Annotated in this window: 54 protein-coding genes, 1 pseudogene and 1 riboswitch (1 of these 56 cut by a window edge); of the genes and pseudogenes, 30 read left to right on the plus strand and 25 right to left on the minus strand. The window is 56.2% G+C overall.

What is annotated here, in order from left to right; translation table 11 throughout:
• The 3 genes and pseudogenes from QLG09_RS19660 to dmsD all read left to right on the plus strand — a co-directional run.
• Nucleotides 1–65: pseudogene (locus QLG09_RS19660) on the plus strand (dimethyl sulfoxide reductase subunit B); the annotation flags it as partial.
• Between the two features lies 1 nt (nt 66).
• A complete protein-coding gene (locus tag QLG09_RS19665) occupies nt 67–921 on the plus strand; it encodes a dimethyl sulfoxide reductase anchor subunit family protein (RefSeq protein WP_282489354.1) in 855 nt (284 codons plus the stop codon).
• A gap of 42 nt (nt 922–963) precedes the next feature.
• The gene (dmsD, locus tag QLG09_RS19670; RefSeq protein WP_104440200.1) at nt 964–1,578 is read left to right on the plus strand and encodes a Tat proofreading chaperone DmsD; all 615 of its coding nucleotides are present in this window, start codon (nt 964–966) and stop codon (nt 1,576–1,578) included.
• A gap of 18 nt (nt 1,579–1,596) precedes the next feature.
• Here dmsD and atzF read toward each other — a convergent pair whose 3' ends face one another.
• The 8 genes from atzF to QLG09_RS19710 form a co-directional block, all read right to left on the minus strand.
• A complete protein-coding gene (gene atzF, locus QLG09_RS19675) occupies nt 1,597–3,396 on the minus strand; it encodes an allophanate hydrolase (protein WP_196087777.1) in 1,800 nt (599 codons plus the stop codon).
• A complete protein-coding gene (uca, locus tag QLG09_RS19680; protein WP_282489313.1) occupies nt 3,393–6,995 on the minus strand; it encodes an urea carboxylase in 3,603 nt (1,200 codons plus the stop codon). The genes atzF and uca overlap by 4 nt, the downstream gene beginning before the upstream one ends.
• 152 nt (nt 6,996–7,147) lie before the next feature.
• Nucleotides 7,148–7,780 carry an urea amidolyase associated protein UAAP2 gene (locus QLG09_RS19685; protein WP_025204312.1) on the minus strand — a complete coding sequence of 211 codons (633 nt, stop codon included), beginning with the start codon at nt 7,778–7,780 and terminating at the stop codon, nt 7,148–7,150.
• 11 nt (nt 7,781–7,791) lie between these two features.
• Complete coding sequence (locus QLG09_RS19690) at nt 7,792–8,499, minus strand: urea amidolyase associated protein UAAP1 (protein WP_040019021.1); 708 nt, start codon at nt 8,497–8,499, stop codon at nt 7,792–7,794.
• Between the two features lie 13 nt (nt 8,500–8,512).
• A complete protein-coding gene (locus tag QLG09_RS19695; protein WP_063156042.1) occupies nt 8,513–9,289 on the minus strand; it encodes an ABC transporter ATP-binding protein in 777 nt (258 codons plus the stop codon).
• Nucleotides 9,286–10,101 (minus strand): ABC transporter permease subunit, encoded by an 816-nt coding sequence (locus QLG09_RS19700; protein ID WP_282489314.1) that lies wholly within the window; start codon nt 10,099–10,101, stop codon nt 9,286–9,288. The genes QLG09_RS19695 and QLG09_RS19700 overlap by 4 nt, the downstream gene beginning before the upstream one ends.
• A 17-nt stretch (nt 10,102–10,118) precedes the next feature.
• The gene (locus tag QLG09_RS19705; RefSeq protein WP_032681129.1) at nt 10,119–11,177 is read right to left on the minus strand and encodes a putative urea ABC transporter substrate-binding protein; all 1,059 of its coding nucleotides are present in this window, start codon (nt 11,175–11,177) and stop codon (nt 10,119–10,121) included.
• A 57-nt stretch (nt 11,178–11,234) separates the two neighbouring features.
• Nucleotides 11,235–11,333: riboswitch (guanidine-I (ykkC/yxkD leader) on the minus strand.
• A gap of 216 nt (nt 11,334–11,549) precedes the next feature.
• A complete protein-coding gene (locus QLG09_RS19710; protein ID WP_014169866.1) occupies nt 11,550–12,002 on the minus strand; it encodes a MarR family winged helix-turn-helix transcriptional regulator in 453 nt (150 codons plus the stop codon).
• Between the two features lie 71 nt (nt 12,003–12,073).
• Here QLG09_RS19710 and QLG09_RS19715 point away from each other — a divergent pair, with 71 nt between their 5' ends.
• The 8 genes from QLG09_RS19715 to clcB all read left to right on the plus strand — a co-directional run bounded on the left by QLG09_RS19715 (nt 12,074) and on the right by clcB (nt 19,179).
• Entirely contained in the window at nt 12,074–12,364 is a 291-nt protein-coding gene (locus QLG09_RS19715; protein ID WP_282489317.1) for a DUF1330 domain-containing protein, read from the plus strand.
• Nucleotides 12,365–12,470: 106 nt separating this feature from the next.
• Nucleotides 12,471–13,094: a glutathione S-transferase family protein gene (locus tag QLG09_RS19720; RefSeq protein ID WP_163304218.1), complete on the plus strand. Its 624-nt coding sequence runs from the start codon at nt 12,471–12,473 to the stop codon at nt 13,092–13,094.
• Between the two features lie 156 nt (nt 13,095–13,250).
• Nucleotides 13,251–13,994 (plus strand): YoaK family protein, encoded by a 744-nt coding sequence (locus tag QLG09_RS19725; RefSeq protein ID WP_041162572.1) that lies wholly within the window; start codon nt 13,251–13,253, stop codon nt 13,992–13,994.
• A 273-nt stretch (nt 13,995–14,267) separates the two neighbouring features.
• Nucleotides 14,268–14,978 carry an osmoprotectant ABC transporter permease OsmY gene (osmY, locus tag QLG09_RS19730; protein ID WP_032681133.1) on the plus strand — a complete coding sequence of 237 codons (711 nt, stop codon included), beginning with the start codon at nt 14,268–14,270 and terminating at the stop codon, nt 14,976–14,978.
• A gap of 18 nt (nt 14,979–14,996) precedes the next feature.
• The gene (gene osmX, locus QLG09_RS19735) at nt 14,997–15,896 is read left to right on the plus strand and encodes an osmoprotectant ABC transporter substrate-binding protein OsmX (protein WP_014169861.1); all 900 of its coding nucleotides are present in this window, start codon (nt 14,997–14,999) and stop codon (nt 15,894–15,896) included.
• Nucleotides 15,897–15,904: 8 nt separating this feature from the next.
• On the plus strand, nt 15,905–16,552 hold the full coding sequence (osmW, locus tag QLG09_RS19740; RefSeq protein ID WP_063925027.1) for an osmoprotectant ABC transporter permease OsmW: 648 nt from the start codon (nt 15,905–15,907) through the stop codon (nt 16,550–16,552).
• Nucleotides 16,552–17,700 (plus strand): osmoprotectant ABC transporter ATP-binding protein OsmV, encoded by a 1,149-nt coding sequence (gene osmV, locus QLG09_RS19745; protein WP_014169859.1) that lies wholly within the window; start codon nt 16,552–16,554, stop codon nt 17,698–17,700. The genes osmW and osmV overlap by 1 nt, the downstream gene beginning before the upstream one ends.
• A gap of 168 nt (nt 17,701–17,868) precedes the next feature.
• On the plus strand, nt 17,869–19,179 hold the full coding sequence (gene clcB / locus QLG09_RS19750) for a voltage-gated ClC-type chloride channel ClcB (protein ID WP_049022295.1): 1,311 nt from the start codon (nt 17,869–17,871) through the stop codon (nt 19,177–19,179).
• Here the strand turns inward: clcB and bioD are convergent.
• The 3 genes from bioD to QLG09_RS19765 all read right to left on the minus strand — a co-directional run bounded on the left by bioD (nt 19,114) and on the right by QLG09_RS19765 (nt 22,187).
• Nucleotides 19,114–19,809, minus strand: coding sequence for a dethiobiotin synthase (bioD, locus tag QLG09_RS19755; RefSeq protein ID WP_014169857.1), 696 nt, complete (start codon nt 19,807–19,809; stop codon nt 19,114–19,116). The genes clcB and bioD overlap by 66 nt on opposite strands.
• Nucleotides 19,810–19,939: 130 nt before the next feature.
• On the minus strand, nt 19,940–21,160 hold the full coding sequence (gene mlc, locus QLG09_RS19760; protein WP_040017347.1) for a sugar metabolism global transcriptional regulator Mlc: 1,221 nt from the start codon (nt 21,158–21,160) through the stop codon (nt 19,940–19,942).
• Between the two features lie 94 nt (nt 21,161–21,254).
• On the minus strand, nt 21,255–22,187 hold the full coding sequence (locus QLG09_RS19765; protein WP_020884287.1) for a LysR family transcriptional regulator: 933 nt from the start codon (nt 22,185–22,187) through the stop codon (nt 21,255–21,257).
• Between the two features lie 121 nt (nt 22,188–22,308).
• On the opposite strand from QLG09_RS19765, the gene QLG09_RS19770 reads away from it, so the two are divergent.
• Nucleotides 22,309–23,562, plus strand: coding sequence for an MFS transporter (locus tag QLG09_RS19770; RefSeq protein WP_049022299.1), 1,254 nt, complete (start codon nt 22,309–22,311; stop codon nt 23,560–23,562).
• Nucleotide 23,563: 1 nt separating this feature from the next.
• Here QLG09_RS19770 and QLG09_RS19775 read toward each other — a convergent pair whose 3' ends face one another.
• Nucleotides 23,564–23,926: a cell envelope integrity protein TolA gene (locus tag QLG09_RS19775; RefSeq protein WP_044857725.1), complete on the minus strand. Its 363-nt coding sequence runs from the start codon at nt 23,924–23,926 to the stop codon at nt 23,564–23,566.
• A 155-nt stretch (nt 23,927–24,081) separates the two neighbouring features.
• On the opposite strand from QLG09_RS19775, the gene QLG09_RS19780 reads away from it, so the two are divergent.
• The 3 genes from QLG09_RS19780 to QLG09_RS19790 all read left to right on the plus strand — a co-directional run bounded on the left by QLG09_RS19780 (nt 24,082) and on the right by QLG09_RS19790 (nt 27,236).
• The gene (locus QLG09_RS19780) at nt 24,082–25,569 is read left to right on the plus strand and encodes a carboxypeptidase M32 (protein ID WP_049022305.1); all 1,488 of its coding nucleotides are present in this window, start codon (nt 24,082–24,084) and stop codon (nt 25,567–25,569) included.
• A gap of 177 nt (nt 25,570–25,746) precedes the next feature.
• The gene (gene asr, locus QLG09_RS19785; protein WP_032670412.1) at nt 25,747–26,136 is read left to right on the plus strand and encodes an acid resistance repetitive basic protein Asr; all 390 of its coding nucleotides are present in this window, start codon (nt 25,747–25,749) and stop codon (nt 26,134–26,136) included.
• Nucleotides 26,137–26,414: 278 nt separating this feature from the next.
• A complete protein-coding gene (locus tag QLG09_RS19790; protein ID WP_020884292.1) occupies nt 26,415–27,236 on the plus strand; it encodes a serine protease in 822 nt (273 codons plus the stop codon).
• A gap of 1 nt (nt 27,237) precedes the next feature.
• On the opposite strand, the gene QLG09_RS19795 is transcribed toward QLG09_RS19790, so the two are convergent.
• The 3 genes from QLG09_RS19795 to mdtJ all read right to left on the minus strand — a co-directional run bounded on the left by QLG09_RS19795 (nt 27,238) and on the right by mdtJ (nt 30,164).
• Nucleotides 27,238–29,400: a bifunctional diguanylate cyclase/phosphodiesterase gene (locus QLG09_RS19795; protein ID WP_063435089.1), complete on the minus strand. Its 2,163-nt coding sequence runs from the start codon at nt 29,398–29,400 to the stop codon at nt 27,238–27,240.
• Between the two features lie 85 nt (nt 29,401–29,485).
• The gene (mdtI, locus tag QLG09_RS19800) at nt 29,486–29,815 is read right to left on the minus strand and encodes a multidrug/spermidine efflux SMR transporter subunit MdtI (protein WP_014169849.1); all 330 of its coding nucleotides are present in this window, start codon (nt 29,813–29,815) and stop codon (nt 29,486–29,488) included.
• Entirely contained in the window at nt 29,802–30,164 is a 363-nt protein-coding gene (gene mdtJ, locus QLG09_RS19805; RefSeq protein WP_025204323.1) for a multidrug/spermidine efflux SMR transporter subunit MdtJ, read from the minus strand. Before mdtJ ends, mdtI begins: the two co-directional genes overlap by 14 nt.
• Nucleotides 30,165–30,585: 421 nt before the next feature.
• Here mdtJ and QLG09_RS19810 point away from each other — a divergent pair, with 421 nt between their 5' ends.
• Nucleotides 30,586–31,629, plus strand: coding sequence for an AI-2E family transporter (locus QLG09_RS19810; RefSeq protein ID WP_282489321.1), 1,044 nt, complete (start codon nt 30,586–30,588; stop codon nt 31,627–31,629).
• Between the two features lie 96 nt (nt 31,630–31,725).
• Here the strand turns inward: QLG09_RS19810 and QLG09_RS19815 are convergent, their stop codons facing one another.
• Entirely contained in the window at nt 31,726–32,751 is a 1,026-nt protein-coding gene (locus QLG09_RS19815) for an LLM class flavin-dependent oxidoreductase (RefSeq protein WP_049023846.1), read from the minus strand.
• A 178-nt stretch (nt 32,752–32,929) separates the two neighbouring features.
• Here QLG09_RS19815 and yajD point away from each other — a divergent pair, with 178 nt between their 5' ends.
• Both yajD and QLG09_RS19825 read left to right on the plus strand, forming a co-directional pair.
• Entirely contained in the window at nt 32,930–33,277 is a 348-nt protein-coding gene (gene yajD, locus QLG09_RS19820) for an HNH nuclease YajD (protein ID WP_014169845.1), read from the plus strand.
• A gap of 56 nt (nt 33,278–33,333) precedes the next feature.
• Nucleotides 33,334–33,603, plus strand: coding sequence for a hypothetical protein (locus QLG09_RS19825; protein WP_014169844.1), 270 nt, complete (start codon nt 33,334–33,336; stop codon nt 33,601–33,603).
• A 119-nt stretch (nt 33,604–33,722) separates the two neighbouring features.
• Here the strand turns inward: QLG09_RS19825 and QLG09_RS19830 are convergent, their stop codons facing one another.
• Nucleotides 33,723–34,490, minus strand: coding sequence for an arylamine N-acetyltransferase (locus QLG09_RS19830; protein WP_020884297.1), 768 nt, complete (start codon nt 34,488–34,490; stop codon nt 33,723–33,725).
• 36 nt (nt 34,491–34,526) lie between these two features.
• Between QLG09_RS19830 and QLG09_RS19835 the strand changes: the two genes are divergently transcribed.
• Nucleotides 34,527–36,035, plus strand: coding sequence for a PLP-dependent aminotransferase family protein (locus QLG09_RS19835; RefSeq protein ID WP_063435088.1), 1,509 nt, complete (start codon nt 34,527–34,529; stop codon nt 36,033–36,035).
• Between the two features lie 65 nt (nt 36,036–36,100).
• Here QLG09_RS19835 and QLG09_RS19840 read toward each other — a convergent pair whose 3' ends face one another.
• A complete protein-coding gene (locus tag QLG09_RS19840; RefSeq protein ID WP_044868126.1) occupies nt 36,101–37,156 on the minus strand; it encodes an SDR family oxidoreductase in 1,056 nt (351 codons plus the stop codon).
• Between the two features lie 97 nt (nt 37,157–37,253).
• On the opposite strand from QLG09_RS19840, the gene QLG09_RS19845 reads away from it, so the two are divergent.
• Nucleotides 37,254–38,135 carry a LysR family transcriptional regulator gene (locus QLG09_RS19845; RefSeq protein WP_049022527.1) on the plus strand — a complete coding sequence of 294 codons (882 nt, stop codon included), beginning with the start codon at nt 37,254–37,256 and terminating at the stop codon, nt 38,133–38,135.
• Between the two features lie 7 nt (nt 38,136–38,142).
• Here the strand turns inward: QLG09_RS19845 and umuC are convergent, their stop codons facing one another.
• From umuC to QLG09_RS19860, 3 genes are all read right to left on the minus strand, one after another.
• Nucleotides 38,143–39,405, minus strand: a complete 1,263-nt coding sequence (gene umuC / locus QLG09_RS19850; protein WP_014169839.1) for a translesion error-prone DNA polymerase V subunit UmuC — start codon at nt 39,403–39,405, stop codon at nt 38,143–38,145.
• A complete protein-coding gene (gene umuD, locus QLG09_RS19855) occupies nt 39,389–39,823 on the minus strand; it encodes a translesion error-prone DNA polymerase V autoproteolytic subunit (RefSeq protein WP_044866940.1) in 435 nt (144 codons plus the stop codon). The genes umuC and umuD overlap by 17 nt, the downstream gene beginning before the upstream one ends.
• A gap of 233 nt (nt 39,824–40,056) precedes the next feature.
• A complete protein-coding gene (locus tag QLG09_RS19860) occupies nt 40,057–40,923 on the minus strand; it encodes an aldo/keto reductase family oxidoreductase (RefSeq protein WP_049022528.1) in 867 nt (288 codons plus the stop codon).
• Between the two features lie 144 nt (nt 40,924–41,067).
• Between QLG09_RS19860 and QLG09_RS19865 the strand changes: the two genes are divergently transcribed.
• Nucleotides 41,068–42,729, plus strand: coding sequence for a methyl-accepting chemotaxis protein (locus tag QLG09_RS19865; RefSeq protein WP_044858599.1), 1,662 nt, complete (start codon nt 41,068–41,070; stop codon nt 42,727–42,729).
• 37 nt (nt 42,730–42,766) lie between these two features.
• Here QLG09_RS19865 and smrA read toward each other — a convergent pair whose 3' ends face one another.
• Together smrA and QLG09_RS19875 are read right to left on the minus strand one after the other, a co-directional pair.
• Complete coding sequence (gene smrA / locus QLG09_RS19870) at nt 42,767–43,330, minus strand: DNA endonuclease SmrA (RefSeq protein ID WP_020884302.1); 564 nt, start codon at nt 43,328–43,330, stop codon at nt 42,767–42,769.
• A gap of 355 nt (nt 43,331–43,685) precedes the next feature.
• A complete protein-coding gene (locus QLG09_RS19875) occupies nt 43,686–44,597 on the minus strand; it encodes a LysR family transcriptional regulator (protein WP_014169834.1) in 912 nt (303 codons plus the stop codon).
• A gap of 175 nt (nt 44,598–44,772) precedes the next feature.
• On the opposite strand from QLG09_RS19875, the gene QLG09_RS19880 reads away from it, so the two are divergent.
• The 7 genes from QLG09_RS19880 (at nt 44,773) to uspE (ending at nt 51,951) form a co-directional block, all read left to right on the plus strand.
• Complete coding sequence (locus tag QLG09_RS19880; RefSeq protein ID WP_063156053.1) at nt 44,773–46,083, plus strand: M20 family metallo-hydrolase; 1,311 nt, start codon at nt 44,773–44,775, stop codon at nt 46,081–46,083.
• A complete protein-coding gene (locus tag QLG09_RS19885; RefSeq protein WP_047955515.1) occupies nt 46,083–47,528 on the plus strand; it encodes a M20 family metallopeptidase in 1,446 nt (481 codons plus the stop codon). The genes QLG09_RS19880 and QLG09_RS19885 overlap by 1 nt, the downstream gene beginning before the upstream one ends.
• A 44-nt stretch (nt 47,529–47,572) precedes the next feature.
• The gene (gene abgT, locus QLG09_RS19890; protein ID WP_020884305.1) at nt 47,573–49,099 is read left to right on the plus strand and encodes a p-aminobenzoyl-glutamate transporter; all 1,527 of its coding nucleotides are present in this window, start codon (nt 47,573–47,575) and stop codon (nt 49,097–49,099) included.
• Between the two features lie 10 nt (nt 49,100–49,109).
• Complete coding sequence (gene ogt / locus QLG09_RS19895) at nt 49,110–49,625, plus strand: methylated-DNA--[protein]-cysteine S-methyltransferase (protein ID WP_020884306.1); 516 nt, start codon at nt 49,110–49,112, stop codon at nt 49,623–49,625.
• Nucleotides 49,626–49,808: 183 nt separating this feature from the next.
• On the plus strand, nt 49,809–50,561 hold the full coding sequence (gene fnr / locus QLG09_RS19900; RefSeq protein ID WP_014070017.1) for a fumarate/nitrate reduction transcriptional regulator Fnr: 753 nt from the start codon (nt 49,809–49,811) through the stop codon (nt 50,559–50,561).
• A 176-nt stretch (nt 50,562–50,737) separates the two neighbouring features.
• Nucleotides 50,738–50,890, plus strand: coding sequence for a hypothetical protein (locus tag QLG09_RS19905; RefSeq protein WP_223398027.1), 153 nt, complete (start codon nt 50,738–50,740; stop codon nt 50,888–50,890).
• Nucleotides 50,891–51,000: 110 nt separating this feature from the next.
• On the plus strand, nt 51,001–51,951 hold the full coding sequence (gene uspE / locus QLG09_RS19910; protein WP_014169827.1) for a universal stress protein UspE: 951 nt from the start codon (nt 51,001–51,003) through the stop codon (nt 51,949–51,951).
• Between the two features lie 51 nt (nt 51,952–52,002).
• On the opposite strand, the gene pntB is transcribed toward uspE, so the two are convergent.
• Together pntB and pntA are read right to left on the minus strand one after the other, a co-directional pair.
• Nucleotides 52,003–53,391, minus strand: coding sequence for a Re/Si-specific NAD(P)(+) transhydrogenase subunit beta (gene pntB / locus QLG09_RS19915; RefSeq protein ID WP_025204333.1), 1,389 nt, complete (start codon nt 53,389–53,391; stop codon nt 52,003–52,005).
• Between the two features lie 10 nt (nt 53,392–53,401).
• Nucleotides 53,402–54,931 (minus strand): Re/Si-specific NAD(P)(+) transhydrogenase subunit alpha, encoded by a 1,530-nt coding sequence (gene pntA, locus QLG09_RS19920; protein ID WP_020884308.1) that lies wholly within the window; start codon nt 54,929–54,931, stop codon nt 53,402–53,404.
• 535 nt (nt 54,932–55,466) lie between these two features.
• Between pntA and ydgH the strand changes: the two genes are divergently transcribed.
• Complete coding sequence (ydgH, locus tag QLG09_RS19925) at nt 55,467–56,411, plus strand: DUF1471 family protein YdgH (RefSeq protein ID WP_020884309.1); 945 nt, start codon at nt 55,467–55,469, stop codon at nt 56,409–56,411.
• A gap of 185 nt (nt 56,412–56,596) precedes the next feature.
• Nucleotides 56,597–57,289, plus strand: partial view of an amino acid permease gene (locus QLG09_RS19930; RefSeq protein ID WP_020884310.1) — the 5' portion only. It continues 690 nt past the right edge of the window; 693 of the gene's 1,383 nt are visible here — the first part of the coding sequence; the start codon lies at nt 56,597–56,599; its stop codon lies beyond the right edge, outside the window.

A 57,289-nucleotide genomic window follows, 5' to 3' on the forward strand; every position in this document is an offset into this window, starting at 1 on the left:
CTAACGCCAACAGCCGCCCGACAGGGGATACCACCGGCTACCTGGCAAACCCGAAAGAGGTGTGAGATGGGAAGTGGATGGCATGAATGGCCGCTGGTGATCTTCACCGTCTTCGGACAGTGCGTCGCCGGGGCATTGATCGTTATGGGGCTCGTCTGGCTTACTGAAAAAGACGACGCGGTGAAAACACGCCTTGTCCGCAGTATGTTCTTTCTGTGGCTGGTGATGGGCATCGGATTTTTGGCGTCCGTGCTGCACCTTGGCTCCCCGCTCCGGGCCTTTAACTCGCTCAACCGCGTGGGTGCTTCGGCGCTCAGTAACGAAATTGCCGCGGGATCCATTTTCTTTGCCGTTGGCGGTTTCTGGTGGCTGGTATCCGTTATCGGTAAAATGCCCCCGGCACTGGGTAAAATCTGGCTGGTCGTTAGCCAGATCCTGGGCGTTGTCTTTGTCTGGGCGATGACCCGGGTTTATCAAATTGATACCGTACCGACCTGGTACACGGGTTACACCACGCTGGCCTTTTTCCTGACGCTGGTATTGGGAGGGCCGCTGTTTGCAGCCCTGTTGCTGCGCGTGGCAAACACGACATATAAAAGCACATTCGCGGCCTCTGTCAGCGTGCTGGCACTCCTGGCCTGCGTGGCGGTCATCGTGCTGCAGAGCAATGACCTGGCGACAATCCACAGTTCCGTTCAACAGGCGAGTGCCCTGCTGCCTGACTATGGCGCACTGCAAATCTGGCGTATCGTACTGCTTGCCGCCGGACTCGGCTGCTGGTTGTGCCCGCTGATGCGTCGGCAGGAGCCTAAAGCCCTCGCTCTTTTTGCAGGCGTGATACTGGTCGTCGTGGGTGAACTGATTGGCCGTGGTCTTTTCTATGGTCTGCACATGACCGCAGGTATGGCGGTTGCGGGTTAACACAGTCGCGCGGGCTACTCCGCGCGAGCAAGGAAGGTAGTCATGAAAGAAGTGTCACAGCGTGATTCGTTCGCGTTCAGCGCCCGGGTACTGGGCGCGCTGTTTTATTTTGCTCCAGATAGCGAGCAGACTGCGCCGCTGGTGCAGGCGCTCACCGCAGGCGACTGGATTCAGGACTGGCCGCTGGCGCCGGAAACGCTGCAGCCCGTTGCAGATGCGTTCAAAACGCCAGCAGATGAAGCATTGAAAGATGCCTGGCAACGTCTGTTTATTGGCCCTTACGCCCTGCCGTCACCGCCGTGGGGTTCCGTCTGGCTGGATCGGGAATCCGTGCTCTTCGGCGACTCCACCCTCGCGCTGCGCCAGTGGATGCGTGAAAACAACATTGCCTTCGAGATGAAGCAGAACGAACCGGAAGATCACATCGGTACCCTGCTGTTACTGGCCGCGTGGCTGGCAGAAAATGGCCGCGACGCTGAACGCGACCAGCTTCTGGCGTGGCACCTGCTGCCGTGGAGTACCCGCTTCCTGTCCGTGTTTGTTGAAAACGCCGGGCATCCGTTCTACACCGCACTGGGCAAACTCGCACAGCTGACGCTCGCGGACTGGCAGGACACGTTAATTATTCCGGTCGCGGAAAAAACGCTGTACCGCTAACGCCAGCACCTGGCTTGCTCACCGCTTCCGGGCAAGCCAGGCTCTCCAGCCACCAAATTCGGTGATATCCCGTGCCCCCTCCAGGCCATACGCCTCGCAGATAAACCCGGTCAACCACCGTCCGTCCTGCAGCTCGATTTTTCCCAGCCCCAGAGGTGCGGGGATCCCGGCGAGAAACGACCCCACTTCGCTGTGCGGTAGCTCCCAGACTTCGACCGCAATCCCGGCCCCCTGGTCTGCCACCCGAACCATTCCGGGACGTTTACCGTCCGCCAGCGCATACAGACGGTAATAAGGTGCGCTGGTGGTCGCGTCGACAAGGCGTGCTCCGCGCTCTCGTAACTGAACATTGAGCGCCAGACCGTCCATATGCGCACCGCAGACCACTATCCGCAGGCGGTCATGGGTTGCGGTGCAGGTCGGCGCGTCGTCCAGCATGGCACGATTGCCCGGTAACGTTAATTTTGTGTGACGTTGTAACGCATCAGCCAGACTGAGCAGATACTGATCGGTAAACGCGCGGCCAAACAGCGTGACGCCGGATGGCAGCCCATTGTTCATTTCACCGACCGGGACCGCTACGGCGGCATAGTCGAGCAGGTTCATAAAGTTGGTATAGATGCCCAGCGCCGAGTTGCTTTTAACCGGCTCATCGGCCAGCTCAGCCAGACTCACCGGGCGGGGATACGTCGGAATTAATACGCACTCCAGGTCGGCCATCATGGCATCGCACTCGGCTTTATACCGCTGGAGTTTGTATTGCGCGTCAAACGCCGCCACCGCAGTGGCTGCAGGCGCGTTTTGCAGGACATCACGGATAACCGGCAACACCGCGTCGGGCTGGCGTTCAATCAGCGCACCCGCGAGGTGATAACGCTCGGCAACCCACGGGCCGTCATAGAGCAGTTTCGCGGCCGCCAGAAACGGTGCAAAGTCGAGAGTCACGGGCACGCCACCCAGCGCGATAAGCCCCGTCTTCGCGCGGTGATACAGCGCCTCGCTTTCTGCACAGCCGAGAAACTCCAGCGTCTCCGGCACGCCAAAGCGAAAGCCCGCAGCAGGGACACCAAAAGCCTGCGGACCGTTCCACGCCGGGTTTGACCGGCTGTATTCGTCACGCGGATCCTGTCGCGCCGTGAGTGCCAGCAGCTGGCTGGCCTCTGCTGCTGTCGCGGTGAAAAACGTGACGCAGTCCAGCGTGCGGCAGGCAGGCACAACCCCTGCCGTGGAGATGAGTCCTTTGGTTGCCTTGAGGCCGACCAGATTATTCAGCGAGGCCGGTACGCGCCCGCTGCCGGCCGTGTCCGTTCCCAGCGCGAAGCTCGCCAGACCCAGGGCTACCGCCAGCGACGACCCCGCGCTGGAGCCACCGGACGGGTAATCCGGATGAACGCTGTTACGACATGGGCCATACGGCGAACGCGTACCGTTTAAGCCGGTAGCGAACTGATCGAGGTTAGTTTTCCCCAGAGGAATCGCCCCCAGCGCAATCAGCTGCGAAACTATCGTTGCATCCTGCTCTGCCCGATACGCAAATGCCGGACAGGCGGCGGTGGTGTCGATACCTGCCAGATCGATATTGTCTTTGATGGCAAAGGGCACGCCGAACAGCGGCAGCGTGTCCGGCGCTACGCCCTCCAGCGCGGCAAGGTACGGCTCCAGCTCTTCAGGGGTGAGCAGATAAATAAAAGCGTTAAATGACGGGTTCAGCGCCAGCGCGCGCTCGCGTAATGCCGTTATCACCTCACGCGGGGCGATCTGGCCTTCACGGTATGCCTCTGCCAGCACAGAGAGACGTAAATCATAAAGAGGCTTCATGCTGTTTTCTCCAGAACGACCACGCACTGGCCCGCCCGCACCGACGACCCCGGCTGGACACGGACCTGACTGACCACACCGTCCTGAGTGGCAACTAACGGGATTTCCATTTTCATCGACTCCAGCACCACCAGCACATCGCCTTCGCGCACGGAGTTGCCGACCTCAACGTTCACCTGCCACAGGTTGCCGGCAACCGGGCTTTCAACACCGGATTCTCCCGACCGTAACGGCGCGTCGTCACCGTCATCCGTCGTTTCGTCGCTGCTGTCAAAATGCGCCTGCCCGCCCGCTATCCAGCGCTCACGCTCGGCATTAAACGCCGCCTGCTGATGCGCACGGAATGCCTCAATCTCAGGTGCTTCGTCAGCCAGAAACTGCTGATACTCCGCCAGTTTCAGCGTGGTGTGTTCAATACGCAGCGGATAACGCCCCAGCGGGAAATCCCGGCGGATGGTTTGCAACTCCCCGGCTGAGACCGGATAAAAACGAATTTGATCGAAGAAACGCAGCAGCCAGGGCTTGCCGCCGAAATCCTCTACCGTGCGATAGCGATTCCACATCTGCAGGGTTCGCCCTACAAACTGATACCCGCCCGGCCCTTCCATACCGTAGATGCAGAGGTATGCCCCACCAATGCCCACCGAGTTCTCCGCCGTCCAGGTACGCGCCGGATTGTATTTGGTGGTCACCAGACGGTGTCGCGGGTCGAGCGGCGTGGCCACCGGCGCGCCGAGGTAGACATCCCCCAGCCCCATCACCAGATAACGGGCGTCGAACACCGTTTTATACACTTCATCAATGTTAGCCAGATCGTTTATGCGACGGATAAACTCCAGGTTGCTCGGGCACCACGGCGCATCGCGGCGCACGGTGGTCATGTATTTGTCGATGGCTTTCTGACACGCCGGATCGTCCCAGGAGAGCGGCAGCCAGACGATGCGCGACGGCACGTCCAGCGAGTCCTGGTCACAAACGCCCTGCCACAGCCCGGCGATCACCTCCAGCAGGCTATCCAGGCGCAGCGTTTCCGGCTGATAATGAATTTGCAGGGAGCGGATCCCCGGCGTGAGATCGATAACGCCTTTCAGCGCCCGGCCCTCCAGCGCCTGCATCAGCGCGTGGCCGCGAAAACGCAGCACCAGATCCAGCTCAGGCTCGCCAATCTCCAGCAGCAGATGGGTATCACCCGACACTCTCGCCACCAGACGTTTATCGTCCGTCCCCTGCGTCAGCACAATCGGTGAGTCCAGACCGGCAGGTTGCCATGTGACTGATTGCGGGGTCAGGCTGGCGATTTGGCGCTCCTGCGCCTGCGCCAGCCGTCGCGCGGTGGCAATATCCACCGGCACAAAGCGAACGTAATCTCCCGCCTTCAGTTGCCCTACCGCGTGCAGATCGGCCTCGATGATGGTGACCGGACAGACAAACCCGCCCAGGCTTGGGCCATCCGGGCCGAGGATCACCGGCATATCGCCGGTAAAATCCACCGCGCCGATGGCATACGGATTGTCATGAATGTTCGACGGATGCAGACCCGCCTCGCCGCCGCTGTCGCGAACCCACTCCGGTTTCGGGCCAATCAGGCGTACCCCCGTCCGGCTGGAGTTGAAATGCACTTCCCATTCGGTGGCGAAAAACGTCGCGATGTAATCCGGCGTGAAATACTCCGGCGCACCGTGCGGGCCGTAAATCACCCGCAGTTCGCGCACCGCGTCCAGCCTCGTGTGCAGCGCCTGCGGCAGCGGCGCATCCGCAACCGGCTCGGTTAACGGAGCCAGGTGCAAAATGTCACCTGTGCGGAGCGCCCGTCCGGCGTGCCCCCCGAACTGCCCCAGCGTGAAGGTACTTTTACTGCCCAGATATTCCGGCACGTTAAACCCGCCGCGCAGGCAAAGATAGCTGCGCACGCCCGCACCGCGGATCTCGCCCATACGCAGCGTCATGCCCGCACGTACGCGAAAAACGTGATTATTGGCCAGCGGTTCACCGTCCAGCGTGAGCGCAATTTCAGCGCCCGTCACCACCAGCTGCGCATCGCAGTTGAATTTCAGCGTCGGGCCGCTGAGGGTGATCTCAAGCGCGGCGGCATCGTCTTTATTGCCCAGCAGACGGTTACCCAGACGCAGCGCCAGGCTGTCCATTGGCCCGGATGGCGGAACGCCAACCGCCCAGTAGCCTGTGCGTCCCGGGTAATCCTGTACCGTGGTCTGCGTACCGGCGCTGAGCACCTCCAGCGTGGACGCCTGGTACATCAGGTGCTCAAGACAGCGGGTCCAGGGCTCACCTGCAGCAAACGGCGCGAAGGTCAGGATCTGCTGCAGATAACTGCGGTTGGTTTCAACGCCATAAAGACGGGTCTCCCCCAGCGCGGAATGCAGCACGCGGATGGCGGCTTCGCGTGTCGGCTGCCAGGCGATCATTTTGGCTAACATGGGGTCAAAAAACGGCGGGACGTCGCATCCGGCCTCAACCCAGCTGTCGATGCGCAGCGTAACGCGGTCATCGGGCGGGAAAGCCACGTCGGTGAGCAGTCCCGGTGAAGGCTGGAACTGGCGGCCCGGGTTCTCGGCATAGATCCTGGCCTGAATGGCATGCCCCTTCGGTTTCAGGGTGTCACGCAGTGTCGCCAGTGGCGGCAACGTTCCGGCGGCAAGTTCGATCATCCAGCGCACCAGATCCACGCCCCACACCTGTTCGGTCACGCCGTGCTCCACCTGCAAACGGGTATTCACCTCAAGGAAGTAAAAGCGGGCGGCGTCGCTGTCATAAACGAATTCAACGGTGCCCGCGCTGCGGTAGTTGACCGCTTTACCCAGCGTTATCGCCGCCTCGCACAGTGCCTGCGCCATGCCCGCCGGCAGGTTTGGCGCGGGCGTCTCCTCCAGCACTTTCTGGTTACGCCGCTGCACAGAGCAGTCGCGCACGCCGAGGGCAATCACCTCGCCCTTGCCGTCGCCAAACAGCTGTACTTCCAGATGACGCGCCCGCTCAATGTACTTTTCGATAAAGACACCCGCGTCGCTGAAGTTATTTTTCCCCAGACGCACTACCGCATCGAACGCGTCACGCAGCGCTTCTGCGTCATAGCAGACGCGCATACCGATACCGCCGCCTCCCGCCGTGCTTTTCAGCATCACCGGATATCCCACCCCGGCGGCAGCGTTGACGGCCTGGTTAACATCGGCCAGCAGGTCGGTGCCCTCCAGCATCGGAACACCGTGCGTTTTCGCCAGCGCGCGAGCGGTATGTTTTAGCCCAAACAGACGCAGCTGTTCCGGCGTGGGGCCCACAAAGGCAATCCCCGCGGCGTCACACGCTTCGGCGAACGCGGCGTTTTCCGAGAGAAAGCCGTACCCCGGATGAATGGCCTGTGCCCCGCTGGCTTTCGCGGCGGCGATGATCTTCGTGCTATCCAGATAGGTATTCGCCGCCGGGCCATCGCCCAGACTCAGCGCTTCATCGGCCTCGCGAATATGCAGGCTGCTGATATCCGCCTCGGAATAGACTGCCACACCACGGATTTTCATGGTGCGCAGGGTGCGTAAAATGCGGCAGGCTATCGCCCCGCGGTTCGCAATCAGGAGTGTCGTCAACATAGGTCAGACTCAATCGTGGCGGGTCGTCCCGCCGAAAATCGGCTCACCCATGGTCGTCCATGGGGGAAAAAGCGGTTACGGCAGAATGCGTCCGGCACGGACTTCAAACAGGCGGTACAGCGCCTGGCGCAGTCGCTGCCAGCGGGTGGGCGTCAGTTCCATACCAACACCTCAGCAGGCGTTGGGTTCCAGCCGTTGCAGGGGTTATTCAGCTGTGGACAGTTGGAGATCAAGACAATGACGTTGCACTCGGCGCGCAGGTCGACGTATTTCCCCGGCGCGGAGATGCCATCTTCAAACGTCAGCCCGCCCTCTGGCGTCACCGGCACGTTCATAAAGAAATTGATGTTGGCCGTGATGTCGCGTTTTTGCAGACGGCCATCGTGCAGACAGGCGCAGAGGAAGTTATCGCGGCAGCTGTGCATATGGCGTTTATCGAGGGCGTATCGCACGGTGTTGCTCTCCTGGGCGCAGGCCCCGCCGAGTGTATCGTGACGCCCGCAGGTATCGTCGATAATGGTCAGCAGGGGGTTACCGAGGCTGGAGTACAGGACGCTGCCCCGCGTGAGATAGGCGTTGTTCTGACGGCGCAATGTGCGCTGTGCATCGTAACGTTCACGCGGGTTATCGGCATTGTAGAACAGCGTGTCGACCGCCTGGTTACCTTCCAGGTCGAGCAGGCGCAACGTCTGCCCTTGTTTCACCTCGAACAGGTACGGTTCACCTGCCGGGATCACGTGGCGAAATACCGCGTCTTGCACATGCTTTTCAGAGATCATGGTCATTTTACTGCTCCTTACAGGGCGAAAAGCCGGGTATTGGTCATGGCGCGTTCGTTTTCCGGGCGCGTCAGAAGCGCGTTAACGGCCCCCTCTTCATCCTCAGCCTGTCGCCAGCTCAGCGCGACCGGTCGTGGGGCATATTCCCGGGACGGATCCATCGGATGCTGCAGCGCGGTCATCACCACAAGCGTGTCCATGGGGGCGTACAGCTCCACGTAACTGCCCGGCTGTGAATAACCGCCGTGGAAGGTGAACTGACCGCGGTCATCGACGGTGACTTTGCTGAAGAAGTTGACCACCATCAGCAGATCTTCGAGATTGAGATCCCACTTCCCCATCTCCACCAACAGGTTGTCCGTTCCGTTTCGGTAAAACCCGTTGCGCAGTTCCTGATAGCGTCCCTGGCCATACTTTTCAGTCACCTCGGCGGCGTTCAGTACGCCGCCAAACGGGTCATGCCAGCCGCAGGTATCTGCGGTGATGCCTGCCAGCACGCGTCCCATGTCGGAGTAAAAGCAGTGTCCGGCGGTCAGACGCGCGGTGTGCTGGCCTTTCAGGGTGTCGGGCAGGTTCAGACGTTCACTTTTCTCGTGCGGATTCAGCATCAGCAGGCTGACGTTTGCTCCACCTTCAATGTCGGTCATACGCAGGATCTGTCCGCGCTTAAGCACAAACGAGAGGTGACCGCCGCCGGGCAGGATCTCTTCGCGTAACATGGTCATGGTATTCACGGTGTTAACCCCTTAATGCATAAACGTTATCGGGAGCCGTTCCACTCAGCGCGGAGAGCCGCGTCTCGTTGAGCGGAATGTCGTAGGTAATACGGGCGCCAAAGGCGTTGGGCGCCTGCGGGTCGAGGCGCACTTTGTCGAACACCAGTAAGCGGGTGCCGAGGTTAAAGCCTTCCGAAAGATCGTGGGTGACCATAAAGACGGTCATGCGGGTCTCCCCCCACAGCTGAAGCAACAAGGCGTGCATATCTTTACGGATACCCGGATCCAGGGCGCCAAACGGCTCATCCAGCAGCAACACGCGCGGCTGCATGATGAAGGCCTGCGCAATGGCTAAACGTTGCTGCATACCGCCGGAAAGCTGGGCCGGGTATTTGTGCATCGCATGCCCGAGACCGACTTTTTCCAGCATCCCGGTGGCCCGCTCACGCGCCGCGCGTTTCTTTGCCCCAAACAGTCGCCCGAACAGCGTCGCTTGCGGCAGTTCCAGACCTATGGTGACGTTATCCAGCACGCTGAGATGCGGGAAAACGGAGTAGCGCTGAAACACCACGCCCCGGCTGCTGTCCGGCTCGGCGCGCAGCGGTTTACCATCCAGCGTAATGGACCCTCGGCTGGGCGCTTCCTGACCGAGCAGCAGGCGCAAAAACGTGGATTTTCCGCAGCCAGAGGCCCCCACCATTGAGCAGAACTCGCCCTCTTTCACCTGCAGATTGAGGCGCTCCAGCACCACGTGGTCGCCGTACTCCTGCCAGATATTGTTGATGGTGATAAAGCTCATGCCTTCCCTCCTTCCGCCCAGGGAAACCAGGTTTTGTGTAACTGGCGCAGGGCCAGATCCATCAGCCAGGCCAGCAGCGTGATCCACAGGACGTACGGAATGATCACATCCATCGCCATATAGCGGCGCACGAGGAAAATGCGATAGCCCAGCCCGGCGGTTGAGGAGATGGCCTCTGCCGAAATGAGAAACAACCATGCCGATCCCAGCAGCAGACGCAGCGAGGTCAGCAGCCGCGATAGCAGCTGCGGAAGTACCAAGCGCAACACCAGCGTCCAGCTGTTGGCACCCAGCGTCTGGGCTTTGATCAGAATCTCCGGTGGGATTTCGCACGCGCGATGCTCCAGATCGCGCGCCAGCATCGGAGTGATGCCGATGACAATCAGCATCACTTTCGACAGTTCATCCAGCCCGAAAACGATAAATAGCACCGGCAGGATCGCCAGCGGCGGGATCATCGACAGTACAGTCATCAGCGGCGAGAGCGACGCGCGCCACAGCGGGAAAACACCGGCGGTGACGCCAACACAGAGGCCGATGATCGAGGCGATGACCAGCCCCGTCAGCAGACGGGCAAGGCTCACCAGCGTGTCCACCCAGAACAGATAGTCACCGCTGCGTTTATCCGGGGTAAACGCCATGCGTGATAGCGCGTCCAGCATCTGCTGCAGGCCAGGCAGCAGCTTGTCCTGCGGGTTAGCCTCCAGCCTGACCGCGGAACCGAAAAAGTATGCGGCCAGCAGCAGGACGAAAGGCAGCATCACGAGCATCAGCCGCATGCCGGGCGTGGGATGGCGATTAATTTGTCGCATGGATGTTCCGTCCGTTATCACAGCGTGCCGGCAGCGGCCATTTTCACGAAGCTGTCGTCAAAGCGCAGCTTCACGTTGCTGGCATCGCCCTGGGTGACATTGCCCGGGAAGCGCATGCCGATGAAATCCGCGCTTTGCGCCCCATCGCCCAGCAGCCCTTTATCGAACGAAAACGTGGCCACGCGCTGCATGGTTTTCGCCAGTTCCGGCGACGTTAAAAAGGCAATATTGTCCTGCGGGGTATAGAACAGGTGGGTTGTTTTCAGCTGCGCCTGATAACCGGCCAGATCGGTACCGGAGGCGGCGGCCATCGCGTTGAGCACGGTGGCATCCTGCGCTTTCATCAGCCCCATCATCTCGTACCATGCGCCGGTCAATGCTTTGCCAAGCGCCGGGTTGTCTTTCAGGGTTTCGCTGTTGACCACCATCATGTCGATAAGCTCACCCGGTACCTGAGAGGAGCTGAACACTTCAGTCGTTTTTGGCGTGCCTTTGATGACCGACAGCTGAGGGTTCCAGGCTACCGCCGCCTGCACATTTGCCGTGCCAAAGGCGGAGACGATGTCCGCGTCAGACGTGTTTACCACGGTGACGTCTTTTTCGGCCAGGCCGGCTTTTTCCAGGCCGCGCACCAGCAGATAGTGGGAAACAGAGAGCTCAGGCAGGTAGACTTTCATCCCTTTCAGGTCGTTGAGCGTTTTGCCCTCGCCCTTCATCACCACGCCGTCGTTGCCTTCTGAATAGCTGCCGAGGATCAGCGCCGTGGTATCAACGCCGCCCGCGGCCGGTATGGTCAGCGCATCCATATTGGTCATGGTGCAGCCGTCAAACTGGCCCGCAGTGTACTGGTTGATGGATTCGATATAGTCGTTGAGCTGAACAACGTTGATTTTGATGCCGTATTTATCGGCCCATTTATCGATGATTTTGCTACTGCTGAGGGTGCCCCAGGGCATCCAGCCGGCGTAGATGGTCCAGCAGACGTTGAACTCTTTCTTCACCGCAGCAAAGGTGGGGAGACTGACCAGCATCGCCAGGGAGAGTACCAGGGTGCGGAATAATGGCGTTTTCTTCATGCTTGACCTCTGAGTGGCACAAAATTAGGGGGCAGCGCGACACCTTCAGGTGCTGCTGTCTCCCGGGCTTTTGTCCCGCCGTGTAACCTCTCAGAGGTCGCCAGCTCTTGGACCAGTCATTCACCGCAGTGAACCGGAACCCTAGCCAGCTATTTTTCAAATTGTGGTGTGCTGCCCTTCAGTGTTAAGCGTTGCAAGGGATATGCCAGAATTTTTTATGTTAATTATTAAACTGTTAAGTCTGCCTGTGCAGGCTCTTTCACCGTTTTGGTGAGACAAGGCGAGTTGAGTGCACCGTGCTGGTGCTCTTTGGGATGACGCGTGGTGCTGACGGCGTTGCCCACAGAACGTGTCTGCGACAGCAGCAAAGGCTCAAAATGATGTGCTGGTTTTTGCCAGGTCTTTCATCATCGTCGTCGTCAGGCTGAGCTGCTCGCTTCCCATTTTACGTGACAATTCCTCTCTTGCGGACTGCCATACGGGGATCACGGATGTCAGAAGCGCCCACCCCTGCGCGGTCAGGCTAAGTTGTTTTCCACGGCGTCCGCGCCCCCCCGTTGATTCAATAACCCCACGGGACTCCATAATCCGTATGTTTCGGCTCAGTGTGGTTGCATCCACCCCGGCCTTTGATGCAAGCCCTGCCACCGTTTCATTTACGCCACCGCCGATCCCCACCAGCAGGCTGAACTGTTCTGCCGTCAATTCATAAGGTCTGAAGCAGGCGTTGTAATAACGCGTAATAGCCCGTGCGGTTGCACGTGCCTGATACGCCGGACAGGTTTCGGGGATGGTTTTTAGTAACGCCAGATCAACAGTGTTCATACTTTACGCTCGACAGATACGGTGAGATAAAATAGTGTATATACACTATTAACGCTATTCAAGGTATCATGATGCCCGCATTTATCCATATCAATTTACGTGTTATCGACCCTGCACGGCAGGCCAATCTTGCCCCTCGCTTCAGACTGGCACTTGAAGAGGCCGGCGGCAAAATTCTGCATTTTGGTCCTGTTGTCGAAGTCCTTGAAGGCGATGAAGAACCGCTACCCTTTGCTGGCATTTTTGAGTTCTCTTCACTGCAGCAGGCGCTGGCGTTTTATCATTCGGAAAAATATGCCCCGATCAAAGCTGAACGCCAGCTGGCACAGCAGGCAAAAATGTTCGTTGTCACCACTGACTAAGCGTTTCGTTTCCTTGCCTGCGGTATCGTTTCCAGATTTCTCCACCCGTTCGCCAGAACCGGTGTAGAGTTTTTAAACACTGCACCTCTAAAAGGACACCGGCATCATGTTAAGCATCCTGGGCAAGACAACCTCGATCAACGTACGTAAAGTGCTCTGGACCTGCGAAGAAGCGGGTATCGAGTATCACCAGGAAGACTACGGCAGCGGTTTTGCCTCCACGCAAACCGCTGCCTTCCGCGCCCTGAATCCCAACGCCATGGTTCCCGTGCTGCTCGATGACGAGTTCGTCCTCTGGGAATCTAACGCAATCTGCCGTTATCTGGCCCGTAAAGCCGGCCGTGAGGATCTCCTGCCAACGGAACCGCAGGCCTGCGCCAACGTCGAACGCTGGATGGACTGGCAGGCAAGCGAATTTAACAATACCTGGCGGTATGTCTTTCCGGCATTGGGACGCAATAACCCGGACTATAACGACCCGGAGCGTATTGCCGCCGGAATTAAAGCGTGGAACCACTGCATCGCTATTCTGGAGGAGCAGTTGCAACGCACCGCAGCCTATACGGCGGGCGAGGTGTTTACCCTTGCAGACGTGGTACTTGGTCTTTCGGTGAACCGCTGGAAAATGACGCCATTTGATAAGCCTGATGTGCCGGCAATTAACGCCTGGTTCGAACGGCTTAATCAGCGACCGGCATTTTTACGTCACGGGAATAACGGTATGGTGTAAGTTTTTCAGCCCACACACATTCAGCAAGGATATTTTATTTAATTACAAAACCCTGAATGCCGTTATCAGGAATAATAATTAAGCAATATCCTGGACAGCCCCTTGCACCGCTTTGCTAGCCTGAATAGTCAGGCAAAGCTCAACCCGGAGGTATTCTTGCTGATTAAACTCAAAAAAGAACGAACGCATCAGGAGGATCGCCTGCTCGCACTCTGGCTGGCGACCTCTGCAGGCTTGCTCAACGCCATCGCCCTCGGGGCATTTGGCTTTTTTCCCTCCCATATGACCGGCAATACCTCCCAATTATCCAGCGAAGTTTCCTCTACCGATCTGAATGATATTTTGTTCTTTGGCACCATTATTCTGTCTTTTGTTGCCGGCGCAATCATGGCCCGTATCATCGTGTTATGGGGGATTATCCATAATATCAGGCTGGTTTTTTGCCAGATACTGTTGGTCGAGGGATTATTACTGACCGGCGTTTCCTGTTACGAGATGTATTTCCATGCCCTCACGACTAACCGTGAAATTATTATCTTTCTTTGTGGTCTGATGGGGATTCATAATTCAACGTCGACCCAGCTTTCCGGCGGCCGGGTAAGATCAACCCATATTACCGGCACGCTGACGGACGCGGGAATATCTCTGGCCTCGGTCCTGGTGGCGATGCTCCGCCGGGATTATTCCAAAGATACGGCAGCGCAAAAAAGTCAGCTCAAAACCCACTTAACCACCATTTTCTCGTTTATTACCGGCGGTATCGCCGGGCTGATTCTGTTCAGGTGGATTGGGTTTAACGCCATGCTGGCGCTTGGGGTGATGCTCGTCGTTGTCGCCGCCTTTTCCATCATCAGCACCTCAGTGCGCGTTCGCCGGGTTCGCGCCGCCTTCAGCCGATAATGAGGGTCGCAGGCGTGAGGAGACGCTCACGCCATGTGACACTGTCACATTTTAAATTACGCTTTAGGACAATTCTGTCTGCCCCACAGCCAGCCCTTGCTCCATAAGGCTTAACCTAAGGTTGTCACTAATTTCATAGGGTTACTGATTTTCCCCCTTCGCTGGAACCCATCCCAAACGCTTGCTATAGGTCATCTACCCCTGCCGAAACATGGCATAACAACAGGCAACCCGTGGTTGCTATAACGCATGCGCACAGGGAGACACATCGCAATGCACCCATTACTCAAACGTTCGCTGCTTTTTGTCGGCGCCATTATTGTGGTCGTTGCCCTCCTCACCTGGGGAATTGGGCTGGATACAATTAAGGCGCGTCAGGTTGACCTGATTTACCTCGGGCAACAGCATTTAATCCTGGTATTCTCCTCCATGTTCTTTGCCCTGCTGATGGGTATTCCCAGCGGCATTTTGTTGAGCCGCCCGTCAGCACGCGGTATCGCTGAATACGTGATGCAGATCTTTAACGTCGGTAATACCCTGCCGCCGCTGGCCGTTCTGGCGCTGGCAATGGTGGTGATTGGTATCGGTGATACGCCTGCGATTATCGCCCTGTTCCTCGCCTCGCTGCTGCCGATAGTGCGCAACACCTATGCCGGACTGTGCTCGGTTCCGGCGTCGTTACTGGAAGCGGCTAATGGCATTGGGATGACGAAATGGCAGCGTCTGCGCCAGGTCGAACTTCCCAACGCCTGGCCGGTAATGCTCTCCGGGATCCGCATTGCCACCGCCATCAACGTGGGTACCGCCCCGCTGGCCTTCCTGATTGGTGCCAGCAGCTACGGCGAACTGATTTTTCCCGGTATCTACCTCAACGACTTCCCGACACTGATCCTCGGCGCGGCGGCCACCGCCCTGTTTGCTCTGATCCTCGACACCCTGCTGGCTGCGCTGGGTCGCGTGATGAGTCCGCATCTCGCTCGATAACAATAACAAGGAGCTTTTATGAGACTGATATCCAGCCTGACGGCGCTGTGTGCCGCAGCATTGTTCACCAGCCAGGCGATAGCGGCCCCGCTGATCCTGGCGACCAAGAGCTTTACCGAGCAGCACATTCTCTCGGCCATGACCGTCCAGTATCTGCAAAAGAAGGGGTTTCAGGTCCAGCCACAGACCAATATTGCTACGGTCATTTCCCGCAACGCGATGATCAACAAACAGATTGATATGACCTGGGAGTACACCGGCACGTCGTTAATCATTTTTAACCACATCAACAAGCGCATGTCGCCACAGGAGTCTTACGAGACGGTGAAACGCCTGGACGCGAAGCACGGTCTGGTATGGCTCAACCCCGCCGATATGAACAATACCTACGCCTTCGCCATGCAGCGTAAACGCGCCGAAGCGGAACACATCAACACCATGTCTGAAATGGTCGCAAAGATTGAGCAGATCCGTAAAACCGATCCGGATAAAAACTGGCTGCTCGGTCTGGACCTCGAATTTGCCGGACGCAGCGACGGGATGAAACCGCTGCAGGCGGCATACAACATGGAACTGGATCGCCCGCAGATCCGCCAGATGGACCCGGGCCTGGTCTATAACGCGGTGCGGGACGGTTTCGTCGATGCCGGGCTTATCTATACCACCGACGGGCGGGTAAAAGGTTTCGACCTGAAGGTGCTGGAAGATGATAAAGGCTTCTTCCCGAGCTATGCGGTCACTCCCGTGGTGCGTAAAGACACCCTTGACGCCAACCCGGGTCTGAAAGAGGCGCTGAATACTCTCTCCGCCCAGCTCAATAACGACGTTATCACCGAACTGAATAAGAAGGTGGATATCGACCATCAGTCACCGCAGCAGGTCGCCCGTGATTTCCTGCGTAGCAAACAGTTGCTGTAGGAGGCGCTATGGAGACGATTCACTACATTCTGGATAACTGGGACTATCTGTTAACCCTGACGCTGCAACACCTGTGGCTGGTGGCGCTGGCGGTTGGGCTAGCCATACTCATTGGCGTCCCTCTGGGGATTTTGATTGTCCGCCACAAATGGCTGGCGACGCCGGTGCTGGGGATTGCCACCGTCGTGCTGACGATACCGTCCATTGCGCTGTTTGGCCTGATGATCCCGCTCTTTTCGCTGATCGGTCAGGGCATTGGTGCCCTGCCCGCTATCACGGCGGTGTTTCTTTACTCGTTGCTGCCAATTGTGCGTAACACCCATACCGCGCTGGACAGCCTGCCGCCGGGCCTGCGTGAAGCCGGACGCGGTATCGGGATGACCTTCTGGCAGCGTTTGCGCTGGGTTGAAATCCCGATGGCACTGCCGGTGATTTTTGGCGGTATCCGCACCGCCGTCGTGATGAACATCGGCGTGATGGCCATTGCCGCAGTGATTGGCGCTGGCGGCCTTGGCCTGCTGCTGCTTAACGGCATCGGCGGTAGCGATATTCGTATGTTAATTGCGGGTGCGCTGATGATCTGTCTTTTAGCGATTGTGCTCGACTGGCTGCTGCATCGTCTGCAGGTCGTTCTGACTCCAAAGGGGATACGATAATGATAAAACTGGAAAACCTCACCAAACAATTTTCACAGAAACACGGCCAGAGCGTTAAGGCCGTCGACAACGTCAACCTCAACGTGCCTGAAGGGGAAATGTGCGTCCTGCTCGGCCCGTCAGGCTGTGGGAAAACCACCACCCTGAAGATGATTAACCGTCTGATCGCACCAAGCAGCGGCACGATCCTGATTAACGGCGAAGACACCAGCGGGATGGATACCGTGACCCTGCGCCGCAATATTGGCTACGTTATTCAGCAGATTGGTCTGTTCCCGAACATGACCATTGAGGAGAACATCACCGTGGTGCCGCGCATGCTGGGCTGGGATAAAGCCCGGTGTAAAACCCGCGCTGAAGAGCTGATGGATATGGTGGCCATGGACCCGCATAAATTTCTCAACCGCTATCCGCGTGAAATGTCCGGCGGTCAGCAGCAGCGTATCGGCGTGATCCGCGCCCTGGCGGCGGATCCTCCGGTACTGTTGATGGATGAACCGTTCGGTGCGGTGGACCCGATAAACCGCGAGGTGATCCAGAACCAGTTCCTGGAGATGCAGCGCAAACTGAAAAAGACCGTGATGCTGGTCAGCCATGACATCGACGAGGCCCTGAAGCTTGGGGATCGTATCGCCGTCTTCCGCCAGGGGCGTATTGTCCAGTGCGCCAGCCCGGACGAACTGCTGGCAAAACCGGCGAACGAGTTCGTCGGCTCGTTTGTCGGCCAGGACCGTACGCTCAAGCGTCTGCTGCTGGTATCGGCAGGCGATGTCACCGACCAGCAACCGACCCTCACCGTGCGGGGCTCTACCCTGCTTTCTGACGCCTTTGCGATCATGGATGACAACGATATTCGCGCCATTACCGTCGTGGACGATCGGGGTAAACCGCTGGGCTTTGTGAAGCGTCGGGAAGCGCGTAATGCCAGCGGCACCTGTGCCGATATCCTGCATCCGTTCCGTATGACCGGCAAAGCGGAGGATAACCTGCGCGTGGTGCTTTCACGGTTGTATGAGAGCAACACCAGCTGGATGCCGATTGTCGACGAAGAGGGCCGCTATAACGGCGAGATCTCACAGGATTATATTGCCGAGTATCTCAGCTCCGGCCGTACGCGCCGGGCGCTGAATATTCACAGCGAGAGTTAAGCGAAAACACTCCGCCGGGCGGGCCAGACGTATGGCGCTGACCTGCCCGGCGGCACGCTCCCCTACAGCGCATTTGCTCAGGCCGACACGGTTCATCGCACGCATACCTTTTGCTAACCCCGCGATTTCCCCTCACAATATTGTATCTCCCACGTTTAATTGCGGCCCATGCAACGTCTTCACGCTTATCCCGACATCCGCGCGATGTTTCGCAGACTTCTGATTGCCACCCTTATCGGCATACTGGCCGCGCTGGCCGTCGCGGTGTTCCGCCACAGCATGTATCTGCTGGAGTGGCTGTTTCTCAGTAACAACAGCGGCAGTCTGGTGAATGCCGCGGCTGCGTTATCCCCGTGGCGTCGCGCGCTGACGCCCGCGCTGGGAGGGCTGGCGGCGGGGTTACTGTTGTGGGGATGGCAGCGGCTTACGGCGCAACGTCCTCATGCGCCGACAGATTATATGGAAGCACTGGAGACGGGCGACGGCCAGTTTGATTATGGCTCGAGCCTCGTAAAATCCCTTGCGTCACTGCTGGTTGTCTCCAGCGGGAGCGCCATCGGCCGCGAAGGTGCCATGATCCTACTTGCGGCGCTGGCCGCCTCCTTTTTCGCCCAACGCTTTACGCCGAAATCCGAATGGAAATTATGGATTGCCTGCGGAGCCGCGGCCGGGATGGCCAGCGCCTATCACGCGCCCCTGGCCGGTAGCCTGTTTATTGCCGAAATTCTGTTTGGCACGCTGATGCTGGCCTCGCTCGGGCCGGTGGTGATTGCGGCGGCGGTAGCCCTGCTTACCACGCGACTCTTAGCGCCCGGTGCCGGTACGCTCTATGACGTCCATCTGAGTGGCCTACTCAGTGCGGCAGATTATGGCCTGCTTGTCGCGACAGGCCTGCTGGCGGGACTGTGCGGACCGCTGCTGATGTGGCTTATGGCGTTCAGCCATTCGTTATTTCTGCGTCTCAGGCTTTCGCCGCCCTGGCAACTGGCGCTCGGCGGAGCGATCGTCGGGCTGCTGTCGCTCCTGACGCCTGACGTGTGGGGGAATGGCTACAGCGTGGTTCAGGCTTTTCTGCTCGCCCCACCGCTGCTGTCAGTGATAGCAGGTGTATTTATCTGTAAATTGCTGGCGGTACTGGCAAGCAGCGGTTCTGGCGCGCCGGGCGGGGTTTTCACACCGACGTTGTTTGTCGGCATGGCCACAGGAATGCTGTTTGCACAACTCTTCGGGCTGTGGTTTCCGGGGTCTGAAACGGTGATTTTGCTGGGGCTGGCAGGCATGGCGACGTTACTCGCCGCGACGACCCATGCGCCCATTATGTCTGCGTTGATGGTCTGTGAAATGACCGGGCAGTATTTTTTGCTGCCCGGTTTGCTGATTGCCTGCGTGATCGCGTCCGTCTTGTCGCGGACGTTACGCCACGACTCGATCTACGGACAACATGCGACCGAGGGAAGAGAGATCGATGTACTGCGCTAATTCACGCTGTTCGGCACGCGGCAAATAAGGCAGCTCGCCCACCAACGGTCCCGGCAGTTTTTTGCTCAGCACGTCGATGATTTCAGCGTAGTGCGCCAGGCCCGGGTTGATACGGTTTGCGACCCAGCCAATCAACGGCAATCCGTCATTGGCAATCGCCTGCGCCGTCAAAAGCGCATGGTTGATGCACCCTTCCTGAATACCGACCACCATGATCACCGGCAGTTGCTCCTGCACCACCCACTCAGAAAGCGGGCGCAGATCGTTCATCAGGCTGCGCCATCCGCCGGTACCTTCCACCACGACATGGTCGGCCATCTCGCTCAGGTTCGCCAGACCGTCGGACAACAGGGTGTAATTAATCAGACCGCTGTGCGCCACGCTGCTTTCATCTTCGCTTAAGGCAATGGGATTGATCGCGTGATATGGCAGTTCCAGTGACGAGACGCTTTGTAACACCAGGGCGTCTTTATTCCGCAATCCTTCGGGCGTCTCTTTACTGCCTTTTGCGACCGGTTTGTACCCTGCAACGCGTTTACCGCTTGCTGCCAGAGCCTGTAGCAACGCGCGGGATACAACGGTCTTGCCGACAGAGGTATCTGTACCCGTAACAAAGAAACGCTTAAGCATGACTCATTCCACCTCTTGGGTATGCTTCGAAAATATAAACCAGAGAAATAATTCAGTGGGGGAAGTCTACGGGATGCGTGCGCTACCCAGCTTGAGATAGCGCAATTTTTCGTACATCTGCGGAAAAGAGTTAACCCTGTAACAGGCGGATCAGCAGCGAGCCGTTATACATGGCGTCCTTGACCAGGGCTGCACCAGCCATGGTGCCCTGATTGGAAAACTGGGTGCTTTCCACGGCAATATTTTTGCTGTAGGCCGGGAGCGCCTGTTGATGAATACAGGCCGAGATAGCCGGGAAGAGGATTTCCGCCGCCTGACTCAGCGGTGAGCCAATCAGGATTTTTTGCGGATTGAAGAGATTCACCATAATGGCCAGAATGCGGCCAACGTTATTCCCCACTCCGGTAATAATATCCTTTGCCAGCAGATCCCCCTGACGCGCTGCGGCGCAGAGTGAATCGACGGTCAACGGTTGTCCGTGCAGCGAAGAGCTCATGGACTGGCTGAGCCTGACCTGCGCCAGCTCCAGCACGCTTTCCACGCTGGCGATGGTTTCCAGACAGCCATGGTTTCCGCAGTAACAGCGCTTGCCGTAGGGATCGACCTGCGTGTGGCCGATTTCGACCAGGCTACTGCTTCCGGCATGCAGAAGGCGTCCGTCGGTGATGACGCCCGCCCCGACGTTATGGTCAATCACCACCTGAATCACGTCCCTTGCGCCGCGGGATGCGCCAAACAGCGCCTCCGCCATCGTCCAGGCGCTGATGTCATGCTGAATATAGACCGGCACGCCGGTGTGATTTTTCAGCACCTCGCCCAGCGGCATCTCTTTGACATCGTCGTAGAACGGCATGCGGTGCACGATTCCATTTTCGGTATCAATAATACCCGGCATGGTGATCGCAATAGCCGTTAAGCGTTCAAGGCGTTGCTGATGGCGAATAAAGAAGTGATCGATATGGGTGACAATGGCATCGAGGAGCGATTGTTCAGCCTCGAGCGGCAGTTCCAGCCGGTCTTCAACCACCAGCTTGCTGCTTAAATCGCGCAGGGCAAGGAAGATCTCTCCCCGGCTAATGCGCAGTGACAGGTAGTGCCACGCTTCAGTCTCCACCACCAGGCCGACCGCCGGACGACCGCGGCTGCCCGGCTCCTGAATTTCCGTCTCCTGGACCAGGTGGGCTTCCAGCATTTCACGAACAATCTTGGTAATACTGGCAGGTGCCAGTTGTGCCAGGCGCGAAAGATCGATACGCGAAACCGGGCCAAGCTGATCAATCAGGCGATAAACCGCGCCAGCGTTGGTCTGCTTAATCTGATCAATGTGCCCTGGCTGACTATCAGCAACCACCTCGTACTCCCTTATTTTCGAGCATCGAAATAAACTGTGGGCTATGGTGAAGCACTTCAATGGCCGTCGTCAAATATTTACTTAGCCATGTGATTTACTGCACATTTTTACCCACTTTTCCCTCTAAATATTGTCCTGCAGAGGCGCTTAACAGCTGTGCTTTAAACCGCTGCGCTGCATGGCTCTGCTCATGATGTTTCGACCATACCAGCCACATTTCCGAAACAGCATCATCTTCGGCGATAGCAACCCAGCGCATTTCACGCAATTGTACCCGTTTAAACGAGGCCGGAAGAATAGAGACACCCAGCCCCGCCGCGACCAGCCCAATGATGGTCATCGCTTCCCCGACTTCCTGCGTAATGATCGGGGCAAGATCGTAGCGTCGTAACAGGCCCAGAATATCGTCGTACAGACCGGTACCTACCTGCGGGTCGAAAAAAACAAACGGTTCTTTTGCCAGCTCTGCCAGCGTGACCGCCGAACGCGAGGCGAGCGGATGATCGTGCGGGATCATTGCCATCAACGGTTCGCGCAGAATAACCTGCCACGCCAGCGTATCCGGGAGTTGGGTGTTACGCATCAGGCCTAAATCAAGAGAACCTTCATTCAGCGGAGCGATTTGCTCGCGGGTATTAATTTCGCGCGTCTGAATATGCACATCCGGAAAATGCCGGCGAAACGACGACAGGGTCTGCGAAACAGCGCTGATAAACGGTGCAGACGAGGTAAACCCAATCCGCAACTCTCCGGTTTCCCCGAGATAAAGCCGCTCTGCCCGGGCTGCCGCCTCATCCACCATACTGAGAATTTGTCGGCTGTCGGCCAGAAATTGCTTCCCGGCCGCCGTCAGGCTCACGCTGCGGTTGGTCCGTGCCAGAAGGCGCGCCCCGACCTGTTGCTCAAGGATCTGGATCTGCTGGCTTAGCGGGGGTTGTGAGATATTCAGTCTTGCCGCCGCGCGGCCAAAATGAAGCTCTTCAGCGACGGCGACAAAGTAGCGCAGATGACGCAGTTCGATATTCATATTTTTAAAGTATCATTTGAGATTATTAATATATTAGACAGAATATTTACATTTTCCTACTCTGATCGTGTGGTCATACCCGTCACCCGAAACCACGGGGATGTTTAAGCAAGGACATTGTGTGAGTCGTACATCTACCATTGATATCGATCCGGCCAGAGATATTGATGATTTACCCGCAGCATCGCAGCCGGTTCAGTTCATTAAACGTGGTACCCCCCAGTTCATGCGCGTCACGCTGGCGCTTTTCTCAGCGGGTCTGGCAACCTTCGCCCTGCTCTATTGCGTTCAGCCGATCCTGCCCGTTCTTTCCCATGAATTTGGCGTATCGCCTGCCAGCAGCAGTATTTCGCTCTCCATCTCTACCGGCATGCTGGCGATTGGTCTGCTTTTCACCGGGCCACTTTCCGACGCCATTGGCCGTAAACAGGTGATGGTTACCGCCCTGATGCTGGCTTCGATTTGTACGTTACTCTCCACGATGATGACCAGCTGGCACGGTATACTGGTGATGCGCGCGTTAATTGGGTTATCCCTGAGTGGCGTGGCGGCGGTCGGGATGACCTATCTCAGCGAAGAGATCCACCCGAGCTTTGTCGCCTTCTCTATGGGGCTGTACATCAGCGGGAACTCGATTGGCGGAATGAGTGGACGTCTGCTGAGCGGGGTGTTTACGGACTTCTTTAACTGGCGTATTGCGCTGGCGGTGATCGGCTGCTTTGCCCTTGCGTCTGCGCTGATGTTCTGGAGAATCCTTCCGGAATCACGTCATTTTCGTTCTACCTCCCTGCGCCCGAAAACGCTGTTTATCAACTTCCGTCTGCACTGGCGTGACAAAGGGTTGCCGCTGCTGTTCCTGACCGGCTTTCTGCTGATGGGCTCATTCGTTACGTTGTTTAACTATATCGGTTATCGCCTGATGCTCTCCCCGTGGCACCTGAGCCAGGCGGTGGTGGGTCTGCTCTCTGTGGCGTATCTCACCGGCACGTGGAGTTCACCTAAAGCCGGAGCGATGACGGCCCGCTTTGGACGCGGTCCGGTTATGCTGGTCTCTACGGCCGTCATGCTGCTCGGCCTGTTGATGACCCTTTTCGCCTCCCTGTGGCTTATCTTCGCCGGAATGCTGCTTTTCTCTGCCGGTTTCTTCGCCGCTCACTCGGTGGCCAGCAGCTGGATTGGCCCGCGCGCTCGCCGGGCCAAAGGCCAGGCGTCGTCTTTGTATCTGTTCAGCTATTACCTCGGTTCCAGCTTTGCGGGGACGCTGGGTGGGGTGTTCTGGCATAACTATGGCTGGAACGGCGTGGGCAGTTTTATTGCGCTGATGCTCTGCGGGGCGCTGTTGGTAGGGACCCGTTTACACCAGCGGCTGCACTGATTCAGGGTTTGAAATCGAGCGTGTAGTTTTCCCCGATACGCTCATCAGGTACCACTGGGAGCACATGATCGTCACTGGCAGACTGTAAGGCCGCAATGGCGGCCTTACACAGTTCAGGATCGCTGCCTTTTACCACCTGAATGTCGGTCACATAGGTCGCGCCTTTAGGCTGGTGAATCTTTAACGAGCAGAGCTTCCCTTCATACTGCTCTGTGGTTGTCATCCTTTGTTTCACTGTTTCCACATACGCAAACGCCCATGCGTGCGCGGAGTCTTCTTCGGTGTTGAACGGGATCACGTCATGATGATGTGTCTGGCACCCCGTCAGCAACACTGCAATCCCTACACTCACAACCTTGTTCATTTTCCATCCGGCAGTCGTTTTTTTAAGGGTTATAACACAGCGTTACTGAACGAAATAGCACCAAACTCTAAGGGGTAATGGCTTGGATTCAGGCGGGAATTTTGATACTACTCACTCTTCATGCCTGAAACATCGCCTTGCAAAGAGAAAACGAAATGAGCGAAAACAGCCACTACCAACAACTCACCCGCACCTTCCAGCGCCTCTCCCGTTTCTCCCACCTCTCCTCCATCGCCAGCTGGGATATGTTTACCATGATGCCGCCGGGTGGCAGTGCCGCGCGCGGTGAAGCGCTGGCCGAAATGAGCGTTCTGCAACACCAGATCCTGACCGATAAAAAGGTGGGTGAATGGCTCACCGCCGCGGCCGGTGAGGACCTGAATGATATTGAACAAGCCAACCTGCGTGAAATGACGCGTCATTACCAGCAGGCGTCGCTGTTGCCGGAAGCGCTGGTGGAAGCCAAATCGCTGGCAGGCAGCAAATGTGAGCACGCCTGGCGTACCCAGCGCCCGGCCAATGACTGGCAGGGGTTTGCCGCCAACCTGAAAGAGGTCGTCAAACTGAGCCGCGAGGAGGCTCGCCTGCGTGCTGAAGCCAAAGGCTGCAGCCCTTACGACGCGCTGCTGGATATTTTCGAGCCGGACATGACCAGCGCGCGTCTGGACGTACTGTTCGCGGATATGAAATCCTGGCTGCCGGACCTGCTGGCAAACGTTGTGGAAAAACAGGCTCAGCAGTCGTTCGTTCCGCCGCAGGGCCCCTTCCCGACGGCAACACAACGTGAACTTGGGCTTGAAGCCATGAAGATGCTCGGCTTTGATTTTAACGGCGGTCGCCTGGACGTCAGTGCACACCCGTTCTGCGGTGGCGTGCCGGAAGATGTGCGCATCACCACGCGTTATGATGAGGACGAGCTGCTCAGCGCGCTGTTTGGCGTGATCCACGAAACCGGACACGCGCGCTACGAGCAAAACCTGCCGCAAACGTGGGCCGGTCAACCTGTCGCGCTGGCCCGTTCAACGGCGATCCACGAATCCCAGAGCCTGTTCTTTGAGATGCAGCTGGGGCGCAGCGACGCTTTCCTTAAACATCTCCTCCCTGCGGTTCACGCCCGTTTTGGCAGTCAGGCGGCGTTCAGTGAAGAGAACTTTATTGCCTGGAACCAGCGCGTGAAGCCGGGCTATATCCGCGTCGATGCCGACGAAGTCAGCTACCCGGCACATGTGGTGCTGCGCTATGAAATTGAACGTGCGCTGATCAATGGCGATATCGAGGTGGATGACATTCCGGCACTGTGGGATGAGAAAATGCAGGCCTGGCTCGGGTTATCAACCAAAGATAACTACCGCAACGGCTGTATGCAGGACATTCACTGGACCGACGGCGGTTTTGGCTACTTCCCGTCCTACACGCTCGGCGCGATGTACGCCGCGCAATTGTTCCATGCGGCCAAAACGGCGCTGCCTGGTCTGCAGTCCTCCATCGCTGAGGGCGATTTCTCCGCCCTGTTTGACTGGCTGCGTCAGAACATCTGGCAGCACGGTAGCCGCTTCACCACTTCGCAACTGATTACCCAGGCGACGGGTGAAGACCTGAATATCCGTTACTTCCGCGAGCATTTGACGTCCCGTTATCTGTAATCCAGCGGCCGGAGTACGCTCCGGCCGTTTTCCTTTTGCGCACCCTGTACCGCCCTTTGTACATTCCGTTACACGCCGATACCAATCACTCACGGAAACCCCGAATTTACAGGGATATAGTTCTTTCAACGGCCCCGCAGTGGGGTTAAATGAAAAACCAAATTCGAGGGTATGAACATGAAAAAAGTATTAGCTCTGGTTGTTGCCGCTGCTATGGGTCTGTCTTCTGCTGCGTTTGCTGCTGAAACCACTGCTGCACCGGCTGCTGCTGCCCCAGCTGCAACGACGACTGCTGCTCCGGCAAAAACCGTACACCACAAGAAACACCATAAAGCCGCTAAACCTGCTGCAGAGCAAAAAGCCCAGGCTGCTAAAAAACACCACAAAAAAGCCGTTAAACAAGATGCCGCTAAACCGGCTGTAGAGCAGAAAGCGCAGGCCGCTAAAAAGCACCACAAAAAAGCGACCAAACCTGCTGTAGAACAGAAAGCCCAGGCGGCTAAAAAGCATCACAAAAAAGCAGTAAAACACGAAGCTGCTAAACCAGCTGCACAGCCAGCTGCGTAAGAGTACAAGCTTAACCGTGCCTTTCGGGGCACGTTGGTAAACCGGCGCTGAACCGGAAAGGTCCAGCGCCGTTTTTTTTATCCGGAGGGCGTATGCTGCGGCGCTATCGGTTTGAGCTGATTCTTATCCTGCTTATTTTATGCGCGCTCATCGCAAGCCATTTTTATCTTTCCTGATCGTAGCACGCTGATTTTACTCCCACTTTAGCGCTGTCCCGTCTATAGTATTTTCATAGGGTTCACTTTTAATAATCATAATTGCCCCCACCAGAGTGTGATATGCGTAAATCTGTTGTGTTGTTACTGGGAACGTTTGGTCTTTTTTCTGGATTCTCACATGCGGATGATGGCGGTGATGAAACCATTAGCGCGAAAGAGCTTAAAACGCTGTTTTTCGGTCATGACGATCGTACGCGCGTCGCCGATCCTACCCAGGCACCCTGGGACGCTATCGGGCAACTGGAAACCGCCAGCGGTAATTTATGTACCGCTACGCTGATTACCCCGCAACTTGCCCTGACGGCAGGCCACTGCCTGCTGACACCGCCAGACGGCAAGCCAGACAAAGCCGTTGCCCTGCGATTTGTGTCGCAAAAAGGGATGTGGCGTTATGAAATTCACGGTATTGAGGGACGGGTTGATGCTTCTCTCGGCAAACGTCTGAAGCCTGACGGTGACGGCTGGATAGTGCCTCCGTCAGCGGCATCCTGGGATTTTGGCCTGATCATTTTGCGCTACCCGCCCTCTGGCATTACCCCGCTTCCGTTATTTGACGGAGACAAAGCCGCGCTCACTGCCGCACTGAAAGCCGCCGACCGTAAGGTGACGCAATCAGGCTATCCCGTCGATCATCTGGACGCGCTTTACACCCACACGGACTGTATTGTCACAGGATGGGCGCAAAACAGCGTGCTCTCACATCAGTGCGATACGTTACCCGGTGACAGCGGCTCGCCGCTGATGTTAAAAACGGATAACGGCTGGCAGCTGATTGGTGTTCAAAGCTCTGCGCCAGCGGCAAAAGACAGATGGCGTGCAGATAACCGGGCCTTAGCCGTGACCGGTTTTCGTGACAAGCTGGAAGCACTGGCGCAGCAGTAGCTCAGCACTGTCTGACCTGACGTAACGCCCTGATTGATTCAATCGGCATCGGCTGGCTGAACCAGAACCCCTGCAGCTGATCGCAGCCAGCCAGTCGTAACAATTTCATCTGCTTTTCGTTTTCCACCCCTTCAGCGACCACCGCCATGCCCAGGGCATTGGCGATCCTCACCGTGCCGCTCACCAGCGCCGCCGCCTGCTCATCGTTGTCCACCAGCCCGGCCAGTGATTTATCGATCTTAATGGTGTCGAAATTAAAACGCCGCAAATAGCCAATACTCGAATAGCCCGTGCCAAAATCATCCAGCGCCACCGCGGTGCCCAGTGCTTTAAGGTTGGCAATCGCCGTGCGGGCACGCTCGGGGTTTTCCAGCACATAGGTCTCCGTGACTTCGAGCTGGAGTCGCCTGGCCGGGAAACGGGTGCTTTCCAGAACCCAGGCCACTTTTTCTTCGAATTCAGGGTCGCGAAACTGCGCCGGGGAGATATTAACGGAGAGCTTTAATTCGCTGTACGGCTCCAGATCCTGGCAGGCACGCTGCAAAACAAACTGGCCCAGTTTGTAAATCAGCCCGCTCGTTTCCGCAATGGAAATGAAGGTATCCGGACCGAGTTCACCTTCCGGACGACGCGGCCAGCGAACCAGCGCTTCCACACTGCTCATTTTCTGACTGCGGGCATCAATAATCGGCTGGTACCAGACCTCAAACTCGTCTCGCTCCAGTCCGTTACGGATCTGGTTTTCAATCGCAAGCTTGCGTTCCCGGGCGTTATTCAGCGCCGCGTCATAGTGGGTGACACGCCCTTTCCCGCTAATTTTGGAATGGTACATGGCGATATCGGCGCGGCGAAACAGCTCGGAACTGGTGCATTCAATCAGGGTTCCGCTGGCAATCCCGATGCTGGCACCGATATGAATGGTGCGCTCCCCCAGACGAATAGGGGTATTGAGAAAATCCAGTACGGATTCAGCAAAGGTGGTCGCCAGCGCTTCTGCCCCTTCACCGCCGATGGTCATGGCAAACTCATCGCCTCCCATGCGCGCCAGCATCCCGCCCGGTGGAACGCATTCATTCAGCGTTTTGGCGATGGTCACAATGAGATCGTCACCGACGCTGTGGCCGTAGATATCGTTGACGTCCTTGAAGCCATCCAGATCGATAAACACCACGCTTTTGACGTCAATATCGCCACGCAAACTCACGCGGTCCAGCGCTTCAATGAGTGCGCGGCGGTTCGGCAGATGGCTTAGCCAGTCCGTTCTGGCGACCAGACGCGCCTGGCTTTCTCCGCGGGCCAGTTTGTACAGGCCCACGCAGCTCACCATAATGAACAGCAGGATCAGCACCGATGCCAGCACCACTATCTGCGTGATATCAGATGATGCGGCCCGGGCCGCCTGCGCGCCAGGAAGGCGAGCCTGCCAGTTAAGGTATCCCAGTAACTCCCCTGCAGAACTGCGCAGCGGCATACTCAGACTGTTGATTTTATCCGGGGTAAAGTTGAGGTTATCAATCTGAAAGGTCTGCCCCAGATCGGATAATATGCCGCCATTCAAATGGCGGGTAATCACCAGATAGCGGCGTGTACCGTCGTTAACCTGCAATCGCCCGATCATCGGTCGGATCAGCCCTATTCCGACAAACGCGACGCCGTGACGCGTTCGGGTGATCCCGGCATAAATATTCTTCTGGCTGGGTAATTCATGTCCGTGCTGCTGAATAAGCGCTTGCAGGCCTTTGCCAAAAAAGTCGAGATTCGTCTCCGCAAAAGGCTGGCTTTGAAACGATCCCCAGATAACGTTGAAATGCTCATCCAGCACGAAAGTGCCGTCATAGAGGTTATTGACTTTAAAGCCCGCTCCCCAGGTGTTGTATAACCATTCGGTATCGAGCTTTGGGCGGTAGACCTCGCGTACCGCATCGTCCCAGACGGCATTATCAATCACCAGGGTCGAGACACGGTTAACCGACGTTTGTATCGCACCCTGCACGGAAAGCGTGGTGCGGTGCTCGTCAATTTCATTGGTTTTGGTGCTGATCAGGTGCAGAGATAAATAGAGCAGCGCGACAATGGAGATGATTAAGCCGATCCCCGCCATGAAGATCATGGCGAACAATGTTCTCGCGGTGGGAATATTGCGCCAGCTTAATGTGCGATACATCAGCCATCCTCTTCAATGTTTTGCTTTTTTTAAGAGTAATACAGGCAGCGAATTTCGCTGCCTGTAAATAATGGCTTAACGTGTATCAGGCGAGTTTTATCATGATCATGCCGGCAAGCAGCAATATCAGTCCAATCCAACCTTTGTTATTTAAACGCTGACCGAACAGCACCCAGCCGGCTGCCAGGGTGGCGGCAATACCAAACCCGCCCCACAGCGCATAGGCCACGGACAGATCGATACCCTTCACCGCCTGTGACAGGGCGCTGAACGCCCCCAGTACGGCGGCAATCGACAACAGTCCGTAAATTTTACGACGAAAACCGTCAGAGAATTTTAGCAGGACGTTCGCTAAAATCTCCAACACGATGGCAAACCCCAACCAGGCCGCGTGGATCCATTCAAACTGCTGCATGGGTCTGCTCCTTCGGCTGCTTAGTCGGTTTGCGTGTACCCGATTTAATCAGCACGATACCTGCTACCAGCGTCGTTAACCCGGCAATCTTCATTGTTGATAATGTTTCGTCAAATAATAAGACGCTGAACAGGGTGATCAACAAAATACCGATCCCTTCCCACAGCGCATAGGCCACACCCAGCGCAATTTTCTTCACTGCAAACGACAGGAAAATATAGGAAAGTGAAATCATCACCAGCATTAAAATAAAGCCGGTATTGCCATCGCTGACGCTTGCCCATTTCATCGACAGCGTGCCGGTAATTTCAGCGATAATAGCAAGGGCTAATAAAATCCAGTAAAACATGTTTTTCTCCTGCTTGAGAATATAATCCATCGTGGCCTGCTGCGTGCAGCAAACCCAAAAATATGAAATTAAATCAGACAGCTAAGCGCGTAGCGCCAGCTCAGGCAGAAGATGTGACTATAGCGCGTTGCGCCAGTGTTGCTCACCAGAAAGAAGGCAGAAGGAAGTGAAAAATACAGCGGTGTTGTTTGAAGAATACGTCCTGAACAAATTGTCCATAAAATTACAATTATCCGCGTTGTTGCTTCTCGTCTTTGCGGATGAAAATTGTCCTCGGTAGTTGAACACGCCAAATTTGTACCATAAGTAAGGCTTTTACTCAAAGTCTTTTCAATTCTTTACCCATCCCGTTTGATTTTGGTTAGTTTATTGAAACGGCTTTCGCCTTTATTATAAATAAAAATATTATTCAGGAACCCCCATGGCTAAACCCATCATTACCCTGAACGGGCTAAAAATTGTCATCATGCTGGGCATGCTGATGATCATATTGACGGGCGTCCGTTTTGCCGCCGACATCATCGTGCCGTTTATTCTGGCCCTGTTTATTGCGGTGATCCTTAACCCGCTCATACAGCGCATGACGCGGTTCCGCATCCCGCGCGTGCTGGCAATCACGATGCTTATCAGCATCATTATTATTGCCATGGTGCTGCTGGTCGCTTATCTCGGCACCTCCCTCAATGAACTGACGCGAACGTTACCGAAATACCGCTCGTCGCTGGCGATACCGCTGTTGCAGCTTGAACCCTGGCTGCAGCGTGCGGGAATCGAAGTGTCCGTTGAGGAGTTGCTGAAGTACATTGATCCGAATGCCGCCATGACCCTCGTCACCGGCCTGCTGGCGCAGCTCTCTAACGCCATGACCTCGATTTTCCTGCTGTTTTTAACGGTGGTGTTCATGCTGCTGGAAGTGCCGCAACTGCCCGCAAAACTGCAGCAAATAATGGTCCGTCCGGTTGAAGGCATGGGGGCGATTCAACGCGCGCTGGATAGCGTCTCCCGCTATCTGGTCCTGAAAACCGCCATTAGCCTGGTCACCGGGGCCGTGGTCTGGGGAATGCTGATGGCGCTGGATGTCCGGTTTGCGTTCGTCTGGGGATTACTGGCCTTTGCGCTCAACTATATCCCCAACATCGGTTCGGTACTGGCCGCTATTCCCCCTATTCTGCAGGTGCTGGTGTTCAGTGGGTTCTATGATGCGCTGATTCTGCTGGCCGGGTATCTGGTGATTAACCTGGTGTTCGGGAATATTCTTGAGCCACGCATGATGGGGCGTGGTCTGGGATTGTCCACGCTGGTGGTATTTCTGTCCCTTATATTTTGGGGATGGCTGCTCGGCCCGGTCGGCATGTTGCTCTCCGTTCCGCTGACCATCATTGTGAAGATTGGCCTCGAACAGACGGCGGGCGGGCAAAGTATCGCCGTGCTGCTGAGCGATATGAGCCATAAGCCAGTGGAATAACCTCCGCAGATGCCTGTCTCGTCTCCCTTACCGGGGGTGACGAGACAGGCAGGCGTTACGGCCTTCGCGCGCGGCGCCCGGCGCACAACAAAATGGCTACTCGCGCCATCCCATTGCCGGTGCAACATGCTTCAGAATGGACTCGATAACATGCGCGTTGTAATCCACCCCGAGCTGGTTCGGCACGGTGAGCAATAAGGTGTCCGCTTCGGCAATCGCTTCGTCCTGTTTCAACTGCTCAATCAGCTTTTCAGGCTCAGCGGCATAGCTGCGTCCGAAAATTGCGCGCGTTTTCTCATCAAGGTAACCCACACTATCGCTGTCGTTCCGGCTTGCGCCGAAGTACATGCGGTCACGATCGTCCATCAGCGCAAAAATACTGCGGCTGACCGAGACGCGCGGCTGACGAGTATGCCCTGCTTCCGCCCAGGCCTGTCGGTAGGCGCGGATCTGTTTTGCCTGCTGAATATGGAATGGCTCACCGGTTTCATCATCTTTCAGGGTTGAGCTTTGCAGGTTCATCCCCAGTTTTGCAGCCCATACCGCTGTCGCGTTCGACCCTGCGCCCCACCAGATGCGCTCACGTAAACCTTCGGAATGTGGCTCCAGGCGCAGCAGTCCCGGTGGATTTGGGAACATGGGTTGTGGGTTCGGTTTTGCAAACCCTTCTCCGCGCAGCACCTCAAGCAGTACCTCGGTGTGTCGGCGTGCCATATCTGATTCATTTTCCCCTTCCTGCGGGACATAACCAAAATGACGCCAGCCATCAATGACCTGCTCCGGAGAGCCCCGGCTGATCCCCAGCTGCAAACGTCCGCCGGAGATTAAATCCGCCGCGCCCGCATCTTCCGCCATGTACATCGGATTTTCATAGCGCATATCGATCACGCCAGTACCGATTTCGATGCTTTTCGTTTTGGCACCGATCGCCGCCAGTAAGGGGAACGGAGAGCTGAGTTGACGGGCAAAATGATGCACACGGAAATAGGCACCGTCTGCGCCCAGCTCTTCAGCGGCGACGGCCAGGTCGATGGATTGCAACAGGGTGTCCGTCGCGGAACGCGTGCCGGACTGGGGTGACGGTGTCCAGTGACCAAATGACAAAAAGCCGATCTTTTTCATAACGAGATATCCTGATGATGCTTTGCGTTATCTCTACTTTACGCATTACCCGGGGAGAATAAATGCCCTTTATTTAACGGAATAATTCAAATAAATTGACAGAATTGAGCGGATCGCAATGACGCCCCATAATGAGATATAGTGCGTCTTTCTTTTTCCCTGGCAGGTAAAACCGGCAATGGCTCTGATCCCTAAAAACTACGCGCGACTGGAAAGTGGCTACCGTGAAAAGGCATTAAAAATCTATCCCTGGGTCTGTGGACGCTGCTCACGCGAGTTCGTCTATTCAAACCTGCGCGAGCTCACGGTTCACCATATCGATCACGATCATACTAATAACCCGGAAGATGGCAGCAACTGGGAGCTGTTGTGCCTGTTTTGCCACGACCATGAACACTCGAAATACACCGAAGCAGATCAGTACGGTACTACCGTTGTGGCGGGTGAAGACGCGCAAAAAGACATGGGCGTGGCCACTTTCAACCCGTTTGCCGATCTAAAAGCGATGATGAATAAGAAAAAATAATTCCCTAATATTGCCCCTCTTCGTCATATGGGCCGCACAGTTACAGGTAAAAGGATATGGATACACTCCGTTGCTACTGGGACGTTTTTTTCAATGCTTATGGCTCACTGCTCACGAAAACCGTGCTGGTATTACTGCTGGTGTGGTGGTGTCATCAAACCCTGCAGCGCTTCAGAAAAGAAGCCCCTGACGCTACCGGCCCCATTGCCGAGGCCAATGCCAGAGAACGCTACCAGTGGCGCTACTTGCGGTGGGCTTTAAGTAGCATCCAGGGCATCCTTTCCCTGTATATTATAGGGTTGATTATTACGACGCTTTTTACGTAGCGGATACGGTTTCTGCCCTGAAGACGTCTCAGGTAGCCTCTGTATTTAACAGTCCGCATTGTCGATGATAAGCCGGGGACGCATGCGCAGACTCGATACAGTCCAGCGCCCCCTGCGGATCACTCAACCGTCAGCGCGAAACAATTTTTCAGTACAGAGGCAATGTCATCTTCTGCCAGCTGCTGCGTTTCCACGCCCTGCGCGGTGATCGTTTTCAGCACGTTACCCAGCAAAATCTGGCGTCCTTCAGGGCGATGCTGTACGACGAGCAGCTTCTGCACAAAAATGGCGTCCGGGTGCGTGGAGTTAAGGTAGTTGGCAGGCACGAAATCAATCCACTCCTGAGGAGAGAGGTCAAAGCCGTACTGACTGGCCCATTTGCCCTCCACCCATGCCTGAAGCAGATACTCACCCTCAGCGTTACGGGTCAGCCGGAACGTGTCGAAATCCTGCCGGATATCCGTATCAAGCATGTCTAACGCCATCGGCGCACGGATACCGTAGCTACCGAACCCGAGGTCACAAAGCCACTGACGACCGTCAATCTCAGCAATGAGTGCCATATGGGTTTTAGGCCGACGCACCGGGTAGAACATCGGGCGCGCCGCGACAAAACGCCAGCGAATGCCCAATGCCTCCAGCGCCATCGCAAATAGCCCATTCACCTCATAGCAATAGCCGCCGCGCTTCTGCCTCAACAGCTTATCGGCAATGTCTTCGGGTACCAGCGAGACAACTTTACCCGCCTGTACATCCCCATTTTCAAAGGGTATCGAAAAGAGCTGATGGCGCATAAGCGCATGCAGGGTTGCAGTATCGGCAGCCGCAGGGCCGGTATAGTTTATGCGCCTGAAATAGGCAGAAATATCGAAATTGTCGCTGTGCATAGTGCCTCCTTGTCTGGAACATGCCGGACACTATAGATGGGGCACTTCATTGGCTGTATAGTCAGTTTTATCGAAAATTTGACTGCACAGATCCCCATGGCCGCCCCGTCCCCCCATTACCGTCGGATTGCTGAGATGCTGCGTCTTACGCTGGCTTCAGGCGCGTTGCAAATCGGCGACCGGATGATCTCTGCACGTAAACTGGCCGAGCGCGAACAGGTCAGTCTCCCGACGGCACTGGAAGCACTCCGCTGCCTTGAGGCCGAAGGCCTGATCGTTGCGCGTCCGCGTTCGGGCTACTACGTCCGTCAGACCCGCCTGTCCCGATGCGTGCAGCCCACCCGTTCCCTGCCCGGCCCCGTGCCTGTGACAATGTCAGCCGTCGCGCGATCGTTATTCAGTAGTGCAGAAGCCCGGCTGATACCGCTGGGGGCTGCCTTGCCCGACCCCGCGTGGCTGCCAGGCGATACCCTGCAACGTGCGCTGCAGTCTGCAGGTCGACGTCTGGAAGCGCGTGGGCAAAGCTATAGCCTTCCTCCGGGACGGGTTGATTTGCGCAGTAAGATTGCCGCCCGGGCAGCGCAGTGGGGCGGCCGTTTTGGTGCAGAGGATCTCATCATTACCGCTGGCGCGACACAGGCGCTGCGTCTGGCGTTGCGGGCTGTGTGCCAGCCTGGCGACGTGGTAGCGATAGAACAACCCGCCTATTTCGGTACGCTGTTGTTGCTGGAAGATTTGGGCCTGAAGGCGCTGGAGATCCCAACCGATCCTGAGGAAGGGTTGTTGCTGGCGCCGCTCGCCGATGCTATTCGGTGCCATCATCCAGCGGCCGTTCTGGCCTCGCCCACCGTGCAAAATCCGCTGGGCGCCAGTATGTCCGTCACCCGCAAGCAGGAACTTGTTGCCCTGCTGGAAGATGCAGGCATCCCGTTAATTGAGGACGATGTTTATGGCGATCTGGTCGGCGAAGGGCAACGTCCTCCGGCCTGTAAAGCGTTCGACCAGAGCGGGAATGTCATTTACTGCAGTTCATTGTCTAAAACGCTTGCGCCCGGATGGCGCATCGGCTGGATTGCGGCCGGACGTTACCACGCCCAGGTCCTGCAGGCGCGTATGGCCGGAGACTGGGCAGGCGCGCCGCTGTTTGAGGCCGCAACGAGCGAAATCCTGGCCAGTGGCGACTACGATCGTCATCTGCGGCGGCTAAAGCGGCGCATCGCAGAAGGGATTGGTGCCGTCATTGCGCGCGTCAAGGCAAGCTTCCCTCCCGGCACGCGCGTTAACGTGCCGGCTGCCGGTTTCCTGTTGTGGGTTGAACTTCCACACCAGGTGAATGCACTGGAGGTGCACCGCCGCGCGCTGGCACTGAACATCGGCGTTAGCCCCGGGCCGCTGTTCTCCCCCCGCGCACACTTAACGAATTTCCTGCGATTAAATTGTGCCAACGAGCCTACGCCCCTCCTGCTGAATGCGGTGGATCGGATTGGCGCGCTTTGTCATGAACTGGCCAGCTCCTCTGGCCTTATTCCAGAAAGTGAACATTGAGCGTTCTTTACTCCCTGCATCCGGGTTCGCGTTTTTTACTGCCGTCAGAAACGCACTCCTTTTTTTCACGGAATAATACGTGCCGCTCTTAGCTGCGAGAACAGGCTGAAAAACATCTCATCGGTTGCCTGCATTCGCGTGAACCCTGACCGGCGGAGCTTACTGCCGTCGCCAAACATGTCGTAATTCCAGCTAAAGACAAAATCGGCAAAATGCCCGTCGTTCAGCTGCAAAATATCCGCCTCCACCAACCGATCCCCGGCAATGTCGCGCCATAACGCACGATAGTCCTTAAACAGCTGATGGAATGACAATCTGACCGGCGGCGCAGAGTCCAGTTCAAACCAGCGTGCGATGCGCGGCCACAGCTCGCTCCAGCGCCAGATGTCCCCATTATTCACGTTGAAAGCCTGGTTGTTAGCCCTACGTGATGTGGCTGCCCACAGCGTTGCCTCCGCCAGCAATCCGGCGTCAGTATGATCAACAATGCTGTGCCAGGTCTGTTCCGAACCGGGAAAACGCAGAGGTAAACCCAGAGCCTTACACAGGGACGCATACAGTGCGATGCTCAGCGCAAGGTTCATGGTATTGCCTGGCACCGAACTGCCCACCACGCCTGGCCTGATGGCATTCCAGTGCCAGCGTTTTCCCCGCTGAAAATCACGGAGCCACGCGAGCTGAGCGGCGTTAAATTCTGCTCCGGGTACGCCCGGATCGCTTTCGCGTGCCGGGGTTTTGAACGGTCCCAGGTGCGCGCCATACACTTTGTATCCCTGCATCAGGCTTACCGTCTGCAAAGGCGCCGTTTTTTCAATATTGCTGACCAGGTTGCGCAACATCGTGACGTTCGGTTCAACCATTTCCGTCCAGCTCCCGGCATTCATCCAGGCACTGTAAAAAATATGGGTGATCTCGCCAGCGGCTTGCAAAGCCCTGGCGCTATCCTCCGCATCCAGTAAATCCACGTTGATCAGCGAAATAGCATCAGGATGGGATAAGGCATGGCGGCTCAGGCCAATCACCTGCCATTTGTTGTCCAGGAGTGTTTTGACGAGCTGTCTGCCTACGATCCCGCTGGCGCCAGCGACCAGCGCGACGTTTTGTGGCTGCATCTTATTCACGGTGTTTCTCCAGTTAGGGTGACAGACACAGTGTGATATATTATTTTTTCCCTACATATCCCCTGAATTCGATGGCACTTATAAGAAAAAACATTAAATGAACAATAAGCTCAACGCCATTTCCACCTTTCTGCGCGTCGCAGAAGCGGGTTCCTTTTCGGCAGCCGCTCGTCAGAGCGGAATGAAGCAGTCTGCCGTCAGCCAGCAGATTGTCGCCCTGGAACAGGAGCTCGGGGTGGTATTACTGCATCGGACAACGCGAATGATGAAGCTCACCGAGCAGGGTGAACGTTATCGCCGTGATATGCAGCTTTTGCTGGATGCCATGCAGGAAGCGGAGAGACGGTTGAATCCTGCCGATCATCAGTTTCAGGGCAGCGTCCATGTTCAGTTGCCAAGCGGTCTGGGGCAGATCGTTTTGCCCCCTCTGCTGGCGCTTCAGCGCCTGCATCCGGCATTGCACCTGACGTTGTCCCTGGATGACCGCATCGCCGACCTGGTGAGCGAAGGGGTGGATGTCGCGCTACGCCTTAGCGCTGAACCTCCACAATCGCATGCGGCACGTCTTCTGATGCGGATTGAAACCGCGCTGTTCGCTGCTCCCGGCTTTCAGGCGGTACACTCCGTCAGCGAACTGGCGGCACATCCCCATGTGCGATTTAGCGGCATCCCGCGGGATGCGCCTCTACGGTTGATCGCCGGTGAGGAAACAATTGACGTGAAAGTGCATACCGTTTTTCGTGCCAACACCAGTGATGCCCTGTTACAGGCGCTGGAGTCAGGCATCGGGATTGGCGGCATGCAGCTGCCGCTTGCGGCAAAGGCGTTGCAAGCCGGCACGCTGGTGCCGGTATTACCGGCCTGGCGGTTACCTGACCGGTATCTCTATGCCGTCTACCCCGACGCCCGCTTTATCCCACAACGCGTCAGAAGCGTGATACAGGTGATCGAACAAATCCTGCCGTCGCTTGCCAAATAACCGGCGTCTACTTCGCTACCGGCAAATCCGCGTACCGCGTCGTATAAGCCGGTGACAACATCTCGCGCTTCATCGCCCAGGATTTCTCAATCCCCTGCCCGGCAAACCATATCTTCCCTTTCCCGGAATGATTCACGCTGTCGATCAGCGCCATCAGCGCCGCGCTGTTGGCGCGCAAACGGTTATCGTCAAATAAATTCAGCTGGGCGACGCCGCTACTGAAAAAGTCCGCCAGCATCACCCCCGCTTTCATGTAGCGATAGCCGTCAAGCCATATGCGCCCCAGCGCATCGGTGGCGGCACGGATGATATCGCGCGAGTCATTGGTGGGCGTCATCAGGGTGACAGACGCCTGATTGCCGTAATAAACCTCGTTGTCCGCATGCGGGCTGGTACGCAAAAACACGCTGATAAAGCGACAATATTGATGCTCGCTGCGCAGCTTTTCCGCAGCCCGTTCAGCGTAGGCGCAAATGGCCTGGTGCATCTCCTCATATTGCGTAATACGGTGTCCAAACGAGCGGCTACAGATAATCTGCTGCTTCGTGGGCGTGAACTCTTCCAGATCAAGACAGGGCTCGCCGCGCAACTCGCGCGCCGTGCGCTCCAGGACAACGTTAAAATGTTTGCGGATGACCCACGAGGAAGCTTGTGCCAGATCCAGCGCCGTGGTGACGCCCATCGCATTAAGTTTTTTGGTAATGCGCCGCCCGACGCCCCACACCTCCTCTACCGGTACGCGCGCCAGCAGTTTACGCTGCCGCTCGCGATCCGATAAATCCACTACGCCTCCCGTGCTGCTCCACCGCTTTGCCGCATAGTTGGCCAGCTTCGCCAGCGTTTTCGTGGGGGCAATGCCTACGCCAACGGTTAATCCCGTATTTTTAAACACCTGCGTGCGCATATGATGACCAAACGCCTCCAGCGCCATGCAGTTGCTGACGCCAGCAACGTTCACAAACGCCTCATCAATGGAGTAAATCTCTATGGCCGGGGCGAAGTCGGTCAGCGTCTGCATCACCCGGCTGCTGAGATCGGCGTAAAGCGCATAGTTCGAGCTAAAGACGTAAACCCGCGCGGGAAAGCGCTTCTCTTTGAATTTGAAATACGGCTCGCCCATTTTTATATCGAACTGCTTTGCCTCCCGCGACAGCGAAATAATGCAGCCGTCGTTATTGGAGACCACCACCACGGGTTTGCCCCGCAGATCGGGCCGAAACACCGTCTCGCAGGAGGCATAAAAGCTGTTCACATCAACCAGTGCGAACATGTTTATGCGTTTTGAGTGTGTGGGTGACAACACCGAAGATCTGCAGTTCCTCTTCGGACTGAAACGTGATCGGCTGATAGCGAACGTTATGCGGCACTAACCTCAGGATCGGGCGGGTCTGCAGCTCTTTGACCGTAAACTCACCCGCGACGGATGCCACCACAATATCCCCGTGCACGGCGTTTAACGAACGATCGACGACCAGCAGATCGCCATCGCCGATCCCAACGCCGATCATCGAGTCTCCGCTCACCTTCACAAAGTAGGTCGCGCTGGGATGCCTGACGGCCAGGCGGTTAAGATCGAGACGATCTTCCACATAATCCTGTGCCGGGCTTGGAAAACCACACGCTACGCGTTCTACAAATAACGGTAATTCAAGGGGTTGCTTTGGATAATAAGAAAAGAGAGTGTCCATAAATGCCTTTCTCGCCAAATACTGTATATAAATACAGTATTACGGATTATGGACAAGGATCAAGGTCCTTTACGAGGGTTACCCCAAACGCATTGAAGTGTGAGCGGATTTAATTCAGCCGTATCCTGCGCATCGGCGAAAGAATAGCCAGATAACGCCTGCGGCAACGACATCCAGGTTTCAACCGGTGCAAAAAAGCCCAAAGCACTGCTTTGGGCTTATGCTTGTCTGGCTTAATCCGCCAGCGAATCAAGCGTTTCCAGCGCGTCAGCCGGGAGTACCAGCTCCGCCGCCGCAAGATTTTGTCGCAGATGCGCCACGGAGGAGGTGCCGGGGATCAGCAGGATGTTCGGCGAACGTTGCAGCAACCACGCCAGCGCGACCTGCATTGCCGTTACGCCCAGCGAATCAGCGACCGCCTGCAGCCCGGATGATTGCAGGGGTGTAAAACCACCCAGCGGGAAGAACGGCACATACGCAATCCCCTGCTGCGCCAGCGAATCCACCAGCGCATCATCGCCACGGTTCACGATGTTGTACATGTTCTGCACACACACCACCTGCACCATCTTCTGCGCTTCCGCAACCTGGGTGGCCGTGACGTTGCTCAGGCCAATATGGCGCACCAAACCTTGCTGTTGTAACTCGGCCAGCGTGGTGAGAGGTTCAGCAATTGAGCCTTCTGCTGGCCCGTGTGCGCTGAACATGATGCGCAGATTAACCACGTCCAGCACATCCAGCTGCAGATTACGCAGGTTGTCATGTACCGCCTGCGTCAGTTCCTGCGCGGAGAAGGCCGGCAGCCAGGAGGCATCACTGCCGCGACGGGCACCGATCTTGGTGACGAGCGTCAGATCGTCGCGGTACGGATGAAGCGCCTCGCGGATCAGCTGGTTGGTGATATGCGGCCCGTAAAAATCGCTGGTATCAATGTGATTCACCCCAGCAGCCACCGCTTCGCGGAGCACATCCAGCGCGGCATTTTTGTCCTTTGGAGGACCAAACACGCCCGGCCCGGCAAGCTGCATCGCGCCATAGCCAAGCCGTTTAACCGTCCGCGACCCCAGTGCGTACGTCCCGCTTTTATCAATGCTGCTCATGTCGACCTTCCTCATAAAAATGATCCGGATTTACAACGAGTTCCATAACAGACCCCGTAGTTAAGCGCGAGTTAAATTAAAGTTTAATTTCTCTACGACGATAGTATTTGTGTAACCCTGCATCTTCTCTAACGGACGACCGCTATGCTGAAAAATCTGCACGTGATTACCGGTATTATCTTTGCTCTCACCATATTCTGTCTGTTGCAAGTTGTCACGGGAGGGTTGTTCTACTCTGCCGTCAGCAACGACCGCCATAACTTCCAGAACTCCGGGGTGCTCAATGCCCAGCAGGAGAGCCTGAGCGACAGCGTGAACACGCTGATCAAAACGCGCGTCACCGTCACCCGCGTGGCGATCCGCTACCTGAAAAACCAGCGTGACCCGGCGTCCCTTGCGGCGATCAACAAACTGCTTGGCACCGCGGCTGATTCTCTGGCTAAAGCTGAAGCCTATAACAAAGAGTGGCAGAAAATGCCGCAGGTTAACGGCCAGAACGCGGCATTAACCGACGAAATGCAGAAATCATGGAGCCAGATGCATGAAGTAATGCGTCTCTCCATTGCGTATCTGCGTGCCGACAACTACCAGGCCTATGGCGATCTGGATGCCCAACAGGCCCAGGACGATATGGAAGGGGTTTATAACCGCTGGCGCGCCGAAAACAACACCCTGCTGAAAGCCGCAACCGAAGAGAACCAGAGCAGCTTTACCCAGATGCAATGGACGCTGGCAGCGATCTTCCTGGCCGTTATCGCGGTGCTGGTGGTGATCTGGCAGGGTTTACAACACCTGCTGTTAAAACCGCTCCACATGATTATGAACCATATTCGCGCCATTGCGGGCGGCGATCTGACGCAGGATATCGCCCTGTCTGGCCGCAATGAGATGGGCCAGCTGGCGGCGGGTCTGCATGAGATGCAGCAGTCGCTGGTGACCACCGTCAGCGCCGTGCGTGGTAGCACCGACTCCATTTACACAGGCGCAGGTGAAATTGCCGCCGGAAGCAACGATCTGTCTGCCCGCACCGAGCAACAGGCGGCTTCGCTGGAGGAGACGGCTGCCAGCATGGAAGAGCTGACCGCTACGGTTAAACAGAACTCCGACAACGCCCGTCAGGCTACGCTACTGGCGAAGAACGCTTCAGAAACGGCGGCCCGTGGCGGTCACGTGGTGGATAACGTTGTCCGTACCATGACCGAAATCGCCGACAGCTCGCAGCAAATTGCGCACATTACCGGCGTGATTGACAGCATTGCCTTCCAGACAAACATTCTGGCGCTTAACGCGGCGGTGGAAGCTGCGCGTGCCGGGGAGCAAGGTCGTGGCTTTGCGGTAGTCGCAGGTGAAGTCCGCACGCTGGCCAGCCGCAGTGCGCAGGCGGCGAAAGAGATCAAAGGGCTGATTGAGAACTCCGTCAGCCGGGTGAATACCGGTTCAGAGCAGGTCAGCGAAGCGGGCGCAACCATGAAGGAGATTGTCGCTGCCGTGACCCGCGTGACCGATATCATGGGCGAGATTTCGTCGGCGTCCGATGAACAGAGCCGCGGCATCGAACAGGTGAGCCTGGCCGTTTCGCAGATGGACAGCGTCACACAGCAAAACGCCGCGCTGGTACAGCAATCCGCCACGGCGGCGGCGGCCCTGGAAGATCAGTCGGAACAACTGCGCCAGGCTGTGGCAGCGTTTCGCCTGAACGGAAAGGAAAAAGCCACCGCGCCCCGCCCGGCCACGGTGAAAACCCCACAGCTGTTACGCCCGGCAACGGCCGACACCGCCACCGACAGCAACTGGGAAACCTTCTGAGTGACAGGCGGGCGAACGTCTCGCCCGCCAGAAGCACTTAACGGCTGCGCTTAGCGTGCCGTTCCCAGTTCTCCTGTTTCGCTTCGTCAGACTTTCGTAGCGAAACATAGCATGCTCCGCTGCCGCCGTGATGCGGCAGCGCCACGCAAAAGGCCTGCACTTCCTCGAACTCGGTTAACCAGCGCGCCAGATAACTGCGTACCACGTTGGGATGAGCGTTCTGCTCCCGCCCTTTTCCATGAATGATCACCAGGTTACGTAATCCATCGCGTCCAGCCTGGCGGATAAAGGAAAACAGCATCTGCCGGCAACGCTCGGCGGGCTGGCGTAACAGATTTAAGCTGGCCTGGCGGGAATATTTACCCGAGCGGAGCTTATCAATAACGCCCTGTTGCACCCCTTCCCGTCTGAACGCCAGCGGCTCCTCCAGGGGCAGAAGTTCCAGGAAGCCCAGGGTCAGGAAGTTATCCAGTTGCTCGGTATCAATCTCCTGACGCGTTCGCGTGTTGCGGCTCGGCTGCCAGTGAATATCCGTGCAGCGCTTCAGGGGCTGGATACCCTCCATGGCGTCAAGAAAAAGTGATTTGTCGTCAGGGTTCATGGACATCCTCCCGCTACATCTGAGCCTGTACTATACCTGCGCCAGGCATGGGCCTCAATAACCGCTACCCCAGGATGGGGGCATAAACATTAACCTGATGAATATAAAAATTATTTCTCCGCATAAGTTAAACGCGACTTAACTTAAATTTCAGCACACATAAAACAGAAAGTTTAGGTTAAAAAAATGTGGAATCAATGATGCTAAAACATATCTTTTTGAGGGTTGGCTGTTATAATTAAATAAACCTGCTTCACGGATATAACATTCAGGATCTGCGAAGGGAAGCACTGCTGTGTGTTGTAGGGTCTGTCTGATGTCGGACAGGCTCTGTTTTTTTATTTTACTCCCCGCTTCACTCCGATACTATTTTCCGCGCCTCTCTTCTGAATTGCGTAATTAACGATTCGGTCAGGGGTGTCTGACGAGAATCACGGCGCTGAATTAAATAATAGGCCGCTTTAGGTAGCGATTCGACAACGGGCAGCATAACCAGACGGTGCGCCAGCAGCGGGTCACAGCCCAGTTCCTTTGGCAGGATACTTAAAAAATCACTTTGTGCAACAAGACTAATGCAGGAAGAAAACGTTTCGCAAACAACGTCAATGCGCGGTATTTGCGAGCGATGAGTAAAAACATCTTCTAATTGCTTATAATAACTCCCGCGTGGCGTCGGCATTGTCCAGTTATAATTCAGCAATTCGGTAATGGATGTCGCGCCCGTCGCCGGATGCCCTTCCCGACAAAATACGGCGAAAGGCTTTTCGAACAATTTTTCAAACGTAAACTCATGATCGTACGGCCCCTGATAATAGGTATTGATGGTGAAATCCAGCTCGCCCTGGCGTAATTCATTGATCATCGACACCAGTTGCCCTTCCATAATCCGGACTTTTACCTGCGGATGTTGTGCATGAAAGCGGGTGATCACCGCGGGCATAAGGCTTCGCGAAATACTGGCTCCCATTCCAATATTAATCTGTCCGGCCAGTTCCCCCTGGCGCTGGCGGATATCATCCTGCGCCGCGCGTAACTCTTCCAGAATCAGCCTGGCGCGCGAGTAAAACCCTTCCCCACACTCGGTCAATGCGACGCCTTTACTCCTGCGCACAAAAAGCTGCGCCGCCATCCCCTCTTCCAGCTCTTTGATCGATTTAGTCAGCGCCGGTTGCGAAAGATTAAGCGTCCTGCTGGCACCGCGGATACTGCCCTGACGCGCGACTTCAACAAACGCCCGGATTTGATGAAATTTAATCTGAAATGACATAGCCCGACCGATAACCGTTGTTTATCAGAGTAAAGAAACTGTCATCTACTTTAATGGAAATGGATGTGCGAGGGTAATTCCTGAACGGTTAAAACTGTGAAAAAACGGTTAGTGATAAGTAAAAACTATCACAGCGTGAAGCAGTTCACATATTTTAATGATGACAGGAACAGATATGGAATCACTGGCGCAGTACATCCAGACATTAGCCCCACAACTGAGCGCATGGCGTCGCGATTTTCACCATTTCGCGGAGTCCGGATGGCTCGAATTTCGCACGGCGGCGAAAGTCGCGGAAATCTTAGACCAGTTGGGTTATTCGCTGGCGATGGGCCGCGACGTGGTAGACGCCGAAAGCCGTATGGGATTACCCGATGACGCCACGCTGGCGCGAGAGTTTGCCCGCGCCCGGGCGCAAGGCGCACCAGAGAAATGGCTGGCCCCGTTTGAAGGGGGATTTACCGGCATTGTGGCGACCCTGAATACCGGCCGCCCAGGACCGACGCTGGCGTTTCGCGTGGATATGGACGCGCTGGATTTAAGCGAAGCACTCGATGACAGCCATCGCCCGTTCCGCGACGGATTTGCCTCCTGCAACCCGGGGATGATGCACGCCTGCGCCCACGATGGTCACACCACCATTGGTCTGGGGCTGGCGCACGTGCTTAAGCAGAATGAATCGCAACTCAATGGCACCATCAAACTGATCTTCCAGCCTGCCGAGGAAGGCACCCGAGGCGCTCGCGCCATGGTGGCTGCCGGGGCGCTCGACGATGTGGACTACTTCACCGCGATTCACATTGGCACCGGTGTGCCCGCCGGTGTGGTGATCTGCGGCAGCGATAATTTTATGGCCACCACCAAGTTCGATGTGCATTTTACCGGGGTTGCCGCACACGCCGGCGGTAAACCGGAGGACGGCCGGAATGCCCTGCTCGCCGCAGCTCAGGCCGCTATCGCGCTTCACAGCATTGCCCCACACAGCGAAGGTGCATCGCGGGTGAATGTCGGCGTGATGCAGGCCGGCAGCGGACGCAACGTCGTGCCGGCTAACGCCCTGCTCAAGGTTGAAACCCGCGGCGTAAGCGAAGCCATTAACCAGTACGTCTTTGAACGCGCGCAGGCCGTGATTACCGGTGCGGCGGCACTCTACGGCGTGAGCGTCGAGATGCGTCTGATGGGCGCCGCCACCGCCAGTGCCCCTACACCGGCCTGGGTAGATTATCTGCGCCAGCAGGCAAGCCAGGTGACCGGCGTGGTGCAGGCCATTGACAGAGTCAACGCCCCCGCAGGTTCCGAAGACGCGACGCTGATGATGGCCCGCGTGCAACAGAACGGCGGAATGGCGTCGTATATGGTGTTCGGTACCGAGTTAAGCGCAGGTCATCACAATGAAAAATTTGATTTTGATGAGCAGGTCATGAACCTCGCTATCGAAACGCTGGCGCGCACTGCGCTTAATTTCCCGTGGACGCGAGGTGTGTAATGCAGGAGAACTACGCTTTTATTGCCGATGCCATCGACACGCGATGTCAGCTGTTAACCGACATTGCCGACGACATCTGGGATCACCCTGAAACGCGTTTTGAAGAGTTCTGGTCCGCGGAACGGATTGCCGGCGCGCTGGAAGCGGAAGGTTTCAATCTGACCCGTGAAGCCGGCGGGATTCCGAATGCCTTTATCGCCAGCTTCGGCAGCGGTAAACCCGTTATCGCCCTGCTGGGGGAATATGATGCTCTGGCCGGATTGAGCCAGCAGGCACACTGCGCGACGGCACAGTCCGCCACGCCGGGTGCCAACGGCCACGGCTGTGGCCACAATTTGCTGGGAACGGCAGCGCTGGCGGGTGCCATTGCGGTGAAAAGCTGGCTGGAGCAGCACGGGGGGAGCGGCACCGTGCGTTTCTACGGCTGTCCTGGTGAAGAAGGTGGTTCAGGGAAAACCTTTATGGTGCGCGAAGGTTTGTTTGATGACGTTGATGCCGCCGTCACCTGGCACCCTGAAGCATTTGCCGGCATGTTTAACGTCAGCACGCTGGCCAATATTCAGGCCGCCTGGCGGTTTCACGGCGTGGCGGCGCATGCTGCTAACTCGCCACATCTGGGGCGTAGCGCGCTGGATGCCGTAACGCTGATGACCACTGGCACCAATTTCCTCAACGAACACATCATTGAGAAAGCGCGCGTTCATTACGCTATCACCGATACCGGTGGAATCTCACCCAACGTGGTGCAGGCGCAGGCTGAAGTGCTGTACCTGATCCGCGCGCCGGAAATGGCCGATGCGCAGCAGATCTACGAACGTATCGAGAAAATCGCTCAGGGCGCGGCAATGATGACCGAAACCACCGTTGCGTGTCGCTTTGATAAAGCCTGCTCCAGCTACCTGCCCAACCGCACGCTCGAAGCGGCGATGTATCGCGCCCTGCAGCATTACGGCACGCCGGAGTGGACGGAAGAGGAGCGCCAGTTTGCGCAGGATATTCGTGCCACGCTAACGCCAAATGACCTGCAAAACAGCCTGAAGAACATTGCCGCGACGGGGGGAGAAGCCGGTAACGCTTTTGCGCGCCGTCAGCAGGAGATGTTACTGACAGATGAGGTCGCACCTTACGCCATTACCGATAACGTACTGGCCGGGTCAACCGATGTGGGCGATGTCAGCTGGAAAATGCCGGTGGCACAGTGTTTCAGCCCCTGCTTTACCATCGGAACGCCTTTGCATACCTGGCAACTCGTGGCTCAGGGGCGAACCTCGATTGCTCATAAGGGCATGCTGCTGGCCGGAAAAGTGATGGGCGCAACCGCGCTAAATCTGCTCCAGGATGCAACGCTGCTGCAACAATGCCGGGAAGAGTTCGAACAACAAATCACCGAAAAACCGTACGTGTGTCCGATTCCGTCAGGCGTGACACCGTCACCTTTAAAATAATAAAACACAACACAACAACACAACAACAGTCCCGAGGAACGCCCATGAGTATGTCTTCCATACCTTCGCATTCCCCATCCGGTAAGCTCTATGGCTGGGTTGAAAGGATCGGCAATAAAGTGCCGCACCCTTTCCTGCTTTTTATCTGGTTGATCGTGGTTTTAATGGTGGCGACAGCGGTGCTGTCCGCCTTTGATGTCAGCGTGCGCAGTCCGGCCGATGGCAGTATGGTGGCGGTCAAGAACCTGTTGAGTGTCGAAGGGTTGCACTGGTTCTTACCGAATGTGGTTAAAAACTTCAGCGGCTTCGCCCCGCTGGGGGCCATTCTGGCGCTGGTACTGGGCGCCGGGCTTGCCGAGCGTGTCGGTCTGTTACCGGCGCTGATGGTGAAAATGGCCTCCCACGTCAGCGCACGTTACGCCAGCTACATGGTGCTGTTTATCGCCTTCTTTAGCCACATCTCCTCTGATGCCGCGCTGGTGATCATGCCGCCCATGGGCGCTCTGATTTTCCTCGCCGTCGGACGCCATCCCGTGGCGGGTCTGCTGTCGGCGATTGCGGGCGTAGGCTGCGGCTTTACCGCCAACCTGCTGATCGTGACCACCGATGTCCTGCTCTCAGGCATCAGCACGGAGGCGGCCAAAACCATCGACACCGCGATGCACGTCAGCGTCATCGACAACTGGTACTTTATGGCCAGCTCGGTGGTCCTGCTGACCCTGGTGGGCGGACTGATTACCGATAAGCTTATAGAGCCGCGTTTAGGGAAATGGGAAGGCCGAAGCGATGAGAAGCTGGAGACGCTGAGTAAAGAGCAACGCGTTGGCCTGCGCGTGGCAGGCGTGGTCTCGCTGGCGTTTATTGCCGCGGTCGCGCTGATGGTGGTACCGGAAAACGGCATCCTGCGCGATCCGGTTAAACATACCGTTCTCCCCTCGCCGTTTATTCAGGGCATTGTGCCGCTGATTATTCTGTTTTTCTTTGTCGTTTCGCTCGCCTATGGGATCGCCACCGGCAAAATTCGCCGTCAGGGCGATCTGCCGCAGCTGATGATCGAACCCATGAAAGAGATGGCGGGCTTTATTGTGATGGTGTTCCCGCTGGCGCAGTTCGTGGCGATGTTTAACTGGAGCAACATGGGCAAATTTATGGCCGTGGGGCTGACCGATGCGCTGGAAGCGGCGGGGTTAAGCGGCGTCCCGGCATTTGTCGGCCTTGCGCTGCTGTCGTCACTGCTGTGCATGTTTATCGCCAGCGGCTCGGCTATCTGGTCGATTCTGGCCCCCATCTTTGTGCCGATGTTTATGATGCTGGGGTTCCACCCGGCGTTTGCCCAGATCCTGTTTCGTATCGCAGACTCCTCCGTCATCCCCCTGGCACCGGTCTCACCGTTTGTTCCGCTGTTTTTAGGCTTCCTGCAGCGCTATAAACCAGAGGCAAAACTGGGTACCTACTATTCGCTGGTTTTACCCTATCCGCTTATCTTTTTAGGGGTATGGCTGGTGATGCTGGTGGCATGGTATCTTGTCGGTCTGCCGATTGGGCCGGGGATTTACCCAAGGCTGCACTAAAGGATTAACGATGCTGAGATTACTCGAAGATAAAATTGCCACGCCGCTTGGTCCACTGTGGGTGATTGCAGACGAGCAGTTCTGTCTGCGCGCCGTTGAGTGGGAAGAACACAGCGACAGGATGGACACGTTGCTCAACGTGCACTATCGCGCGCAGGGTTATGAACGTATCAGCGCCACCAACCCCGGCGGCCTGAGCGACAAACTGACGGCGTACTTCGAGGGCGATCTCAGCATCATTGACACCCTGCCGACCGCCACGGCAGGCACACCTTTCCAGCGCGAAGTGTGGCAGGCGCTGCGCAGTATTCCGTGCGGACAGGTCATGCATTACGGCCAGCTCGCCGGGCAGCTCGGCCGTGCCGGCGCGGCCCGCGCGGTCGGCGCGGCAAATGGCGCTAACCCCGTCAGTATTGTGGTCCCCTGCCACCGCGTGATTGGCCGCAACGGCACCCTGACCGGCTATGCCGGTGGCGTGCAGCGCAAGGAGTGGTTACTGCGTCACGAGGGGTATCTCCTGCTCTAGTTTCCAGGCTTTTAGTGCTTAATTTTCTTCCGGTTAGGCTAAAAATCCATAATCAAGCTGTGGAATTTCAAGAAGATGGCAACAGGTTGCCGTCTCTTGTCCTTATTGATGGTTTGGCAGGCTTACGTACTTACCAAAAAGATGTTAAAATTGACCAATATCAATTAAGGCTTGAGCAAACCTATGATCCCGGAAAAGCGAATTATACGACGCATTCAGTCTGGCGGTTGTGCTATCCATTGCCAGGATTGCAGCATCAGCCAGCTCTGTATCCCGTTTACTCTGAATGAGCATGAACTCGATCAGCTTGATAATATCATCGAGCGCAAAAAGCCTATTCAGAAAGGGCAGACGCTGTTTAAAGCGGGAGACGAACTGAAATCGCTCTATGCTATCCGTTCTGGCACCATCAAAAGCTACACCATCACGGAACAGGGTGATGAGCAGATCACCGGCTTCCATCTGGCGGGTGACCTGGTTGGCTTTGATGCCATCGGTACTGGCCATCACCCGAGCTTTGCTCAGGCGCTGGAAACCTCAATGGTTTGCGAAATCCCGTTTGAAACGCTGGACGATCTCTCAGGCAAAATGCCCAATCTGCGTCAGCAGATGATGCGTCTGATGAGCGGTGAGATCAAAGGCGATCAGGACATGATTCTGCTACTTTCCAAAAAGAATGCAGAAGAACGCCTGGCCGCGTTTATCTATAACCTCTCACGCCGCTTCGCGGAGCGCGGTTTCTCCCCGCGTGAATTCCGTCTGACCATGACGCGTGGCGATATCGGTAACTACCTGGGCCTGACCGTGGAAACCATTAGCCGCCTGCTGGGTCGTTTCCAGAAAAGCGGAATGCTGGCCGTTAAGGGTAAATACATTACCATCGAAAACGGTGAAGCTCTGGCCGTTCTTGCCGGTCACTCCCGCAACGTGGCATAACGCCTCCGCATGATTGATGCCAGGCCGATAAATTTTTATGATTTATTGGTCTGGTACGTCACCACTTCCGTTTCACCACGTTTCCCTGGCACCGCCCCACTCAGTCCCTGAAAGGTTCTTGTTGAGGTTATGAATTGAGAGAAAGTTTATTTTTCGTTTCAGTCGTTATCGCCTCAGTGACCTTCATATTCATCTGGATCATGCTTGTCGGGCCAATGAAGGGTGAAGAAAAAACCTACGTACAGGATTCAACGACGTTTGCGATTGCGGTGATGGTACTGCTGTTGATTGCCTTTATCGCGGTAACGACAACGGTTCTTTTTCTGTGACAGATTTTCATGATTTATTGATCTGACAAAAACTTCCCCCCTGTTTCATTCAAGATATATAGGTTACTCTTTTAATTACAGACTGTGGTGACAGTAGTAAGGAGACCTGTATGGCAAAGTATCAAAACATGCTGGTGGCTATCGATCCTAACCAGGACGATCAGCCGGCATTACGACGTGCTGTGTATCTACATCAACGGATTGGTGGCAAAATCAAAGCGTTTTTGCCGATCTATGACTTCTCTTATGAGATGACCACCCTTCTGTCGCCTGACGAACGCACCGCAATGCGTCAGGGAGTGATCAGCCAGCGTACCGCGTGGATCCGTGAACAGGCCAAATATTACCTGGAAGCGGGTGTTCCTATCGATATTAAAGTGGTCTGGCATAACCGACCTTTCGAAGCCATTATCCAGGAAGTGGTCGCCGGTGGGCACGACCTGTTGCTGAAAATGGCGCACCAGCACGACAAGCTGGAATCCGTGATCTTTACCCCTACCGACTGGCACCTGCTGCGTAAATGCCCTTGCCCGGTGTGGATGGTAAAAGACCAGCCGTGGCCAGAAGGCGGCAAGGCCGTCGTGGCGGTCAACCTGGCGAGCGAGGAGGATTACCACAATTCGCTCAATGAAAAGCTGGTCAAGGAGACGATCCAGCTTGCCGAGCAGGTTAACCACACTGAAGTCCATCTGGTGGGCGCTTACCCGGTAACACCGATTAATATTGCTATCGAGCTGCCTGAATTTGACCCGAGCGTGTATAACGATGCGATCCGGGGGCAGCACCTGCTGGCCATGAAGGCGTTACGCCAGAAATTCAGCATCGATGAGAAAATGACACATGTGGAAAAAGGGTTGCCTGAAGAGGTGATCCCGGATTTAGCAGAACATCTGCAGGCGGGGATTGTGGTACTGGGTACCATTGGCCGGACCGGTATTTCTGCCGCGTTCCTGGGCAATACCGCCGAACAGGTGATCGACCATCTGCGCTGTGACCTGCTGGTCATCAAGCCGGATGAGTATCAAACACCGGTTGAACTGGACGACCCGGAAGACGACTAAGTTCAGACATAAAAAAAACCGCCGGAAACGGCGGTTTTTTTTGTCGCTGATTTACAGCGATTTCAGAATCGCATCGACACTGGCTTTTGCATCGCCAAACAGCATGTGCGTGTTCTCTTTGAAGAACAGCGGGTTCTGAACCCCTGCATAACCGGTATTCATGGAACGTTTGAAGACAATCACGTTCTGCGCCTTCCACACTTCCAGAACCGGCATACCGGCGATTGGGCTACGCGGATCGTCCTGCGCCGCCGGGTTAACGGTGTCGTTGGCACCAATAACCAGGACGGTGTCGGTATCGGTGAAATCATCGTTGATCTCATCCATCTCCAGCACGATGTCGTAAGGCACTTTCGCTTCCGCGAGCAGCACGTTCATGTGGCCTGGCAGACGCCCCGCTACCGGGTGAATGCCAAAGCGAACCTTGATACCACGCGCACGCAGCTTCTCGGTGATCTCCGCAACCGGATACTGAGCCTGCGCCACCGCCATGCCGTAGCCTGGGGTAATGATGACCGAGTGTGAGTTTTTCAGCATCTCTGCGGTATCTTCCGCGGTGATCTCACGGTGCTCACCCACTTCTTCGTCAGAACCGGTTGAGGAGCCGTCAGAACCAAAGCCACCCGCGATAACGCTGATAAACGAACGGTTCATCGCCTTACACATGATGTAAGACAGGATCGCACCAGAAGAACCGACCAGCGCACCGGTGACGATCAACAGATCGTTGCTCAGCATGAAGCCAGCTGCTGCCGCGGCCCAACCGGAGTAGGAGTTCAGCATGGAGACAACCACTGGCATATCGGCACCACCAATGGAGGCCACCAGGTGCCAGCCAAAGGCCAGGGCAATCAGGGTCATCACCAGTAACGCCAGCACCTGCAGGCCCACGCTTTCAGTGCGCACGAAGACCACCAGCAGCACAAAGGACACGACCAGCGCCGCCAGGTTCAGCTTGTGACGGTTTGGCAGCATCAGCGGTTTAGAAGAGATCTTACCGCGCAGTTTGCCGAACGCGACAATTGAGCCGGTGAAGGTCACCGCACCAATGAAGATGCCGAGGAACACTTCCGTCAGATGGATGTTGACCAGAATCGGTTCCAGACCGGGTGTGTGGTACAGATAGCTGTTGAAGCCCACCAGCACCGCCGCCAGCCCCACGAAGCTATGCAGAATGGCCACCAGCTCCGGCATCTCGGTCATTTCAACGCGTTTCGCCAGGCGAATACCAATCGCGCCACCGATGATCATCGCCACCAGGATCCATGCAACGTTGCCGGTGTCCGGCCCGAAGATGGTGGCAATCAGCGCAATCGCCATCCCGGCGATACCAAAGTTATTTCCCTGCTGAGACGTTTCGTGTTTGGAAAGTCCCGCCAGACTGAAAATAAACAGGATTGCAGCAACAATGTATGCGGCTGTGACTAATCCTCCAGACATATGCTACCCCTTAGCCTTTACGAAACATTTTCAGCATGCGCTGAGTCACGGTGAACCCACCGAAAATATTGATACTGGCGATCAGCACCGCGATAAAGCTCAGGAAGCTTACCCAGCCGCCGTGGCCAATCTGCAGCAGCGCCCCGACCACGATAATCCCGGAGATGGCGTTAGTGACCGACATCAGTGGCGTATGCAGCGCATGGGAGACATTCCACACGACGTAGTACCCCACCACACACGAGAGCGCGAAGACGGTAAAGTGGCCGAGGAATTCTTTCGGCGCGACATCTGCCAGCCAGCCAAACAGAATAATGACCAGCGCCATGATCGCGTACTTGCGCCACGGAGAAGCCGGTTTAGCAGGCTCTTTAGGCTCAGGCGCCGCTTTCGGTGCCGCCTGAGGCTGCGCGGACACCTGAATCGGTGGCGCAGGCCAGGTGATTTCGCCTTCACGCACCACCGTTACGCCACGCACAACAACATCGTCAAAATCAACGGTGATGTTGCCGTCTTTCTCTTTGCAGAGCAGTTTCAGCAGGTTAACAAGGTTGGTACCGTACAGCTGAGAAGACTGCGTTGGCAGACGGCCCGGCAAATCGGTATACCCGATCACCTTCACGCCGTTAGCAGTGGTGGTCACCTGATTTGGCACGGTGTATTCACAGTTGCCACCGTTTTGCGACGCCAGGTCGACGATCACGCTGCCCGACTTCATTGAGTCAACCATCTCACGGGTAATCAGCTTCGGCGCGGGTTTACCGGGGATAAGCGCGGTAGTGACAATGATGTCGACATCTTTTGCCTGCGCGGCGAAGAGTTCCATTTCCGCTTTGATAAAAGCTTCGGACATGACCTTCGCGTAACCGTCACCGCTGCCCGCTTCTTCCTTGAAGTCCAGCTCAAGGAATTCGGCACCCATACTTTGTACTTGTTCTTTTACTTCAGGACGGGTGTCAAAAGCGCGTACGATAGCGCCCAGGCTGTTTGCTGCGCCGATAGCCGCAAGACCCGCCACGCCCGCGCCAATCACCATCACTTTCGCCGGAGGCACTTTCCCTGCCGCAGTGATCTGACCGGTAAAGAAGCGACCAAACTCATGCGCCGCCTCAACAATCGCGCGGTAACCGGCGATATTCGCCATGGAACTTAAGGCATCCAGCGACTGCGCGCGCGAAATACGCGGCACGGAGTCCATGGCCATCACGGTCACGCCACGTGCTGCCAGCTTCTCCATCAACTCAGGATTCTGTGCAGGCCAGATGAAGCTCACCAGCGTCGTGCCAGGATTCAGCAGTTCAATCTCGCTCTCTTCCGGCGCATTAACCTTGAGAATAACGGGCGACTGCCAGACTTCAGCACCGTCCACCACTTCCGCGCCAGCCTGAATAAAGGCCTCGTCATCGAAACTCGCCAGTTTGCCCGCGCCGCGTTCAACTGCGACGGTAAAACCCAGTTTAAGCAGTTGCTCCACCGTTTTCGGTGTTGCCGCTACGCGGGTTTCATTGGCTAACCGTTCTTTTGGTACCCCAATACGCATAGTTTTCCCTTCCATCGGTTTTTGATGATGGTTTGTCGATAAATGCCCGCGGTTTGTATCAACTTTCGCCAGCAGGACAGCGACGACATATGATTAACCCCAGAAAATAAAACAGTAACAAACTTTCTATAACCTACTGAAAATAACGCCCGTGATCTACCGCCAGAAAACACTATTTCTTACTTTATCTGTGAAAAATAAGTGATCTGCGTCGCTGACAGTGATATTTACCTTAAATTCATCGCTGAGACCGATAAATAGCGCAAGCGAAGCGGTAAAAACATGATATAGCGCCATTAGAGAACAACTTATTAACATTAAATTAACTTGTAAAAGTCATAAGCTTTATCAGTTTTGCTTGTCAGACGCCTGTTTTTTCAACATATCACTAAATGTTATCAAATCAGATGATTCAGTGAGCACAGGCTGTGAAAAATGGCGCAGACAGCGACGGGTTTTAAATGCCATAATCGGGACCGTCTCAAATTAACAACAATACCAGTACATGGTTTGCGCAAGGCGAAGGATTATTTTTATGAAGCTTAAGAACACACTCCTGGCGTCCGCACTTCTCTCCGCGACCGCCCTGTCTGCGAATGCCGCGACAGAGTTAACGCCGGAGCAAGCGGCAGCGTTAAAACCTTTTGACCATACGGTCATTGTGGGTCGTTATAATTCTATTGGCGATGCCGTCGCCGCCGCATCAAAAGCCGCCGATAAAAACGGTGCGGCCTCGTTTTACGTTGTTGATCAGTCTGACTCCGGCAACAGCGGTAACCAGCGCGTGACCATTGCGCTGTATAAAGACAATGCGCCGAAAGCTGACGCACCGAAAAACCGCGTGATTAACGGCGTCGTTGAATTACCGAAAGATCAGGCGATTGAGCTGGAACCTTATGACACCGTCACCGTGCAGGGCTTCTATCGCAGCCAGCCTGAAGTGAACGATGCCATCACCAAAGCCGCAAAAGAAAAAGGCGCGTACTCTTTCTTTATCGTGCGTCAGGTCGATGCTAACCAGGGTGGCAACCAGCGCATTACCGCGTTCATCTATAAAGAAGATGCGAAGAAACGCGTTCTGCAAAGCCCGGACGCTATTCCTGCTGATTCCGAAGCGGGTCGTGCGGCGATAGCGAAAGGCGGTGAAGAAGCGAAGAAAGTGGAAATTCCAGGCGTAGCCACCTCTGCCGCACCAAGCGCTGAAGTGGGCCGTTTCTTCGAAACGCAATCCACCAAAGGTGGCCGTTACTCCGTTACCCTGCCAGACGGAACCAAAATTGAAGAGCTGAATAAAGCCACTGCAGCGCAGATGGTGCCGTTCGACAGCATTAAATTTACCGGCAACTACGGCAACATGACGGAAGTCTCTTATCAGGTCGCGAAACGTGCGGCGAAGAAAGGGGCGAAGTATTACCACATCACCCGCCAGTGGCAGGAACGTGGTAACAACGTGACCATCAGCGCCGACCTGTACAAGTAACAGAACGGTTGACCCGAGGCGGCGCAATGCCGCCTTTTTTGTTACTTTTTTTTGAAATTCGGCCCCACGTCATTGCATGCTTTCGTGACACTCCGTAAAATCCCGCGCCTTAGTGTGATCCACCATTTTTATGCGCCTGTGCGAAATAATTATTCTGGATTTGGACCTTTCATAACAGGAAGCCAATGGAAAAGAAACTAGGCCTGAGTGCTTTGACTGCACTCGTTTTGAGCTCAATGCTGGGTGCGGGCGTGTTCAGCTTACCGCAGAATATGGCGGCGGTCGCCAGCCCTGCCGCACTGCTTATAGGGTGGGGCATCACGGGGGCCGGGATTTTGCTGCTGGCGTTCGCAATGCTGCTGCTGACCCGCATCCGCCCGGATCTGGATGGGGGGATTTTCACTTACGCCCGTGAAGGTTTCGGCGAACTGATTGGCTTCTGTTCCGCATGGGGCTACTGGCTGTGTGCGGTCATCGCAAACGTCTCCTACCTGGTGATCGTCTTTTCGGCGCTCAGTTTCTTTACCGATACTCCTGAACTGCGGTTCTTTGGCGACGGCAATACCTGGCAGTCCATTGTGGGCGCCTCGGTACTGCTGTGGGTTGTTCACTGGCTGATTCTACGTGGCGTACAGACGGCGGCCAGCATTAACCTGGTGGCAACCCTGGCCAAACTGGTTCCGCTCGGCCTGTTTATCGTGCTGGCCTTTATGGCGTTCCGTCTCGATGTGTTCAGTCTCGATTTCAGCGGTGTCGCGCTGGGCGTACCGGTCTGGGAGCAGGTCAAGAACACCATGCTGATCACCCTGTGGGTCTTCATCGGTGTTGAAGGGGCCGTCGTGGTCTCTGCCCGGGCGCGGAATAAGCGCGATGTGGGT

The organism is Enterobacter sp. V89_11, from assembly GCF_029967775.1.
GTDB classification, from domain to species: Bacteria; Pseudomonadota; Gammaproteobacteria; order Enterobacterales; family Enterobacteriaceae; genus Enterobacter; species Enterobacter ludwigii.

Bases quoted from the DNA above. Each gene is read 5' to 3' on its own strand.
- QLG09_RS19665 (WP_282489354.1), top strand. From the start codon at position 67: ATGGGAAGTGGATGGCATGAATGGCCGCTGGTGATCTTCACCGTCTTC.
- dmsD (WP_104440200.1), top strand. From the start codon at position 964: ATGAAAGAAGTGTCACAGCGTGATTCGTTCGCGTTCAGCGCCCGGGTA.
- atzF (WP_196087777.1), bottom strand. From the start codon at position 3,396: ATGAAGCCTCTTTATGATTTACGTCTCTCTGTGCTGGCAGAGGCATAC.
- uca (WP_282489313.1), bottom strand. From the start codon at position 6,995: ATGTTGACGACACTCCTGATTGCGAACCGCGGGGCGATAGCCTGCCGC.
- QLG09_RS19685 (WP_025204312.1), bottom strand. From the start codon at position 7,780: ATGACCATGATCTCTGAAAAGCATGTGCAAGACGCGGTATTTCGCCAC.
- QLG09_RS19690 (WP_040019021.1), bottom strand. From the start codon at position 8,499: ATGACCATGTTACGCGAAGAGATCCTGCCCGGCGGCGGTCACCTCTCG.
- QLG09_RS19695 (WP_063156042.1), bottom strand. From the start codon at position 9,289: ATGAGCTTTATCACCATCAACAATATCTGGCAGGAGTACGGCGACCAC.
- QLG09_RS19700 (WP_282489314.1), bottom strand. From the start codon at position 10,101: ATGCGACAAATTAATCGCCATCCCACGCCCGGCATGCGGCTGATGCTC.
- QLG09_RS19705 (WP_032681129.1), bottom strand. From the start codon at position 11,177: ATGAAGAAAACGCCATTATTCCGCACCCTGGTACTCTCCCTGGCGATG.
- QLG09_RS19710 (WP_014169866.1), bottom strand. From the start codon at position 12,002: ATGAACACTGTTGATCTGGCGTTACTAAAAACCATCCCCGAAACCTGT.
- QLG09_RS19715 (WP_282489317.1), top strand. From the start codon at position 12,074: ATGCCCGCATTTATCCATATCAATTTACGTGTTATCGACCCTGCACGG.
- QLG09_RS19720 (WP_163304218.1), top strand. From the start codon at position 12,471: ATGTTAAGCATCCTGGGCAAGACAACCTCGATCAACGTACGTAAAGTG.
- osmY (WP_032681133.1), top strand. From the start codon at position 14,268: ATGCACCCATTACTCAAACGTTCGCTGCTTTTTGTCGGCGCCATTATT.
- osmX (WP_014169861.1), top strand. From the start codon at position 14,997: ATGAGACTGATATCCAGCCTGACGGCGCTGTGTGCCGCAGCATTGTTC.
- osmW (WP_063925027.1), top strand. From the start codon at position 15,905: ATGGAGACGATTCACTACATTCTGGATAACTGGGACTATCTGTTAACC.
- osmV (WP_014169859.1), top strand. From the start codon at position 16,552: ATGATAAAACTGGAAAACCTCACCAAACAATTTTCACAGAAACACGGC.
- clcB (WP_049022295.1), top strand. From the start codon at position 17,869: ATGCAACGTCTTCACGCTTATCCCGACATCCGCGCGATGTTTCGCAGA.
- bioD (WP_014169857.1), bottom strand. From the start codon at position 19,809: ATGCTTAAGCGTTTCTTTGTTACGGGTACAGATACCTCTGTCGGCAAG.
- QLG09_RS19765 (WP_020884287.1), bottom strand. From the start codon at position 22,187: ATGAATATCGAACTGCGTCATCTGCGCTACTTTGTCGCCGTCGCTGAA.
- QLG09_RS19775 (WP_044857725.1), bottom strand. From the start codon at position 23,926: ATGAACAAGGTTGTGAGTGTAGGGATTGCAGTGTTGCTGACGGGGTGC.
- QLG09_RS19780 (WP_049022305.1), top strand. From the start codon at position 24,082: ATGAGCGAAAACAGCCACTACCAACAACTCACCCGCACCTTCCAGCGC.
- asr (WP_032670412.1), top strand. From the start codon at position 25,747: ATGAAAAAAGTATTAGCTCTGGTTGTTGCCGCTGCTATGGGTCTGTCT.
- QLG09_RS19790 (WP_020884292.1), top strand. From the start codon at position 26,415: ATGCGTAAATCTGTTGTGTTGTTACTGGGAACGTTTGGTCTTTTTTCT.
- QLG09_RS19795 (WP_063435089.1), bottom strand. From the start codon at position 29,400: ATGTATCGCACATTAAGCTGGCGCAATATTCCCACCGCGAGAACATTG.
- mdtI (WP_014169849.1), bottom strand. From the start codon at position 29,815: ATGCAGCAGTTTGAATGGATCCACGCGGCCTGGTTGGGGTTTGCCATC.
- mdtJ (WP_025204323.1), bottom strand. From the start codon at position 30,164: ATGTTTTACTGGATTTTATTAGCCCTTGCTATTATCGCTGAAATTACC.
- QLG09_RS19810 (WP_282489321.1), top strand. From the start codon at position 30,586: ATGGCTAAACCCATCATTACCCTGAACGGGCTAAAAATTGTCATCATG.
- QLG09_RS19815 (WP_049023846.1), bottom strand. From the start codon at position 32,751: ATGAAAAAGATCGGCTTTTTGTCATTTGGTCACTGGACACCGTCACCC.
- yajD (WP_014169845.1), top strand. From the start codon at position 32,930: ATGGCTCTGATCCCTAAAAACTACGCGCGACTGGAAAGTGGCTACCGT.
- QLG09_RS19825 (WP_014169844.1), top strand. From the start codon at position 33,334: ATGGATACACTCCGTTGCTACTGGGACGTTTTTTTCAATGCTTATGGC.
- QLG09_RS19830 (WP_020884297.1), bottom strand. From the start codon at position 34,490: ATGCACAGCGACAATTTCGATATTTCTGCCTATTTCAGGCGCATAAAC.
- QLG09_RS19835 (WP_063435088.1), top strand. From the start codon at position 34,527: ATGGGGCACTTCATTGGCTGTATAGTCAGTTTTATCGAAAATTTGACT.
- QLG09_RS19845 (WP_049022527.1), top strand. From the start codon at position 37,254: ATGAACAATAAGCTCAACGCCATTTCCACCTTTCTGCGCGTCGCAGAA.
- umuC (WP_014169839.1), bottom strand. From the start codon at position 39,405: ATGTTCGCACTGGTTGATGTGAACAGCTTTTATGCCTCCTGCGAGACG.
- umuD (WP_044866940.1), bottom strand. From the start codon at position 39,823: ATGGACACTCTCTTTTCTTATTATCCAAAGCAACCCCTTGAATTACCG.
- QLG09_RS19860 (WP_049022528.1), bottom strand. From the start codon at position 40,923: ATGAGCAGCATTGATAAAAGCGGGACGTACGCACTGGGGTCGCGGACG.
- QLG09_RS19865 (WP_044858599.1), top strand. From the start codon at position 41,068: ATGCTGAAAAATCTGCACGTGATTACCGGTATTATCTTTGCTCTCACC.
- smrA (WP_020884302.1), bottom strand. From the start codon at position 43,330: ATGAACCCTGACGACAAATCACTTTTTCTTGACGCCATGGAGGGTATC.
- QLG09_RS19875 (WP_014169834.1), bottom strand. From the start codon at position 44,597: ATGTCATTTCAGATTAAATTTCATCAAATCCGGGCGTTTGTTGAAGTC.
- QLG09_RS19880 (WP_063156053.1), top strand. From the start codon at position 44,773: ATGGAATCACTGGCGCAGTACATCCAGACATTAGCCCCACAACTGAGC.
- QLG09_RS19885 (WP_047955515.1), top strand. From the start codon at position 46,083: ATGCAGGAGAACTACGCTTTTATTGCCGATGCCATCGACACGCGATGT.
- abgT (WP_020884305.1), top strand. From the start codon at position 47,573: ATGAGTATGTCTTCCATACCTTCGCATTCCCCATCCGGTAAGCTCTAT.
- ogt (WP_020884306.1), top strand. From the start codon at position 49,110: ATGCTGAGATTACTCGAAGATAAAATTGCCACGCCGCTTGGTCCACTG.
- fnr (WP_014070017.1), top strand. From the start codon at position 49,809: ATGATCCCGGAAAAGCGAATTATACGACGCATTCAGTCTGGCGGTTGT.
- uspE (WP_014169827.1), top strand. From the start codon at position 51,001: ATGGCAAAGTATCAAAACATGCTGGTGGCTATCGATCCTAACCAGGAC.
- pntB (WP_025204333.1), bottom strand. From the start codon at position 53,391: ATGTCTGGAGGATTAGTCACAGCCGCATACATTGTTGCTGCAATCCTG.
- pntA (WP_020884308.1), bottom strand. From the start codon at position 54,931: ATGCGTATTGGGGTACCAAAAGAACGGTTAGCCAATGAAACCCGCGTA.
- ydgH (WP_020884309.1), top strand. From the start codon at position 55,467: ATGAAGCTTAAGAACACACTCCTGGCGTCCGCACTTCTCTCCGCGACC.